Annotated in this window: 52 protein-coding genes, 2 tRNA genes and 1 other RNA gene (1 of these 55 running past the window's edge); 18 read left to right on the top strand and 37 right to left on the bottom strand. The window is 61.1% G+C overall.

Annotation, left to right across the window (positions count from 1 at the left end):
• Positions 1-165: 165 nt before the first annotated feature.
• Positions 166-239 (bottom strand) — tRNA-Gly (locus C1878_RS14020).
• 269 nt (positions 240-508) lie between these two features.
• Between C1878_RS14020 and ligD the strand changes: the two genes are divergently transcribed.
• Both ligD and C1878_RS14010 read left to right on the top strand, forming a co-directional pair.
• Complete coding sequence (ligD, locus tag C1878_RS14015; RefSeq protein ID WP_114602226.1) at positions 509-2,956, top strand: DNA ligase D; 2,448 nt, start codon at positions 509-511, stop codon at positions 2,954-2,956.
• Complete coding sequence (locus tag C1878_RS14010; protein WP_114602225.1) at positions 2,953-3,237, top strand: hypothetical protein; 285 nt, start codon at positions 2,953-2,955, stop codon at positions 3,235-3,237. The genes ligD and C1878_RS14010 overlap by 4 nt, the downstream gene beginning before the upstream one ends.
• 175 nt (positions 3,238-3,412) lie before the next feature.
• On the opposite strand, the gene C1878_RS14005 is transcribed toward C1878_RS14010, so the two are convergent.
• Both C1878_RS14005 and C1878_RS16480 read right to left on the bottom strand, forming a co-directional pair.
• On the bottom strand, positions 3,413-3,850 hold the full coding sequence (locus C1878_RS14005) for an HNH endonuclease (protein ID WP_158539825.1): 438 nt from the start codon (positions 3,848-3,850) through the stop codon (positions 3,413-3,415).
• 336 nt (positions 3,851-4,186) lie between these two features.
• On the bottom strand, positions 4,187-4,663 hold the full coding sequence (locus tag C1878_RS16480; protein ID WP_147272960.1) for a hypothetical protein: 477 nt from the start codon (positions 4,661-4,663) through the stop codon (positions 4,187-4,189).
• 259 nt (positions 4,664-4,922) lie between these two features.
• Here C1878_RS16480 and C1878_RS14000 point away from each other — a divergent pair, with 259 nt between their 5' ends.
• The 3 genes from C1878_RS14000 to C1878_RS16940 all read left to right on the top strand — a co-directional run bounded on the left by C1878_RS14000 (position 4,923) and on the right by C1878_RS16940 (position 5,999).
• Complete coding sequence (locus C1878_RS14000) at positions 4,923-5,345, top strand: hypothetical protein (protein ID WP_241963761.1); 423 nt, start codon at positions 4,923-4,925, stop codon at positions 5,343-5,345.
• Positions 5,342-5,548 (top strand): hypothetical protein, encoded by a 207-nt coding sequence (locus C1878_RS16945; protein ID WP_241963760.1) that lies wholly within the window; start codon positions 5,342-5,344, stop codon positions 5,546-5,548. The genes C1878_RS14000 and C1878_RS16945 overlap by 4 nt, the downstream gene beginning before the upstream one ends.
• 130 nt (positions 5,549-5,678) lie before the next feature.
• Positions 5,679-5,999: a nucleotidyl transferase AbiEii/AbiGii toxin family protein gene (locus C1878_RS16940; protein WP_241963759.1), complete on the top strand. Its 321-nt coding sequence runs from the start codon at positions 5,679-5,681 to the stop codon at positions 5,997-5,999.
• Positions 6,000-6,052: 53 nt separating this feature from the next.
• Here C1878_RS16940 and C1878_RS13990 read toward each other — a convergent pair whose 3' ends face one another.
• Positions 6,053-7,045 (bottom strand): nucleotide kinase domain-containing protein, encoded by a 993-nt coding sequence (locus C1878_RS13990; RefSeq protein ID WP_114602223.1) that lies wholly within the window; start codon positions 7,043-7,045, stop codon positions 6,053-6,055.
• Between the two features lie 3 nt (positions 7,046-7,048).
• On the bottom strand, positions 7,049-8,653 hold the full coding sequence (locus tag C1878_RS13985; RefSeq protein ID WP_114602222.1) for a thymidylate synthase: 1,605 nt from the start codon (positions 8,651-8,653) through the stop codon (positions 7,049-7,051).
• A 65-nt stretch (positions 8,654-8,718) separates the two neighbouring features.
• Between C1878_RS13985 and C1878_RS13980 the strand changes: the two genes are divergently transcribed.
• From C1878_RS13980 to C1878_RS13975, 3 genes are all read left to right on the top strand, one after another.
• Complete coding sequence (locus C1878_RS13980; RefSeq protein WP_114602221.1) at positions 8,719-9,180, top strand: TIR domain-containing protein; 462 nt, start codon at positions 8,719-8,721, stop codon at positions 9,178-9,180.
• On the top strand, positions 9,167-9,808 hold the full coding sequence (locus tag C1878_RS16475) for a hypothetical protein (RefSeq protein WP_147272959.1): 642 nt from the start codon (positions 9,167-9,169) through the stop codon (positions 9,806-9,808). The genes C1878_RS13980 and C1878_RS16475 overlap by 14 nt, the downstream gene beginning before the upstream one ends.
• 138 nt (positions 9,809-9,946) lie before the next feature.
• Entirely contained in the window at positions 9,947-10,702 is a 756-nt protein-coding gene (locus C1878_RS13975) for a DUF4231 domain-containing protein (protein ID WP_114602220.1), read from the top strand.
• Between the two features lie 303 nt (positions 10,703-11,005).
• Here C1878_RS13975 and C1878_RS13970 read toward each other — a convergent pair.
• The 3 genes from C1878_RS13970 to murI all read right to left on the bottom strand — a co-directional run bounded on the left by C1878_RS13970 (position 11,006) and on the right by murI (position 12,736).
• Positions 11,006-11,082 (bottom strand) — tRNA-Pro (locus C1878_RS13970).
• 69 nt (positions 11,083-11,151) lie between these two features.
• Positions 11,152-11,757, bottom strand: a complete 606-nt coding sequence (gene rdgB / locus C1878_RS13965; RefSeq protein WP_114602219.1) for an RdgB/HAM1 family non-canonical purine NTP pyrophosphatase — start codon at positions 11,755-11,757, stop codon at positions 11,152-11,154.
• A gap of 55 nt (positions 11,758-11,812) precedes the next feature.
• On the bottom strand, positions 11,813-12,736 hold the full coding sequence (murI, locus tag C1878_RS13960) for a glutamate racemase (RefSeq protein WP_114602232.1): 924 nt from the start codon (positions 12,734-12,736) through the stop codon (positions 11,813-11,815).
• Positions 12,737-12,864: 128 nt separating this feature from the next.
• Between murI and C1878_RS13955 the strand changes: the two genes are divergently transcribed.
• Positions 12,865-13,479, top strand: a complete 615-nt coding sequence (locus C1878_RS13955; protein ID WP_114602231.1) for a flavodoxin family protein — start codon at positions 12,865-12,867, stop codon at positions 13,477-13,479.
• 278 nt (positions 13,480-13,757) lie between these two features.
• Here the strand turns inward: C1878_RS13955 and C1878_RS13950 are convergent, their stop codons facing one another.
• The 16 genes from C1878_RS13950 to loaP form a co-directional block, all read right to left on the bottom strand.
• Positions 13,758-14,318, bottom strand: a complete 561-nt coding sequence (locus C1878_RS13950) for a VanZ family protein (protein WP_158539823.1) — start codon at positions 14,316-14,318, stop codon at positions 13,758-13,760.
• A 55-nt stretch (positions 14,319-14,373) separates the two neighbouring features.
• The gene (locus C1878_RS13945; protein WP_114602217.1) at positions 14,374-14,580 is read right to left on the bottom strand and encodes a helix-turn-helix transcriptional regulator; all 207 of its coding nucleotides are present in this window, start codon (positions 14,578-14,580) and stop codon (positions 14,374-14,376) included.
• 178 nt (positions 14,581-14,758) lie between these two features.
• Positions 14,759-14,887 carry a hypothetical protein gene (locus C1878_RS17005; protein WP_255417933.1) on the bottom strand — a complete coding sequence of 43 codons (129 nt, stop codon included), beginning with the start codon at positions 14,885-14,887 and terminating at the stop codon, positions 14,759-14,761.
• Positions 14,888-15,401: 514 nt separating this feature from the next.
• Complete coding sequence (locus tag C1878_RS13935) at positions 15,402-16,118, bottom strand: SDR family oxidoreductase (RefSeq protein WP_114602215.1); 717 nt, start codon at positions 16,116-16,118, stop codon at positions 15,402-15,404.
• On the bottom strand, positions 16,111-16,818 hold the full coding sequence (gene ispD, locus C1878_RS13930; protein ID WP_114602214.1) for a 2-C-methyl-D-erythritol 4-phosphate cytidylyltransferase: 708 nt from the start codon (positions 16,816-16,818) through the stop codon (positions 16,111-16,113). The genes C1878_RS13935 and ispD overlap by 8 nt, the downstream gene beginning before the upstream one ends.
• Before the next feature lie 28 nt (positions 16,819-16,846).
• Complete coding sequence (locus tag C1878_RS13925) at positions 16,847-17,638, bottom strand: phosphorylcholine transferase LicD (RefSeq protein WP_114602213.1); 792 nt, start codon at positions 17,636-17,638, stop codon at positions 16,847-16,849.
• Positions 17,626-19,131, bottom strand: a complete 1,506-nt coding sequence (locus tag C1878_RS13920) for a lipopolysaccharide biosynthesis protein (protein ID WP_114602212.1) — start codon at positions 19,129-19,131, stop codon at positions 17,626-17,628. Before C1878_RS13920 ends, C1878_RS13925 begins: the two co-directional genes overlap by 13 nt.
• A complete protein-coding gene (locus tag C1878_RS13915) occupies positions 19,128-20,171 on the bottom strand; it encodes a glycosyltransferase family A protein (protein WP_114602211.1) in 1,044 nt (347 codons plus the stop codon). Before C1878_RS13915 ends, C1878_RS13920 begins: the two co-directional genes overlap by 4 nt.
• Before the next feature lies 1 nt (position 20,172).
• Positions 20,173-21,495 carry an O-antigen ligase family protein gene (locus C1878_RS13910; RefSeq protein ID WP_147272958.1) on the bottom strand — a complete coding sequence of 441 codons (1,323 nt, stop codon included), beginning with the start codon at positions 21,493-21,495 and terminating at the stop codon, positions 20,173-20,175.
• Between the two features lie 7 nt (positions 21,496-21,502).
• Positions 21,503-22,822, bottom strand: a complete 1,320-nt coding sequence (locus tag C1878_RS13905) for a glycosyltransferase (protein ID WP_114602209.1) — start codon at positions 22,820-22,822, stop codon at positions 21,503-21,505.
• 1 nt (position 22,823) lies between these two features.
• On the bottom strand, positions 22,824-24,002 hold the full coding sequence (locus C1878_RS13900; RefSeq protein ID WP_114602208.1) for a UDP-N-acetyl glucosamine 2-epimerase: 1,179 nt from the start codon (positions 24,000-24,002) through the stop codon (positions 22,824-22,826).
• 3 nt (positions 24,003-24,005) lie between these two features.
• Positions 24,006-25,196, bottom strand: a complete 1,191-nt coding sequence (locus tag C1878_RS13895) for an NAD-dependent epimerase/dehydratase family protein (RefSeq protein WP_114602207.1) — start codon at positions 25,194-25,196, stop codon at positions 24,006-24,008.
• Positions 25,193-26,239: a polysaccharide biosynthesis protein gene (locus C1878_RS13890; protein WP_114602206.1), complete on the bottom strand. Its 1,047-nt coding sequence runs from the start codon at positions 26,237-26,239 to the stop codon at positions 25,193-25,195. The genes C1878_RS13895 and C1878_RS13890 overlap by 4 nt, the downstream gene beginning before the upstream one ends.
• A complete protein-coding gene (locus tag C1878_RS13885; protein ID WP_114602205.1) occupies positions 26,240-27,007 on the bottom strand; it encodes a WecB/TagA/CpsF family glycosyltransferase in 768 nt (255 codons plus the stop codon). It abuts the gene before it with no gap.
• Positions 27,008-27,736: a sugar transferase gene (locus C1878_RS13880; RefSeq protein ID WP_114602204.1), complete on the bottom strand. Its 729-nt coding sequence runs from the start codon at positions 27,734-27,736 to the stop codon at positions 27,008-27,010. It abuts the gene before it with no gap.
• Positions 27,737-27,801: 65 nt separating this feature from the next.
• Positions 27,802-28,314 (bottom strand): antiterminator LoaP, encoded by a 513-nt coding sequence (loaP, locus tag C1878_RS13875; protein ID WP_114602203.1) that lies wholly within the window; start codon positions 28,312-28,314, stop codon positions 27,802-27,804.
• Positions 28,315-28,648: 334 nt separating this feature from the next.
• On the opposite strand from loaP, the gene C1878_RS13870 reads away from it, so the two are divergent.
• Both C1878_RS13870 and ybaK read left to right on the top strand, forming a co-directional pair.
• On the top strand, positions 28,649-28,861 hold the full coding sequence (locus C1878_RS13870) for a helix-turn-helix domain-containing protein (protein WP_241963757.1): 213 nt from the start codon (positions 28,649-28,651) through the stop codon (positions 28,859-28,861).
• A gap of 222 nt (positions 28,862-29,083) precedes the next feature.
• Complete coding sequence (ybaK, locus tag C1878_RS13865; RefSeq protein ID WP_114602201.1) at positions 29,084-29,572, top strand: Cys-tRNA(Pro) deacylase; 489 nt, start codon at positions 29,084-29,086, stop codon at positions 29,570-29,572.
• Positions 29,573-29,665: 93 nt separating this feature from the next.
• Here ybaK and C1878_RS13860 read toward each other — a convergent pair whose 3' ends face one another.
• Positions 29,666-31,351, bottom strand: coding sequence for a L,D-transpeptidase family protein (locus C1878_RS13860; protein WP_241963756.1), 1,686 nt, complete (start codon positions 31,349-31,351; stop codon positions 29,666-29,668).
• A gap of 357 nt (positions 31,352-31,708) precedes the next feature.
• Here C1878_RS13860 and ssrA point away from each other — a divergent pair.
• Positions 31,709-32,077, top strand: a transfer-messenger RNA (tmRNA) gene (gene ssrA, locus C1878_RS13855).
• A gap of 99 nt (positions 32,078-32,176) precedes the next feature.
• Here the strand turns inward: ssrA and C1878_RS13850 are convergent.
• Genes C1878_RS13850 through C1878_RS13840 form a run of 3 tightly spaced genes read right to left on the bottom strand, consistent with a single transcriptional unit; the run spans position 32,177 to position 35,925 of the window.
• Positions 32,177-32,377 carry a zinc-ribbon domain-containing protein gene (locus tag C1878_RS13850; protein WP_114602200.1) on the bottom strand — a complete coding sequence of 67 codons (201 nt, stop codon included), beginning with the start codon at positions 32,375-32,377 and terminating at the stop codon, positions 32,177-32,179.
• Between the two features lie 36 nt (positions 32,378-32,413).
• A complete protein-coding gene (locus C1878_RS13845) occupies positions 32,414-33,220 on the bottom strand; it encodes a 4Fe-4S dicluster domain-containing protein (RefSeq protein WP_114602199.1) in 807 nt (268 codons plus the stop codon).
• 2 nt (positions 33,221-33,222) lie between these two features.
• On the bottom strand, positions 33,223-35,925 hold the full coding sequence (locus tag C1878_RS13840; RefSeq protein WP_114602198.1) for a molybdopterin-dependent oxidoreductase: 2,703 nt from the start codon (positions 35,923-35,925) through the stop codon (positions 33,223-33,225).
• Positions 35,926-36,234: 309 nt separating this feature from the next.
• On the opposite strand from C1878_RS13840, the gene C1878_RS13835 reads away from it, so the two are divergent.
• The 3 genes from C1878_RS13835 (at position 36,235) to C1878_RS13825 (ending at position 39,644) form a co-directional block, all read left to right on the top strand.
• Entirely contained in the window at positions 36,235-36,747 is a 513-nt protein-coding gene (locus C1878_RS13835) for a hypothetical protein (protein ID WP_114602197.1), read from the top strand.
• 73 nt (positions 36,748-36,820) lie between these two features.
• Positions 36,821-38,032 carry an amidohydrolase family protein gene (locus C1878_RS13830; protein WP_158539822.1) on the top strand — a complete coding sequence of 404 codons (1,212 nt, stop codon included), beginning with the start codon at positions 36,821-36,823 and terminating at the stop codon, positions 38,030-38,032.
• A gap of 85 nt (positions 38,033-38,117) precedes the next feature.
• Positions 38,118-39,644: a helix-turn-helix transcriptional regulator gene (locus C1878_RS13825; RefSeq protein ID WP_114602195.1), complete on the top strand. Its 1,527-nt coding sequence runs from the start codon at positions 38,118-38,120 to the stop codon at positions 39,642-39,644.
• 202 nt (positions 39,645-39,846) lie between these two features.
• On the opposite strand, the gene C1878_RS13820 is transcribed toward C1878_RS13825, so the two are convergent.
• The 4 genes from C1878_RS13820 to C1878_RS13805 form a co-directional block, all read right to left on the bottom strand.
• Positions 39,847-40,581, bottom strand: a complete 735-nt coding sequence (locus tag C1878_RS13820; RefSeq protein ID WP_114602194.1) for a hypothetical protein — start codon at positions 40,579-40,581, stop codon at positions 39,847-39,849.
• A 50-nt stretch (positions 40,582-40,631) separates the two neighbouring features.
• Positions 40,632-41,096 (bottom strand): SsrA-binding protein SmpB, encoded by a 465-nt coding sequence (smpB, locus tag C1878_RS13815; RefSeq protein ID WP_114602193.1) that lies wholly within the window; start codon positions 41,094-41,096, stop codon positions 40,632-40,634.
• A 5-nt stretch (positions 41,097-41,101) separates the two neighbouring features.
• Positions 41,102-42,268 carry a M42 family metallopeptidase gene (locus tag C1878_RS13810; RefSeq protein ID WP_114602192.1) on the bottom strand — a complete coding sequence of 389 codons (1,167 nt, stop codon included), beginning with the start codon at positions 42,266-42,268 and terminating at the stop codon, positions 41,102-41,104.
• Positions 42,269-42,454: 186 nt separating this feature from the next.
• The gene (locus C1878_RS13805) at positions 42,455-42,736 is read right to left on the bottom strand and encodes a hypothetical protein (protein ID WP_114602191.1); all 282 of its coding nucleotides are present in this window, start codon (positions 42,734-42,736) and stop codon (positions 42,455-42,457) included.
• A gap of 211 nt (positions 42,737-42,947) precedes the next feature.
• Between C1878_RS13805 and C1878_RS13800 the strand changes: the two genes are divergently transcribed.
• Positions 42,948-45,257: a bifunctional alpha,alpha-trehalose-phosphate synthase (UDP-forming)/trehalose-phosphatase gene (locus tag C1878_RS13800; protein ID WP_114602229.1), complete on the top strand. Its 2,310-nt coding sequence runs from the start codon at positions 42,948-42,950 to the stop codon at positions 45,255-45,257.
• A gap of 20 nt (positions 45,258-45,277) precedes the next feature.
• Here the strand turns inward: C1878_RS13800 and C1878_RS13795 are convergent, their stop codons facing one another.
• The 3 genes from C1878_RS13795 to C1878_RS13785 form a co-directional block, all read right to left on the bottom strand.
• Entirely contained in the window at positions 45,278-45,871 is a 594-nt protein-coding gene (locus tag C1878_RS13795; RefSeq protein WP_199519355.1) for a hypothetical protein, read from the bottom strand.
• Positions 45,872-46,150: 279 nt separating this feature from the next.
• On the bottom strand, positions 46,151-46,546 hold the full coding sequence (locus C1878_RS13790) for a hypothetical protein (protein WP_114602190.1): 396 nt from the start codon (positions 46,544-46,546) through the stop codon (positions 46,151-46,153).
• Positions 46,539-48,956 carry a molybdopterin-dependent oxidoreductase gene (locus tag C1878_RS13785; protein WP_158539821.1) on the bottom strand — a complete coding sequence of 806 codons (2,418 nt, stop codon included), beginning with the start codon at positions 48,954-48,956 and terminating at the stop codon, positions 46,539-46,541. Before C1878_RS13785 ends, C1878_RS13790 begins: the two co-directional genes overlap by 8 nt.
• Positions 48,957-49,184: 228 nt before the next feature.
• Here C1878_RS13785 and C1878_RS13780 point away from each other — a divergent pair, with 228 nt between their 5' ends.
• Complete coding sequence (locus C1878_RS13780) at positions 49,185-50,108, top strand: MarR family transcriptional regulator (RefSeq protein ID WP_158539820.1); 924 nt, start codon at positions 49,185-49,187, stop codon at positions 50,106-50,108.
• Positions 50,109-50,129: 21 nt separating this feature from the next.
• On the opposite strand, the gene C1878_RS13775 is transcribed toward C1878_RS13780, so the two are convergent.
• Positions 50,130-50,576: a GIY-YIG nuclease family protein gene (locus C1878_RS13775; RefSeq protein ID WP_241963755.1), complete on the bottom strand. Its 447-nt coding sequence runs from the start codon at positions 50,574-50,576 to the stop codon at positions 50,130-50,132.
• Positions 50,573-51,211, bottom strand: a complete 639-nt coding sequence (locus C1878_RS16630) for a thermonuclease family protein (RefSeq protein WP_158539819.1) — start codon at positions 51,209-51,211, stop codon at positions 50,573-50,575. The genes C1878_RS13775 and C1878_RS16630 overlap by 4 nt, the downstream gene beginning before the upstream one ends.
• Positions 51,212-51,590: 379 nt before the next feature.
• Between C1878_RS16630 and ade the strand changes: the two genes are divergently transcribed.
• A protein-coding gene (ade, locus tag C1878_RS13765) for an adenine deaminase (RefSeq protein ID WP_114602185.1) crosses the window boundary here: on the top strand, positions 51,591-52,879 show its 5' portion. 514 nt of this gene lie beyond the right edge of the window; 1,289 of the gene's 1,803 nt are visible here — the first part of the coding sequence; it begins with the start codon at positions 51,591-51,593; its stop codon lies beyond the right edge, outside the window.

Here is a 52,879-nt window from a genome sequence, read left to right as displayed (position 1 = left end):
GAAAACGAGCGTCGATTCAATGACACACCCGTCCGTGAGCGTTTGCGAGGTTGATATAGGAGAGCCCAGGCTGGAAATGATCCGGTCTGGGCCTTTATTGCATCTTGACAATGCTCTACTCATATTAGAAAAAGCCAGAGTTTTTGGCTCTGGCCCAGGGTTTCGTGGAGCGGGTGACGGGAATCGAACCCGCGTCATGAGCTTGGAAGGCTCAGGTTCTACCATTGAACCACACCCGCGTTTTTGCGCGGCGACTATTGTACCGCAAGTTAGCCGTTCGCGGGCGAGATTCACCGAGCATTCCACGAGCAACCTTCTATCCTCCCGCGCAGACGGACTCCCCAGCCGTGCGGGAGCGGCGTGCGCCCGCGTTACGCCACGTCGAACGCGCCTATTCGCCCCGGTGCCAATATCGCCCGCGACCGGCGCGGCGAGACCGGATCGTCTACCCTCGATAAGCGACGGACGCCATACCGGCGTCGAAGCCCGCGACAGAGGAAGACCCGCCATGCCCCAAACCGCCGAGCTCAGCGCGTACAACAGCAAGAGGAACTTCGACAGAACCGCGGAGCCCGAGGGCGTCGTCGGACAAAAGGGCGATCGCCTGCGGTTCCTCGTGCAGCATCACCGGGCCCGGCGCGACCACTACGACCTGCGCCTCGAATGGAACGGCGTGCTGCTGAGCTGGGCGGTGCCCAAGGGGCCCTCGTACAACCCGCGCGACAAGCGGCTGGCCGTGCGGGTGGAGGACCATCCGCTGGAGTACCGCAACTTCGAGGGCACCATCCCGAAGGGCGAGTACGGCGGCGGCACGGTGATGCTGTGGGACGAGGGCTTCTGGGAGCCCCTGGGCGACGTCGAAGAGGACCTGCGCAAGGGCGAGCTGAAGTTCGAGCTAGACGGAAAGCGGCTCAAAGGCGCTTGGGTGCTCGTGCGCCTGAAGGCGAAACCGGGCAAGGACGCCGACGACTGGCTCCTCATCAAGGAGAAGGACGGACGCGAGCGGACCGACGACGGCGTGACCGCGTTCGACACGAGCGTGCGCACCGGGCGCACGATGGCGGAGATCGCCGAGGGCGCGGACGGGAAGCTTGCGCGCAACCCCTTCTCGCAGGCCGACGTGCAGCTGGCCCGTCTGGTGGATTCGGCGCCCGAGGGCGACGGCTGGGTCTACGAGGTGAAGTACGACGGCTACCGCATGCTCGCGTTCGTGGAAGAAGGCCGCACGAGGCTCGTCACCCGCAACGGCAACGACTACACCGACCGGTTCCCCACGATAGCCGCCTCCCTGGCCGGCTGGGCGGGCGGGAGGGCCATGGTGCTGGACGGCGAGCTGGTCGTCGCGGACGAGGACGGCCGCACGGACTTCCAGGCCCTGCAGGGCTATCTGAGAAACCCGGAAGGGCCGCAACCCGCCTACATGGCGTTCGACCTGCTGGCCCTGGACGGCGAGGACCTGCGGGACCGCCCCCTTTCCGCGCGCAAGGAGTTGCTCGAAGCCCTGCTGGCCGACGCGCCGGCCGACGTCCGCTACAGCCGCCACGTTGCCGGGCGCGGCGAGGACAGCCTGCACGCGGCGTGCGATCTTCATTTGGAGGGCATCGTGGGCAAGCGCGCCGACGCGCCCTACCGCGGCGCGCGCAACGGCGACTGGATCAAGCTGAAGTGCGGCAACGTCCAGGAGTTCGTCATCGGCGGCTACACGCAATCGTCCAAGCGGGTGCGCGGGATAAGCTCGCTTCTGCTGGGGCACTACGAGCACGGCGAGCTGGAGTACGCGGGGCGCGCGGGCTCGGGCCTGGACGCGGCAGAGGCCCGCGAGCTCCTCGCGGCGTTCGCGGGCCTCGAGCGGACAGACCCCCCGTTCGCGCAGGCGCCGAAGCCGCGGACGGGCGAACGCGTCGTCTGGCTCGAGCCGAAGCTGGTGGCCGAGGTGAAGTTCGCCGAATGGACCCAGGACGACCTGCTGAGGCACCCGAGCTACCAGGGCCTGCGCACGGACAAGGACCCGCTCGACGTGCACCGCGAAACCGCCGAGGCGCCGGCCGCGCCCCTTCAACCCCGCGAGAGATCGGAGCGTACCATGGAAGCAACCGACAAGGACGTGCGCGTCGACGGCGTGCGCATCACGAACCCCGGCAAGCTGCTGTTCGAGAGCCCCGCCGTCACGAAGGAGGACGTGGCGCGCTACTACGCCCGCGCAGCCGAGCGCATGCTGCCCTACGCGGGCGGCCGCATACTGAGCATCGTGCGCTGCCCGCGCGGCGCGGCCTCGGCGTGCTTCTTCAAGAAGCATCCCGGATCCGACACCGCCGGCGTCGTGGCCACGACCGTGCCTGCGAGCGACGGCGAGGACGAGGAGTACTTCTACGTCGACAGCGCCGTGGGGCTCGTGTCGGAAGCGCAGATGGACACGATCGAGTTCCACGTGTGGGGCAGCCGGGTGGACGAGCTCGAGCACCCCGACATGATGGTGTTCGACCTCGACCCCGACAAGGGGCTGGAGCTCTGGCAGGTGCGCCGGGGCGTGCGCGACCTCAAGAGCCTCTTGGACGATCTGGGGCTGAGCTCGTTTCTGAAGACGAGCGGCGGCAAGGGCTACCACGTGGTGGTGCCGTTCGAGCCGGCCGCCTCGTGGGACGCGTTCCACGACTTCGCGCGGCGCATAGCCCGAACGATGGCCGAGAAGTGGCCCGATCGCTACACGAGCAACGTGCGGCTGGCCAAGCGCACGGGCAAGGTGTTCATCGACTGGATGCGCAACGGCCGCGGCGCCACGAGCGCAGCCCCCTACTCCCTGCGCGCACGGCCGGGCGCTCCGGTGTCCATGCCCCTAACGTGGGACGAGCTGGACGAAGTCGCCCCCGACGGCGTGACCATGGAGGGCGCGCTGGCCAGGATGGAGGGCGGAGACCCGTGGGAGGGGTTCTTCGAAGTCGATCAGGCGCTGAAATGACGATACGGGCGGCCGCAAGCGACGTCGACCTGCGCGAGACGGACGGCCGCGCTCAGCTTGTTGCCTACCGCACCTCCAGCTTCGCCGATGCCGCCGGCTCCGTTTCGAAGGATACGGTCTGGTTCCGCACCGCAAGAAAGCCAGCCGCGAACAGCGCCGCCACGACAGCGGCCAAGAACACGATCGAAGCGCTGAGAGGCGGTCCTGTCGTAGATGGCCTCCAGCAAAGCGAGGCAGATGGCCGCAACGATGTACCCGAAGGACTCGCCAGCAGCCGTTAGTCCTTCATCTTCCCCGTCAACAGCGACACAGCGAAGGGAGCCAGATTGCCTATCCATTGGCATAGAGGTGCAAAGCACCCCGCGGTGTCCGGCGAAACGCCTTTCGATTGCAGGATGGCCGGCATCCACGCCACGAAGCCATAGAACAGCAGGAACTGCATGCACGCACGGATATTCAATCGTCCAACGAAGACGCGGACAGCACTAGCCTTCGAATCTGATAAGCAACATATCCTCGGTTCATTTGCATCAATGAAAATGAGCAGATGCAAGCCAAGGCCGGTACCCCTATTCCAGGGTCACCGTATTGCATCATAATTTTTGAAGTAATTGAAGCTTTCCTAATATTCCTTAGTTGATCCAAAGTATAAGGTTTACCTGTTTTTCGATGTACCATTTTATGACAGTTGGGACACAAAGGGACGAGGTCTCTAATGGGGTCTATCTCGCGCTCCTCTTTCAACAGGTTCAGTGGCTCAAGATGATGCACCTCTATCACCCCCGAAAATTCTTCCCCAAACTCTTTGCCGAAGTCCATGCCGCAAATTGCGCACTCATAACCATAATGTTGCAAACACTCTTTCCGCGCCTGCGGCGATCTTTCGTAAGCCACAGACCTTCTCTCCACCATTCTCCCTTCACGATGATGAACCAATTTGTCATAGTTTTCGATCTCCTTCTTGATACGCGCAGACCGATTTTCCTTAGGGGCACCTTTCCCGTTTGAGCTACCGCACTTCATCTCGTGGAAAACCGTCTTTATACCAATTTCCATCATTAGGTTCTCGAACCGTGAAACATCGTCGACATCCGTTTGAAGGTAATAGCATGGACGATGGGATTCGCAATAATATGCCAGATTGCGAAGTGCCAGTTCGGCAAATATCGATTCGTCCAGATTGTGAGTTTCGTCTATAACTTCTTCAGAGTAAAATCCTCTTGGAAATAATTATTTTGAAGAATGACTCCAGTACGGAGGATGGCTCAGCTGACTAGCCTTGCGCTCACAGCATATTTTTGCTTCTTCAAAAAAGCGGAAATTCCATCCTCGCCAATGATTGGGCACTTTACCTAAGAATTGCTTTGCGGTGGCAATTAATGCAATAGATGCAAGTGCCTCTTCGTCTCGATTATTCTCCAAAAGCGTTTTTAGAGTTTGCAAGGAAGCTTTGGGCGCACGCGCGACATGGGTTGTGTATTTCCCAAAGTCATAGCTGATCGTACGCTTTTTGGGCTTTATAGGTCCTTTCAATTCCTCTACAGAAAGCCAATCAAAGCCCTGACAAGGCTCTATCCCTTCCACCAATGCCGGCTCAAGAATGATGATCTCTTTGAATGAGGGGCTTATTCCTTTTTCGTAAGATATTTCATTCCAAAGGCCGAGTAGATCCGACCAAGAAATATCAAAAGTTGGCAACTGCCACACATTCGCCCCTTTTCTCCCTCTTTATGCCATGGGATATAAATCTGCAATATCTTGCCTTTACGGCATTTGTATTCCCATTTTAAAACGACTTTATAATACCTGATAAAAAGCTATATTCGATTACTAGATTCGAAATCAAAGCTTGACCAAGTATCTCGACGTCCGCGAAACCCCAATACGTCTTTCGCGCTCTTGTATTTGATTGATAGTATATTTTCAGTATTTGTAGAATTCACTATCATATGTTGCCATCAACCATATGGAAGACTTCGTCAACATACTCGAGCGAACCTTTGATACCGACCGTCCTATCCTCCTCGACGAGATACGGGACGCCTTCCCCGGCATGCCCGAGGCGACGCACTACCGCCGCCTCCGCAGCGCCGTCACCTCTTCGAGGCCGGCAAAACCCTGCAAAGGCGTCTACTACGCCCCCACCGAGACGCGATTCGGCCCGTCGACGCTCAACGATGCGAGGATACTTGAGAAGAAGTATCTGACGGACGGCTGCAAGGTGTACGGTTACATCACCGGCTCGGCCCTCGAGAACCAGATCGGCATCCCCAACCAGGTTCCCGGCACGCTCGAGATCGTCACCAACCGCAGTCCACCCGATCGCGCAGGATCGAACCATACGGAGGCTACCGCGAGATCACCCTGCGCCGTCCTAAGATCCCCGTGAACGCCGACTACGTCGAGGCGCTGCAGCTGCTCGACATCTTGACCTACACGCCCGTCGACCGTTTCACCCCAGACGAGCTCGCACGCCTCAAGGAGTTCGCCTCGAAAGTGGACAGGCGAAAGCTGGTAGAATGCGCGAAACACTATCCGGGCAAAACGGCCTTGAGGCTCCTCGAAAGCGAGGCGTACGGTGTACTTGCATGAAAATTAAAAGGAATAGGAAGAACCCGTCGCAAGGGCAGCGAAGCGCTACGTCCTCGCAGAAGCGTTCGCCATCAAGGATTACTTCATATTCCTGACGCTAAAGCTCATCACGCGAGAGTATCCGGAGATCGTGTTCAAGGGAGCCACCTACTTCTCGAAATGTCACAACGCCATCGCACGATTCTCGGAAGACGTCAACCTCGGGCTAGAGGTCGAGCATGCGACCGAAGGGCAGCGCAAGCGCATGAAGGCCGCGGTCACGCACGCCGTCGAGGAAATGGGACTCGCCGTCTCAAACATATCCCATCCGTCCTCGAAGCGATCATCAAAAAAGACGCGTACCGCGATAACCGCGAGAACGTCACCGCCCCCTGCTCTTCGAGGATGTGACTTACGAGGAGGCGATGAGATCCTTAGAGTTCTCATGCGGAATTGTATAGAACGAAAATGAATGTGCATATACGATCAATCAAATGCCATAGCGGTTTTTACAAAAGTAAGGGCTTACACAGTATGCGTACTACCGATGCTAGTTTGCCCATGTTGCATAATGGGTAATTCCCATTTAGGAGGAAAGAAAAAATCTATAGGTTCGGAGGTTTCACGAAATTTTGTTTTTATTCTTTTCCTGTTGCTTACTACCTCTGGAAACGCCACCCGACAGTACTTGTCTACTTCACAAAAGAGGTTCTGGCAATCAATTGCATGAAGTGGCCTACCGAACAATCCTTCAAAAGGATATCCTAATCGATTGAACTCCTCTTTTTGATGCTCGGTCATCCACATAATAACTTCTGTCGCCGTCATTCCCCGGGTGTCAGCAAAGACCTTCGCAATGCCTCTCTGTGCACCGGGGCCAGCCTGTGTAAAATCGTTTTCCGAAAAATTAACTAGTTCGCTATAATTTATGTCGATCGCAATCTGATAAGACATAAAGTCCCCCATCAGAGGAAACTCGTGTATTATTCTATAAATCGATTCTAGGCTTCGTGCCTCTTTAATCCGATCATACAAATTATTATTGAAAAACATGTCTTTTAGCAAACTTACATGGTTCAGATGTTTGGCCCTTCTTCCATACGCATCATTAGCACAAAGAATAAAAGCGCCCGTATAGAGTTTTCCATAAGTATTTCGTATTTGGATCAGTGCAGACTCAAATAGATCGTTTTTTAAATCATCTAGCGTGGGCTGGTGCCCCAGTAGAACGATTAACTCTTGCCACGTTTCAATCCTACTAAAGATTCGAAATGCAACAATTTGAAACAGAAGATCTTTTTCACTGTCAATATTTTCTCGATAACAAATGTTTCTGACTAGATACTGGCTTACGCGGTCGCATACGCGATATGCATTGCAAAACTTATACTGCTGAAGAATGGGGTCATCGGTCCACGGAAACTTGTCTCCATTCATTCTGTTGTAAAAGATCTGCATTCTTTCGTGTGCGAATTTCCAGTAGTAGCTGTATACTTCAGTTCTTGGTTTTGGTTTCACAGACTACTCCTCAGAAACAACTGAAACACTATGCTTTGCAATAAACGAACGGCACTCGAATGGGAACCTAAGGCAAGCTGCAACTACGAATTCCGAACTCATCTCAATAAAGGAATCTAATATTTTTGATTTCTTTGCATTGTTTGAGTTAAGATTATCCTGATAATTATATAATAATTCAAATTTTGACACTAATTCTCCGCCGACTTCCTCAAGTTCCTTTTTAGGCTGACGAAAGACCATTCTGCGCAAGCAAATCTCGAAAGCGCTAGTATTGTCGCTATACGAATTCGATGCCGGAAGAAAATTTGGTACGTAGTTGAGCCATCCTTTTTGGTCAAATAGATATGTTTTATACTTTAGGCTATAAACTAATAAATCTATCCCTGTATCGAGCAAGGTTTCACCATTTCTGAATTCGTGTGTGAGACTGTGCTCAATTCGATCAACCTTACGTCCTATATTCTCAAGAATCGCCGCCTCTCCGCGCCTTTTCCAACTATGTCCATAATCGTTGTCTTTCTCCTTGTGCAATTCAATTATGGCGCTCTTTAATTTATTACCTGCAACTTCTCTATCGGTTTCCCCTAGCGTTTTCTTTAGATACTCCGGGCTTTCATTTCTTGAGAAGTACTCCTTAACGACTACTTCGGAATCACTTCCAGTAATTTTGCCAATGCATTTCTTTAACTCGATATCATTCTCTGTACGGCTGCGAATCCAGTACATCTCCAACATTTGGAGAAAAGACTTAAACAGAGGATCCGGAAAAGACTCGATCTCTTTGCTGCAATCGATACTTAATCGAATCTTCTCCTCCAAGTCGAACCAATATGCAACAGTATCGTCAAAGTCATCTACGGATGTACGGAACTCTGCTCTTTTCAAATTCAAATCATACAGGTTTTTCATAGGAGCATTATCAACAATAGCATGAGCCCGGCTATAGTGTTCCGAATACAAGTGCAAAGACGAAATAAAGAAAGTAAGATTTCCTACAGGTATAGCCAACCAGTAAGACATTATCTCCAGAATAACGCTCCACTCGAAAACATTTATTCCGGAAAGACCCCATATGGCATCATTCGATCGAATAACGACTCTCATATCAAGATGGTTATCTCTAATCAGGAAATGAATCCAATTGTTACAAGGTATATCTTTGCTATTAACGAAATCATGCGCGGGATCAAAAAGCGACATTACCGCCCTTCTCGTATTCCCGTCTTCTCGTAAAAGGCGATACGCCTCAAAAAGTTGATTAACGCCACCCCAGTTAATCAACCTTGGGCCATATGCACCACGCCAAGACTTATTGTCATCAGAATAATCAGCCGCCCTCTTTAAATAGTTCGCAATATATTTAAGATCGTCTCTACCGGCCAGCACCCACATCGTCTCCGCAATGGTAGAAAAGACATTATTTCGCCTGCATGGCAAGACCATGTATCGTTCTAATGGATTTGAGAGCGAAAAAACTATTGGTGCTATCTCCAAAGTTTTCCCATTTCGACTATCAACTTCCGCACCTTCTACTAATAATTCGTTTAATAAATCAGGAAGAGCGTCATTTATATTCCGATAAGCAAAGACTGGAGTTTTTTTCATAAATCCTCCAAACGATATGCAGTGATATAATCATTATAGTGTTTTCAATTTCTAGGAGCACATATATGAGTGAAATGATAAATATTTTTATTGCACATTCGGGAGACGATGAAAATTACATCGATGACTTTAAAGCCCTTATAGGAGATAAGTACACGGTTCGAGACAGCTCATTAACTAAAGAAGACCCTAATGCCGCGCACAATCCTGAATACATCAAAAGCCTTATACGGTCGTCAATAGATTGGGCTGGAACTGTAGTTGTGTTAATTGGAGAAGATACGCATACACGCGACTGGGTATCTTGGGAGATAGAATACGCTCTTAAGCATGGGAAAAATATAGTTGGCGTATATCTGCCAGGCGTAGAAAATGCTATTCTTCCCGAGGCAATTGAACTATACAGCAATTCAATTGCCTCATGGAATTCGAAAAGCATCCTAGATGCAATCAACGGGAATTCCGTCTTCGAAAACAGTGATGGAACACTGAAGCTTTTCGATGGAGACGGACGTGCCACCTGCTAACAACCCCTCAATTTTCAGTTATATCATTACTCGTGATTATGGATTTGCTCCTAATCCCTTTCCACCATGCTGCACCTTAGCCACGTGTAAGCCAGGTATTAGAAAATCAGCAAAAATTGGGGATTGGATAGTTGGCTGCACTTCAAATGCGCAAAGTTCGATTCGCAAACACTCGATTATATTCACTATGCAAGTCAGTGAAAAAATGTCTTTCAACGAGTACTGGAACGATCCTAGATTTAAGTGTAAAAAGCCAGTAATGAACGGAAGCGCTCGGTTCAAGTACGGCGACAATATCTATCATTTTGACGCTGCTAATCAAGAATTCATTCAGGAGAATTCGCATCATAGTTTGCCTGGCGGCGAGCGAAACATCAAAAACTATAGAAGAGATCTAAGGGCAGACTCCGTTTTGATCGCAGAAAAATACTGGTACTGGGGAGCATCGGCAATAAGAATCCCTCCTCATCTCAGCGAAATAGAATGCCAAGGACGTGGCTACAAAAAAATTACCGATTCAAATCTTATTAACAATCTTGAATCATGGCTTGGCGTGCAGCCCGCAAGCGGCATCATTGGCAGACCAACAAAATTTAGTACTGAATTTGAAAGATATAGAGGAGAATAGTTTTGAAAAATGAATCTAGCCTCGAATTATCATATGATGATTTCCCAGCTTTGTACCGATCCGCAGATTCATGCTCGGCTAAAGAGCAGCATAAATATTACGGTGTTTTGATAGCTCAGTTGTTTTTATTCGTTTCTATTGCCGTGTTTTCTTTTTTTTTCTAAAGATCATCCTTCTCTCATTTTTTACCAAATAATCTCCTTATTGATCATCCTTGTTATAGCAATCTACCTACTGGTGAGCAAAACTATGGCTCACTGGTATTCTGCAAGAGCTCTTGCAGAATCAGTTAAAACACTATCCTGGCGTTTTGTAACAAAAGCATACCCTTTTGAATATGATGACGAAAAAAGAGCGAAAATCGATTTTTGTGATCGCCTTGATATGCTCTACAAACAAAATCAAGAGCTAGCAACAAAACTCCATCCCGATAAGAATAGTTGCCAGTTGCCAGATAAAATGATCTCACTTAGAGCAAGATCAGCTGAAGACCGCAAAAAACTATACGATAGCTCAAGGGTGAACGATCAGTATGAATGGTACAGAAAAAAAGGTAATGTTAAACGCTGGCAATACAACATTTTTTCGATATTGTACGTATTATCTCTGATTGTCTCAATTATGTTTTTGATGCTCGGCTATTCAAGTGGAAATGAAAAGCAACTTCCAGTTGACGTAGTAATCGCTTTTTCCACGTCGATACTCACTTGGATCCAGGCAAAAAGGTTTTCTGAACTTGTAGCTTCATACAATCAAGCAGCGCATGATATCGGATTTATCTCGTCTTGTGAGATCGATGATGTCACTGACGAAACATTAGCAAAATTCGTGAGTGACTCGGAAAACGCTTTTTCCCGAGAGCACATCCAGTGGTTTGCAAGAAAGGATAATTAAGGAAAGCAGACGGGTAATCGATTTTTGTTAGACCGCTTTTTTTCAATTCCGGAAAACTCAATTGGGAATGCCCATCGAGATTAAAAGGCATCGGGTTTTTCGCCTTAACGAGCACCGCGGCTTACTTCTGATGAACGAAGTTGCGAGATTGCTATCATCCACCGCAGCTCTGTACCCGATCACTACGAACCATGGCAAAACCCTACAATTCGTGGATTCGACAACTAGAAAAAGAAATTCGTTAGGGCGTAAAGCAAGAATAACGCAGAAAATGGGCTGACACGTCACCTGAGAGGCATCTTATGGTCGGGGCGACAGGATTTGAACCTGCGGCATCCTGCTCCCAAAGCAGGCGCGCTACCAAGCTGCGCCACGCCCCGACGCCGAATCAGCAACGGGTATTATAGCAGAAGCGTCGCCGCTGCGATGACGGCTTCGCCGATATCGTCCTAATCGCCGGCGCCCTCCAGCATCGCGCGCAGCTGGCGCAGGGCGTTGCCGCGGTGCGAGACGGCGTTCTTCTCGTCCTGGCTCACCTCGGCGAGCGTGCGGTCGCCCCCGAACACGTCGGGCAGGAACAGCGGGTCGTAGCCGAAGCCCTCGCTCCCACGCTCTTCATGGCCCATACGCCCCTCGATGGTGCCGCGCGCGATGGTCTCGGTGCCGTCCTCGTCGACGAACACGAGCGTGCTCACGAAGCGCGCCGCGCGACTGGCGTCCGGCACGTCGGCCAACGCGGCCAGCAGCTTGGCGTTGTTCGCGGCGTCGTCGCACGGCTCGCCGGCGTAGCGCGCCGAATGCACGCCGGGCGCGCCGTCGAGCGCGTCCACTTCCAAGCCGGAGTCGTCGGCCAGCGCCGCGAGCCCGCCGGACGCCTCGTGCGCCGCGCGGGCCTTGATGCGCGCGTTGCCCTCGAACGTGTCGGCGTCCTCCGCCGGGTCCGACTCGATGCCCAGCTCCCGCAGCGTGCGAAACTCCCATCCGGGGAAATCGAGCGCCGTGGCTATCTCGGAAACCTTGTGCGCGTTGTTCGTGGCCAGCACCACCGTTTTCATGCAGGTCTTCCCTTCCCTCGATACGTCTTGCCAGCGGCCCTGCGCCGCGCCGTTCTCAAGCCAGGTCGACGTGCGCCACCGTGTCGATGGGCTCGCGGAACACGCGGCTGCCGAAGCTGCGGAACTCCTCCACGTCGTCGCCCGTCGTGAAGAACTCGTAGCGCGCCTCGTGGCCGTCGCGCGCGTAGGCGCCGCGGCGCCCGAGGATCTCGGCCACGTCGCGCGCGGCCTCCGTCGACGACGATATGAGCTCCACCTCGCGCCCCATGACGCCGCCGATGAGCGCCTTGAGCAGCGGAAAGTGCGTGCAGCCCAGCACGAGCGTGTCCACGCCCGCGCGACGCAGCGGCTCCAGGTACTCGCGGGCGATCTCCTCGAACGCCGGGCGGATGTAGACCTTCGAGGCGAGCGACGTGTAGTTCTCCAGCGGGCCTTCCGCCATGCGGATGCCCTGCTCGGCTATCTCCACGAAGCGCGGCGTGGCCGTGGAGAACACGGTGATGCCCGCGTCAAGATGGCGGATGGCCGACGTGTAGGCGTTCGACTCCACCGTGCCCTTCGTGGCGATGACGCCCACGCGGTTGTTCCTCGTGGCCATGGCAGCCGCCCGCGCGCCCGGCTCCACCACGCCGATGACCGGCACGGGGAACGTCCGCTGCGCATGCGCGAGACCTGCCGCCGTGGCGGTGTTGCAGGCGATGACGATCATCTTCACGCCGCGCTCCACCAGCCAGCCGCCGATCTGCTGCACGAAGCCGTCGACCTCCTGCAGCGTGCGCGGGCCGTAGGGGCAGCGCGCCGAGTCGCCCAAATACACGATGGATTCGCTCGGAAGTGCCTTCGCCAGTTCGCGCGCCACCGTGAGGCCGCCGAAGCCCGAGTCGAACACGCCGATGGGCGCATCGTCGAAGGTGCGCGGGGCGCTCGCCAGGGGCTTTTGCGTCGTTTCCGTTTCCGGCGGGAGGGGGTTTGTATGCATGTCGTCCATACGGCCAGTATAGCGTAGGGTTCGTTCGTTGTTTGCAGTCGGCACCGGGCTGCCATAGTTTCTGCTAATCTGGGATGCGAGAGAAACGGAAGCGTCGAAGACGAGAGGATGGCATGCCCATGAAGGTTCTGCTGATCAACGGAAGCCCGAACGAAGAACGCTGCACGCACACCGCGCTCGCCGAGGTGGCGGGCGCTCTCGCGGTCGAAGGCGTGGAGACCGAGATGGCCTGGGTAGGCCGCGACCCCATTCGCGGATGCATCGGCTGCGGCGGCTGCGCCAAGTGCGGCGACCATCGCTGCATCTTCCGCGACGACGTGGTGAACGGCCTTATCGAGAAGGCGGAGGCCGCCGACGGCATCGTGGTGGGAACGCCCGTGTACTACGCCGGCGCGAACGGCGCCCTGCTGGCCGTGCTCGACCGCATGTTCTACGCCGCCTCGGCCAACCTGCGCTTCAAGCCCGCGGCGGCCGTGGCCTCCGCACGCCGCGCGGGCACGACGCCGGCCATCGACCAAGTGAACAAGTACTTCCAGATCAACTGCATGCCCGTGGTGTCGTCGAACTACTGGCCCATGGTGCACGGCAAGAGCGCCGAGGACGTGCGGCAAGACGAAGAGGGCCTGCAGATCATGCGCGTGCTGGGCCGGAACATGGCCTGGCTGCTGAAGGCGACGGCAAGCGTGCCCGCCCCCGACGTGGAGCCGAAGGTGATGACGAACTTCATTAGGTAAAGGAGCTTGCGAAGCCCCTGTGCGAACCGCTGGAAGCCGGACGAAATGCAAGATCAACCATGTTGCGCACGGGCTGCGCGCCTCGTATAATACGAATCACCGGCGGTGCCCAGGACGGCGGCTTATGGGGCTTCACCATCCAGGTCGGGCGGCGCAGGTATTATGGGGCCCGGGACTTGTTCCCGGGCTTTGCTATTTCAGCTTCTCCTTGGACCCCTCCCTGCTTCGTCCGCACCTCTTATGTGCAAAGCAGGCTGGCGGTGCAATGTAGGCATACGCTAATCGCGATCGCGCAGATGCCGACCAGATGGAGGCGCCGACAGTCGTCGCCGCACCATCCTGCACACTCCCCCGACGGCGAAGACGATGGCGACGGCGGCAACGTAGCCGAACGCGTCGAAGAGCAGGTCCTGCGTATCGAATTCGCGCCCAGGAACGAAAAGCTTGTGCGTCTGATCGAACAGGGAGCATGCGATGCTGAACGCCAGCGACCCGATCGCAAGAGGGGCAAGCCGCCTCGATCTCCCGAAAATCGCAAGCGACGTAAAGCTCGAGAACAACCCAACCGCGAAGAACTCGGCCGTATGCGCCCAACGCCTCACGCCGGCCGCTTGCAGCCAGGCGAACACACTGCTGAGCGCATCTGAGCCGATGCGGGCCACCGCCGCCTCGAGCGAGGTGACTCCGGCGGCGATGAAGCGGGCAGCCTCGCCGGACAAAGACGAGGTCTGTTCGGGCGTCTGCTCGGTGAGCAAGAATATGGCGACCAGCGTCGCTCCGAGCCCGATGGCGCAAACCGTTTTCAGAACGAAACTTAATGCGGGCTTTCGGATCGCCACCCCTACACCCGACGCCCTTCGCGCGGCGCACAGATCCGCAAAAACAGCGAGCGCATCAATCCGGAACGTATTCCATGATGTCGCCCGGCTGCACGTCGAACCGCTCGCAGATGCGCAGGATGGTGTCCGTGGTGACGGACTCGCCTTTGGAGAGCTTGGCAACCGTCACCGACGATAGACCCACTTCCTTCATAAGGTCCGTCTTCTTGTATCCTCGACGTGCAAGCAAATCGAATAGTTTGTAGTAGCGAATAGATGCCATGCGCTCCTCCTTATGGGTAGAATACCAGCAACCGCCAACCCAAAAAGACAAAAGCGCCGAACAACTCTTCTTATCTATTCTTTTTTGATTCACTATCTGATATTATATTTGAATATTAAAATATAAATATTGAATATTCAAATTCATAGAAAGGAACTGATGTGTTTCGTCAAAAGCCTCAGATCAACACCCCGCTCGAAGCCTTCGACGAATTCGCCGACGTGAGGATGACGCTTTCGGGCACATCCGCACTCGCCTTGGCGCTGGCGCAAAGCGAAATATCAGAACCGGAGTCCATCAGGCTCATATCCTGCTTGCTTGACTACTGCTCCCTCACCGTCGAAAGCGCCTGCGAGCTCATTTGCAGCGAGCAACAATGAACTGCCTAGCCCAGTGAATGCCCCTTCGGAATAGATTCCCCTAATTGCATTTTCCAATTGAATTCTGCATCTGATTAAGAAATGGCTCTCGCAAACGAAGTAGAGTCTTTAGCTTTGCGATTCGCTAATCCCGAGCTCTCGCATCAACAAGATTCACCGAACACGCAGAGTTCATCGCTCCACAAGCACCCCGGTAATGAACACCTGGTGTCGGATGTAAAGCGTGGCATGAAGCTTAAGCGTCGTGTAGTTCGAAGATCCAAGGCTCCAGGGGACGGGGACATACGAGAGGAGTGCAAGGAAGTGGTCACTCTACGATGATTTGCCTGATGGCGAGTTGATTATCGTGGTTTTCCACCCATATTGTTGTTCAGAACCGCTCAAGATCGCTGGTCAACATTCAAAGCTAAGCACAACGCATTGTTCGGCAGAACCAACCTACTAGAGCCTCGGCTGATAGCGGACAACGATATCCTGCCCATCCAACGCGTTTCCCGTGTCCCCGCTTAAGTTGTCGATTATCTCCGCAACCTGCTCGGGCTGCATGATGGTCGCAGGGTCCTCTTCCGGCGCGAGCTTCCTGCGCAGATCAGTCGCGCATCGCCCCGGAGACACGCAGTACACCTTGACCCCGTATTCCGCGAGCTCGGCGGTCAGGGTCTGGGAGATGGAGATGACGGCCGCTTTCGACGACGAGTAGGAGATCCATCCCGGACGCGGCGTGCTGCCCGCCGTGGAAGCGATGTTTATAATCTTGCCGCATCGGTGGCCGCGCATGTTCTTCGCGACCTCCCGGCACATCAGGGTAAGTGCGAAGACGTTCACTCGGAAGGTTTTCTCCAGCGAGTGGGCGTCCGTCTCGAAAAGGGGCTTCGGATCCGCATAGCCCGAGACGTTCACGAGGAGGTCTATGTCCCCATAATCCCTTACGACGGAGGAGACCATCGCGGGTATCCCCTCCAGCTCCTCCAGATCAAACGGGAGCGCGAACATGTTGTCGGGGTTGCCCGCCAGCGCCTTGGTCTCCTCCAGCTTCTCGAGATTTCTCGACACCAGGACGATCGACGAGTACTCCCGCTTGGCCGCCAAGGCTATCGCCGTCGCCCGGCCTATCCCCTGGCTCGCCCCGGTGACGATGCAGGCCCCTTTGCTAGTCATCGGCCCCTCCTATCACAAAGCTCCTGTATATGGACTCCGCGATCACCAAGTCGGACGGGTACGTGATTTTTATGTTGATCTCGCTGCCCTCCACTATGCGGACCGCGACCCCGAGCTGGTCGTACAAAAGGCTTGCGTCCTCCGTGTACTGCCTTCCCGCCTGCGCCGCCTTCTCATGCGCTGCGGCCAGCGTCGCGTATTCGAATATCTGGGGAAGCTGGACGTTAACCAAGGCGGAGCGGTCGAGAACCCCGCTCAGATTGCCGGTCTTGTCGACCTCCGCCACGGTGAACGGGATCGACACACCCAGAGTCGCATTGTAGTCCTCGATCTCCAAAAGGCGCAAGAAGTCGGCCTTGGCCGCGAACGGGCGCGCCGCCTCGTGGATGATCACGTAGTCGCAGCCCGAAAGGCTGGACAGGCCCCTCGACACGGACTCGTGCCGGGTCGCTCCGCCCTCGACGATGCGGTACTTCGCCTCATCGTAGCCCCATGCGTCGAGCACGTACCTGGTCTTCTCCATCGCCTCCTCGGCGCAGGGGATGGCAACGCTCGTGATCTGGGGGATGTCCTCGATCTTCTCAAGCGAGTGGACCAGCATGGGCTTTCCGCCGACGAGCAGCAGCTGCTTCGGAACTTTGCGCTGCGTTCTCCTGCCCACTCCCCCCGCGAGCAATATGAGGCCGATCTTGTCCTTCATGTCCGTCCCTTCCGTCCGTTTTTGCGATCTAGTCTTCGATCCGAAAAGCGAGCCCGTGGCTGTGCGGCAGGCTTTTGGGAGGGGACATGTAGTCCCCGTACAGCCTTGAGAGGTATTTGTCCCATTCGGAGGGGATCGGGCAATCCATGTCCTCGAACCGAAACGTCGCCCCCTCGCCAAACCACTCCGCGTTCATGACCTCACGCTCGTTCCATGCCCCCCAGATATTCATCGCCCGCGAAGTGGGTTTTGAGCTGACGATGCCCGAGACAACGGCCTCCGAGGCAGCGACGGGGTCGCGCATCGCGTACGCCTTGCTCATCGCCTTCCTCAAGATCCGCATCGAAATCGGCTCGCTCCTGTATTTCTGAGCGTCGAGCCGAGTCGTGAACGCGTAGTTGTACAGGCGCTTCCTGACCATCGCTCTTTTGATGGCCGTCTGGGATTCGCATACGTAGTCGATCGGGAAGACGTCTATAAAGACTCCTTGGCTGACGCTCCTCGAGGTCGGCTCCTCGTATTTCGTGCGGGCGTCGCACAACTTGGCGAAGGGGTTGAAATAGCCTTCCGTTTTGCCCAAAAGCGACAGCTTGAATATGTCGCCGTCCGCGTAAGAGCGGCAGAACGACTCGTAATCCTCCCTGGGCATCCCCACATCGACGTCGTCATCCCACGGGATAAACCCACCATGACGCACCGCTCCCAAAGCGGAGCCGCCGATGAGGAAATACTGAAGCCCGTGCACACTGCAAAAGGAATCCAACTCTTTGAGAAGCTCTAGGCAAGTTTTTTGGATTTCTTCTAATGTCATTTCCTGCATCGGTACACTTCCTCGCAAAAGGCTTTTTTATTCTTAGCTTTCCTACCCATCAAGCGAAAAACATCTCGCAAGCAACCTCTGTTGAATAACAAGTAGAATAGATAAGCACACCAAACCAGTGGCAAGCCCATAGCTTTAATGTTCAATAACTGGATGGTGATAAACACGACCGCCAAACACACTTCGCTTGCAAGATACCGTCCTACCCGCAGGTCAATTCTCCTTCGAGCTAAAAACAACTCCGCCGAAACACTCCTGAAGACGATCGACGCAACCACTCCCAAGGCTACAAAAATGATGCTTTTGAACACATGGACGGCAATCAAACTAAGGGTGATACCTACGACCATTGCTGCAACATTCAGTAGAAGAAGATATCTCTCATCGCGAAGCACCTTAAGATAAGTACTGCACAGCAAGTTGAACTTTCCGTCAAACACGCAGATAGGCATTACGATGCCCAGGTAAAGCAAAGCATCTGAAAAATCAGGCAACCACCACGTCAAAAAGAATGCACCAAGGGGATAAACCACATAGACGAGAGGCATGATAACGACCAACACATTTCTTATCTGAAGGAAGCGCCGCTTCTGCTCATCTCCCCCTATTCTTCTTAAAACAGGAAACATGACCATTGATATTTGACCTATAAAAGCTAAGGCGAAAGACACTATTGACAAAGCGAAAGAGAGAAGGCCGAACTCTTCTATACTCCAATTTAGTTCAACCATAACCCGCGCAAAGCCAACTATTAGAGAGCTGGCATAAAAGGCCACCATGACCTTAATGCCGGATTTAATATCTTTTATCACAAGAGATGCGGATGATTTTACATCGCACGCGCCAACCTTGAACAAATCCCTTAAACAATAAAGCATGTATAAGCTTGCAACGATCTGGCTTAACACATACACAGCGATTAAGGCCGCATAGCTTTCATGTCCGGTTCCAAACAAAATAATTAGCGCCGCAATAAACACAATCTTGTTGATTAGACTAGCAATGGAATATAAATGGGTGAGATTGGCAGCTTGTAAGGTGTATCCGAACAAGGAGAACGAATTAGCACTCAAACAGTAAAAACAAACGCCTATCCCAATTGTGAGTAAATCACCCCTAAAGCCCTGGGCAAGCACGATTACGATAAAAAAGCCGGCAATAAAGAACTGCGCAGCGAGAATCAGTCCGTACTCCCCTTTGAGCATCTTTCGATCAATAGAGCCATAGGCTGACCCCCCCAGCCTCAAATATAAGCCATCGTTTACGCCGAGAAGAGCAAGCCCCACGAATCCGGCATAAAGCAAAAATGTTTGCCAGTATGAGTAAGACTCCAATCCTAAAAGTTTCGGCACGACAAGAGACATGGCAATACTTACAACCAAAGTAGATCCCTGAGCAAAGAAAGCAAGTGAAATGTTCGTCATCACTGACGAACTTTCTGTCGGAGTTGTCAGCCTTTCGACAATTCCTCGACCGCTGCGACGAGCCGTCATGCGCCAAACAAATTCTTTTTGATCTGCTTCGCAACAAAAAATATTTTGCTTAGCATTTTGAGTAGCAAGAAGTGGCTCTGCTTAAGTAGCTCACATTCAACAAGCCTATCAATGCGAACAACCATGTCGCGAGGCCCTTCGATCACAGACCTATTAAAGCAGTCGCTCTTTCTTACCAAATTGAACACTTCAGAGGTGTCTTTGCAGTTCAAAGCAGCACTCTCGATGATTCCCGAAAAGGTAGCGCACGCATCTACGCACGCACCGCGATAGATATCCTCCGACCCAAACTTTGCGGCCCATTTCGAAGCATTGTTCAGGGCTATATTCCTGACAGCAAGAGATTGCTCCGCCTTTTCAAGCGCAAACGAACGACTAAGACTACCGGGTGTGTTTCTGTAGTAATAGAGAGGGCTTCTCAAATACGCAAACGTCGTACAAGCATCGATCAAAGTCATTACCATTAGATAATCTTCGGAACTCGAGTAATAAGCGAATCGACTCAAGGAAGAAGTGGCATCATTAACAGTATCTTTTTTAAAAACCTTGCAAAACGGCGAATTAAGCAGATGAGTTGAATAAAGTTTTGTTACAACTTGCTCTTTCTCGATAACCGAAAGTTCGTAATCAACATCGAACAATCTCGGACCACTTTTATCAAAAGACTTATGCTGGCTCATATCAAACATAAGCATATCGGGCATCAGCCGGCCAAGCGCATCCGCAACTTGCAACAACGAAAAGTGATGCAGCATGTCGTCACTATCGACAAAAGTGACATAACGACCTGATGCCTCGTCTAGCCCACGAAGTCGAGCCAAGAGGGGGCCTTTGTTTTCTTGTCGAAAATATATTATTTTCCCAGAATGCGAAGACTCAAATGCCCCACATATTTTTGGTGTGTCGTCGATGGATCCGTCATCGACAATCACTACCTGATAATCTTCAAAATCCTGCATGAGAATGGAGTTGAGGCAGTCGCTCAAATAATTCTGAGCGTTATAAGCCGGAATGACAATTGAAAGCAAGGGACTCCGCATTCTACGCGCCCTTCGTTACAAGATGGCATCCGAGCCAGGTATGCGCTCTTTTAACGGTTTCTGAAATCACACCGTGATGTAGAAAAACCTCTGCACCACCCATGCCTGCAAAATTGGTCATATTCAAACGATGCCCTCTGTCTGCCTCTATGGAGTAAGAGCCTGCTTCGCGCAAAGTAATAGCCGAATTCAGGTAACTTACTGAGAAGGCGAACAAGAAAAAATAGGCAGGACTCTCGAATCCGACGTTGAAACAGATTATTATCAGAGAAGAAATTACTGCGAAGCAAGCCGAGGAAGTAAAGCCCTCCCGATATGAACGCTTCCGACTTGCAAGGCTTAAAATATACGCCAGCAACAAGGAAACGCCAGCAATACCCAACCTGAAAGCCAGCGAAATAAACGAGTTGTGACAACCCACAACGTACATTTTCTCTAAAGTGGAATACTGCTCAGTGGCCGCAAATGGCCCGAATGTCGCCGACCCAATAAAGCTATACGATGCATACGAAGTACCATATCCTACGCCCATGCCGTATGTAGCCAGGAGCTGGTCGAGCTCGTCTCTCCAGTATGAAATCCTCCAACTAGTATTCGCATCAAGACCCAAGTCTCCAAACGGTACAAACGGAACGATAAAACATGCGATCACAATGGCCAAGACTGCAAACATCCCGTAGCGGAAAACGCTTTCCTTGTTTTTCGCAAAATAGAACACTAGGCATACGAGGCGAATCGCAGCCTGCGTCATCTCTCCCCCTACAGCCATTGGGCTGAGCAGAACAACACCTAGGAAGAGAAGGTCGATGACCTCTTGCTTCCTTTTATTCAACAGCAGAAGTAAACTCAGGCAAAAACAGCTCGATACATCAAGGGCAAATCCACCCGTCCATAAAACGTGCGCTACATAAATGCAAAAGAAAAGCAACCTGTACTTTCTACAAAGGAACTTCCTGCAACTTTCAGAAGATGGATGACGCGTCGATGCGATGATCAGCGGAATAAAGAAAAAGTAGTATGCTTGCCGTGGTATGAAAGAGGCATTGAACAACACGTCTGAAGACAGCCCGAGAGATGAATAAAAACTCATATACGAGAAAACGACCGAGATCAGCCCATACGCCAAAAAGGCCCAGAGCCACCTGTCGCACAAAAGACCAGAATTGAAGCTTCTTTTCGTTTTGCCAAACGAGAGAATTACTAAATACGAAATGCATGTGGTCGCAATTAGAAAATCAAGCACATTAAACGTCCCTATTGAGAACTTAAAGAACTCATTTCCAAAGATTGAGACACCGATCATTGCTGCCAACAACAAAGGCATGATCCTATCAGCCCCCTATCACTTGCGAATGTTCAAGGTTTATCGTCTCTTCGCATCCGCCTGTGTCGTAGGTCAGCACCGGAGTGCCGCAGGCTTGCGCTTCCAAGTTCACGGTAGGGAAATTGTCTTCTCGTGTCGGGTTGAAGAAAACATCCGCCGCGCTGTATATCGCAGCCATCTGCTGCTTCGATTCCGTTCTCTCAAGGCAAATCACGGAGCACCCCCCTCCCACCGTTATTACTGTCGATTTCAGCGCATCGAAGCCAAGATCGACCGTATGGCATTCGCCGTTTTGCACAGCCTCCTCGCAAGCGCTCCTCGAACGTACTAGAACAGGGGTGCCACACGCCTGAGCCTCGGCGACCGCGAGGCCGTACGTCTCCTCTACGCCGGGATGCACGAACAAGTCGGCCGCCGTGTACACGCGAGCAAGAGCCTTCGGATCCTCCAACCTCCCGAAAGACAAAATGTGCGAGGTCATCTTCTTGATCTGTCGCCTAGTCAACCCGACGAGCACGATGGCGCACCTATCATCCAGCACATTCGCCAGGCGCACGAAGTCACCCAATCCTTTGCGCTCCGTCCATGGGGACGCGACGCCCAAGATCACGAACTTGCCATCCAGGCCGTAGCGCTCGCAGAAGTCGCTCGAAGTCGGCTTGAACACGGCGCGGTCGATCTCGTTGTGCTTCACGGTGACCGGGTACTTGGAGAGGAACGACTCGCCCACAAGGTCGGCGAGCCACTGAGAGGGGGTTATCAGCTCCATGCGGTCGGCAGAGATTAGATTGAAAATGCGCTTCTTGTCGTCGAAGTTCCTCGTGCAGGAGCGCTTGGAGATCGTCTTAGGGTAGGTGGACAGCTGGCAGCAGGGCTCTTCGTACGCGCAGCGGGTCTTCCACTGCGCGCACTTCACATATGTGAAGTGCGCGCAGTGGCCCGTGAACGCCCAGCAATCGTGCAGGGTCCACTTCACCTGACAGCGATGCGCCGCCAGCCACTCAAAGAGCATCTCAACGTTCACGTAGTAGCCGTGGACGTTGTGCAGGTGCACCACGTCGGGGTCGATCTCGTCGAGCTCCGCGAGCAGCCTCGCCGTGTCGCGCTTCGAGTAGAATCCCGCACGGCCCGTCAGCCTCGTCAACACGCCGTGCGCGTAGACCCCGGCCTTCGAAGCGCAGCACCGCTCATGGTCTGACACCGTCTCGTGGCGGCGCCCCCAGAAGACATAGGAGTCGTGGCCCTGTTCGAGCAGCTCCTTGTGGAGGCCGCGCATGATGGTCCCGGTCGATCCGTTGTAAAAGGAGTTGATCTGGACGTATTTCACGTCAGCCCTTCCTCCACACCATCTTGTCGACGATGCCGACGTAGGACTGGACGATCCTCACAACCTTCGCCGACACGTTTCCGTCGGCGTAGTCGGGCACCTGGATGCCGGCGTCGCCGGCCTCCTCGAGGGCCACGGCGGTCTGCACGGCCTGCAAAAGGCCGCGCTCGCCGATGCCGGCCAGGACGAAGCAGGCCTTCTCGAGGGCCTCGGGGCGCTCGGTGGAGGTGCGCACGCACACCGCAGGGAAGGGCCTGCCGATCGAGGCGAAGAACGACGACTCCTCGGGCAGCGTCCCCGAGTCGGAGACCACGCAGTACGCGCTCGACTGCAGCTTGTTGTAGTCGTGGAAGCCAAGCGGCTCGTGCATGCGCACGAGGGTGTGCAGCCCGAGGCCGGCCTCGGCAAGCCTTTTGCGGCTGCGCGGGTGACAGGAGTAGAGGATTGGCATGCCGTAGCCCTCGGCGAGGGCGTTCACGGCGCCGAAGAGCGAGCGCAGGCTCGCCGCGTCGTCGACGTTCTCCTCACGGTGGGCGGAGAGGAGCATATAACGCTTGGGCTCGAGACCGAGCTCGCCCAGGATGCCGCTCGCGTCGATCTTCGGGAGGTTCGCGCGCAGGACCTCGGCCATGGGGCTGCCCGTCACGAAGGTGCGCTCAGGGGCGCAGCCGCATTCGGCCAGGTAGCGGCGCGCGTGCTCGGAGTAGGCGAGGTTCACGTCGGATATGATGTCGACGATCCGCCTGTTCGTCTCCTCGGGGATCCGCTCGTCCTTGCAGCGGTTGCCCGCCTCCATGTGGAAGATCGGGATGTGCAGGCGCTTGGCAGGGATGGCCGACAGACAGCTGTTCGTGTCGCCGAGGATCAGGAGCGCGTCGGGGCGCACGACGGCCATGAGCTTGTAGCTCGACTCGATTATCGCGCCGATAGTCTCCCCGAGGTCTTCCCCTGCGGCGTCCAGGTACACGTCGGGGTCGCCGAGCTCGAGATCGCGGAAGAAGACGCCGTTGAGGGAATAGTCGTAGTTCTGCCCCGTGTGGGCGAGCAGGCAGTCGAAGTGCCGGCGGCACTTCTTGATGACCTCGGACAGACGGATAACCTCGGGACGCGTGCCCACGATGACGAGGAGCCTGAGGCGACCGTCGTTTTCGAAGGAGACGTCGGAGAAGTCCGCTCTCATCCTCTATACCTCCTCGTAGTACGTGTCGGGGGCTTCGGAGTCGAAGGGTTCGTTGGCCCACATGAGTGTCACGAGGTCGCGCTCGACGGAGAGGTTCTCGATGCAGTGGGTGAACCCGGGGGCCATCTCCACGACCTCGGGGCGCTCACCGGAGACGAGGTACTCCACGGTCGGAAAAGGCCTCCCCTCCTCGTCGAGGCCCACTCGCCGCAGCCGGATCGACGCCTCGCCGGAGACGACGAGGAACTTCTCCCACTTCAGGTGGTGCCAGTGGTTGCCCTTCGTGACGCCGGGCTTGGAGACGTTCACCGAGACCTGGCCCCGGTCGGGGGTGCGCAGGAGCTCGGCGAAGGAGCCGCGCTCGTCGGATTTGGGATCGAGGGGGTAGGACAAGGTCCCAGGCTCGTAGTACGACAGGAACGTCGAGTGGAGCTTCTTGGAGAAGGAGCCCTCGGTCTGGTCGGGGACATCGAGGGTGGCGCGCGAGTCGCGGAAGGACTCGAGGAGCGCGACGATCTCGCCCAAGGTCGCACGGTCGGTCGGGTCGGCATGGCAGAGGCCGTCCGCGTCGCACGTCTCGTTTCCGAGCAGCGCCTCGAGCATCTCGGAGACGAGGTCGTCGACGTGAAGCAGCTCGAGCTCGACCGCGGAGTCGTCCACGCGCACGGGCAGGCCGCGCGCGACGTTGTGGCAGAACGTGGCCACGGCGGAGTTGTAGTTCGGGCGGCACCACTTGCCGTAGAGGTTCGGAAAGCGGTAGACGAGGACCCTCGCGCCGGTGCGCTCCGAATACTCGAGGAGCAGGTTCTCCCCCGCGAGCTTGGACCTGCCGTACTCGCTTCCCGCGTAGCGGCCCTCGAGGGAGGCCTGGGCCGAAGACGCGAGCATGACAGGGCAGCGGTTGCCGTGGCGCTCCAGGAGTCCCAAGAGCTCCGAGGCGAACCCGAAGTTGCCCTCCATGAACTCGGAGGGGTCCTTGGGGCGGTTCACGCCGGCGAGGTTGAAGACGAAGTCGGCCTGAGCGCACCACACTTCGAGGTTCTCGGGGGAAGAGTCGCGGTCGTACTCCCAGACCTCGATCGGCAGCAGCGCCTGGTAGCGTGGCCTGCGGTCCTTCCCGTCGCGGATCGCCTTTAAAGACTCACAGAGGTTGCGGCCCACGAAGCCCTTCGCACCCGTCACGAGCACCCTCACAGAAGGTCCCCCTTCCGCCCGGCGAGCGCCTCACGCACGTAGGAGGCCTCCTTGACCTTCGCGACCGTCCCCGCCACGTCGAGTCGCTCGGCGTTGTGGGAGTTGTAGGACTCCTCGCCCCGCGACTCCACCTTGCCCTCCGCGACAAACTTGTCATAGTTGAGGTCGCGTGTGTCGGCGTGCACCCTGAAGTAGTCGCCCATGTCCTCGGCGCGCAGGCGCTCCTCGAAGGTCATGAGCGTCTCGTAGAGCTTCTCGCCGTGGCGCGTGCCGATCACCCTCGTGCCTGTGCGTCCGAACAGCTCCTGCACGGCCTCGGCCAAATCGCCCACCGTCGCGGCGGGTGCCTTCTGGATGAACAGGTCCCCCGGCTCGGCGTGCCCAAAGGCGAAGAGCACGAGGTCGACCGCCTCGTCGAGGCTCATGAGGAAGCGCGTCATGGAGGGATCGGTGACCGTCACGGGCCGCCCGGCGCGGATCTGGTCGATGAAGAGCGGGATGACGCTTCCCCGCGAGCACATGACGTTGCCGTAGCGGGTGCAGCAGATGGTGGTCCGGCCCGCGCCGTTCCTGGCGTTGGCGTAGATGATCTTCTCCATCATGGCCTTCGAGGTGCCCATCGCGTTGATGGGATAGGCTGCCTTGTCGGTGGAGAGGCACACGACCTTCTGCACGCCCTCGTCGATGGCGGCGTGAAGCACGTTGTCGGTGCCGACGACGTTCGTCTTCACGGCCTCCATGGGGAAGAACTCGCAGGAGGGCACCTGCTTGAGCGCCGCCGCATGGAACACGAAGTCCACCCCGCGCATCGCGTCGCGCACGGACCTCTCGTCGCGCACGTCCCCGATGAGGAAGCGCACCTTCGAGGCGAGCTCCGGGTCGCGCTCCTGCAGGCAGTGGCGCATGTCATCCTGCTTCTTCTCGTCGCGGCTAAACACGCGGACCTCGCCCACGTCCGAGCCGAAGAAGTGCCCGAGCACGGTGGAGCCGAAACTGCCCGTGCCGCCGGTTATCATGAGAGTCTTGCCTTCCAATGCCTGCATCTACGATTTCCTTCTCTTCCCTGTCAGCGCGTAAAAGACGAACTTCGTGTTGGTGACGGCGTAGCGCCTGAACAGCCGCCGCGGCTCCTGCGAGAGGCGGTAGAGCCACTCGAGCCCCACCCGCTGCATCCAGCCGGGAGCCCCCGGCGTCACGCCGGCCAGGATGTTGAAGGCTCCCCCTACCCCCGCCATGAGGCAGTGCGTGTTTCCTTTGAGGCGTGCGCAGAGCGTCTCCTGCCGCGGGGCCCCGATGCCGACCCAGAGGAAGTCCGCGCCGGAGGCATCGACCCTCCCGGCGAGTTCCCCCACCTCCTCGTCGGAGAGCTCTCGGAACACGGAAGGCTCGAGGCCGGCAATCCGAGCCTGCGGATAGTCCCGCCCGAGGGTCACTTCTAGACGCTGCAGGTTCTCCGGCGTGTTCCCATAGAAGTAGTGGGACCAACCATGCGATTTCGAGCGTTCGAGCAGGGCCCTCAGCAGGTCGGGGCCGGTCACGCGGCCCATCGAAGGCTCGCTTCTGCACCCGACCACGGAGAGGGGCTTGCCGTCGGGAAGCGACATCAGCGATCCCGCCTGCACCTCGAAGTACGCCGGGTCGTCGTGGGCCATGACCGTGGTATGGGCGTTGGAGAGGCAGAGGTAGCTCCCCCTGATCGCGTCGAGGCTCTCCTCGACGAAGCGTACGCACCCCTCCAGGTCGACCGCCGTGATGGGCACGCCGATGACCGACACGCGCGGCGGGGCTTGCACGCGGGACTCGGCGGCCACCTAGCACGCCCCCTTGCCGGTGAGCATCACGGCCACGGTGCGGGCGATAACCTTGAGGTCGGTCAGCACGCCGCGCTCCTCGATGTAGGCGAGGTCCAGCTCCACCATGTCGTCGAAGCTCGTGTCGCTGCGGCCGCTCACCTGCCAGTAGCCGGTGAGGCCGGGCTTCACGGACAGGCGGCGCATGGCGCGCGCGTCGTACTGGGCCACCTCGCCGGGCAGCGGCGGCCTCGGGCCCACGCAGGAGAGCTGGCCCAGAAAGCAGTTCACGAACTGGGGAAGCTCGTCGATGGAGTGCTTGCGGATGAAACGGCCGATGCACGTCACGCGCGGGTCGTCCTTGATCTTGAACAGCGGTCCGTCGGCCTCGTTCATCTCCTGCAGCTCCGGCAGACGCTCGTCGGCGTCGGCGTACATGCTGCGGAACTTGTACATGTCGAAGGTCACGATTTTGCCGTCGGTGCCAATGCGACCGACACGCTTTTGGGAGTAGATCGGGCTGCCTGGCGATTCCAGGCGGATGGCGATGCATAGGATGATCGAAGGAACGAGCAACAACACTATTGCCGTCGCGCTGAACACAATATCGAACACCCGCTTCGCAACCCGGTAGCCTATGCGCCCCTTTGCATGCGCACCGTCCGCCTCGCCGCCGAGTCCGACCGGCTCGGCGGCTACCTCGCACGGCAATGCGCCCTCGTCGAAGGCAAGCTCATCCGTTGGCTCCATCTCCTGCATGAAGTAGCGACCGCAGCGGTCAGCACCCCCCCCCCCCGTCGGGCGGTGGGACTGCGTCACGCGGTCTTCCTCACTACTTCCAGGCCCACGCTGGCGGGGACGGTGCGGCCGAACAGCGTCACGTCCAAATAGGCGCGGCGCTTGTGGCGGTCGATCTTGCGGATGTCGGCCTCGAAGCCCATGAGCGGGCCGCGCGTGACCGTGACCTTGTCGCCTTTGATGTAGCCCTCGCTCATGCGCACGATGTGCTCGCCGTCCATGAACGACAGGAACCAGTCCTGCTCTTTTTCCGTCAGCGGGAAGAACGAGTTCTCCTCGTTGCCCAGCAGGCGGATGGGCATGGGCACCCGCAAAAGCTCCTTGTTGAGCTCTTCGGCGTCGCTCGTGACGAAGAACAGGTAGCCGGGGAACAGCAGCCGCTTCACCAGCCGCCATTCGCCGTGGATGCGCCACATGGTCTCGTATTCGGGCATGAAGCACTCCTCCAAGACGTCCGGGGATACCAAGCGGCGGCAAAGATCGCGCGTGGCGGCTTCGCGTCCCGCTTGCACCTGCGCCACGTACCACATCGCCTGCTCCTTCCCCGTCGCTTTGAGGTTCCGCCAAAAGAAAAGAGGATGAACAGCTGCACGTCTCTCTCGCCCCGGCCCTCGGCCGGAAGGGAAATCGCCTGCACCTATTCATCCTCTTGTCGATCGACGGAACGCGCTTCGCGACGATTGCGTCATCTCAAGATATGTTCGTTTCCCCGTTTGTTGTATCTACGCAACATACGAGGGCCAAAGAAAAGGCGCGAGGCGCCTTTCAATTGGGCAACGACTTCGGCAATGTTGTATATAGTCCGTTGTTATACATACAACACACCCGTAGTCTGCGTTCATGCGAAACTTACTGCAAACAAAAGTGGGCCTCAGGATCAAGGACCTGCGCGCAGCCGCCGGGCTCAGTCAGGAGCGGTTCGCCTTGAAGATCGGCATGGACCGCACCTACCTGGCCTCCATCGAAGTCGGCGACCGCAACGTAACGCTGCAGAACCTCGCCAAAATCGCCAACGGCTTCGACATGACCCTGTCGGAGTTCTTCGAGGGCATCCCCCGCATCGCTCCAAACGAATAGCAAATCGCACCGTGTCTCGCACTCGGCATGTCGATTATAGATAAGTAGTTGTATAAAAGCAACAATTGAGTAACAGAGCCGCAGGCGAGCGGTATGCGCAAGACCAGCGAAAACACGATCCCCTTTCCGTCGCGACGGCGGAAACGTCAGGAGAATGCGGTTCCCCGCGCCTTGTGCTACGCTGTTCGGAAAACAAGCCATCGTCCCCCAAAGGATCCGACCATGCCCAAGGAACGCGACCACAAGACGAACGCCATGCGCGTGCTGGACGCGGCGGGAACGCCGTACGAGGCGCGGTTCTTCGAATGCCCGGAGGCGCTCTCCGGAACGGAGGTGGCGCGCCTCCTGGGGCTCGACCAGGACCGCGTGTTCAAGACGCTGGTCACGCAGGGCAAGTCGGGCGAGCACTACGTGTTCATGATCCCCGTGGCGTGCGAGTTGGACCTGAAGAAGGCCGCCGCAGCCGTGGGCGAGAAGGCCGTGGCCATGGTAAAGTCGCGCGACCTGCTGCCGCTCACCGGCTACGTGCACGGCGGTTGCTCCCCCATCGCCATGCTGAAACAGTTCCCCACCGTCATCGACGAGACGGCGGACCTCTACGAGCGCATCGCGTTCTCGGGCGGGCGCATAGGCTGCCAGGTGGAGATGGCTCCGGGCGACCTCGGCCGCGTGGTCGAGCCGCTCTCCCGCGCCGACCTGACGGTGGTGTGAGGCCGGCGCCGCGCGAAACGCTCCTCCCCCGACGCAAAGCGGGCCCGCATCCCCAAGGGTGCGGGCCCGCTCGTTGTTCGGCGAAGATACATCCTACCAGTGGCTCACCACCACGTCGCCCGCCTGGATGATGCCGTAGAGCTCGGCGGCCTTGTAGGGCGGCAGGTTCACGCAGCCGTGGCTTCCGTAGCCGTTGGCGTACATGGAGCCGCCGAAGCTGGGCTGCCAGTCGGCGTCGTGCAGGCCGATGGCGTTGCCCACGAACGGCATCCAGTACTGCACGGTGGACTCGTATATCTTCTGGCCGTTCTCGTAGCCGATGAGCTTCGAGGGGCTCGCCTTCTGGTTGAGCCAGTACACGCCAACCGACGTGTCGTGCACGCCGTCGGGGATGCCCGAGATGCAGGGCGACTCCCACACCAGCGCTCCGGACTCGTCGTAGAAGCGCACGTACTGCTCGGCCAGGTCGATGTCGCAGTAGCGCGCGCCCCAATCCTGCGCGCCGGCGCCGTTGTAGGCCGTGCCCGTGGTGGAGGCGGGAACGTCGAACGTGCCCACCGTGCCGTTCGCCACGCCGTCCTTCACCATGGCGAGCAGCGCGTCCTTGTCGACCGACCAGCCGTAGACGCCGCCGGACACCGTGATCACCTTGCCATCGGGACGCGTGTACGTGCGCGTCGTGCCCACGGTGTCGCACTTCGCCGCGAGGTCGTCCACCCAGGCCGTGAGCGCGCCCTCGTCGAGCGTGGCCGCAAGGTCGTCGCCCAGGTGCACCCACTGCGAGATGAGATCGGCGTTCACTTCGCCGGCCGTGGAACCGGCCATCGTGAGCACGAGGTCGGCCTTTATCATGGTGTTCGCCTGCTGGGCTGCGGTCGTGAGCTTCGCGTCGGTGGACAGCACGGTGGGCTGCTGCAACTCGTCCTTCGTGAGCTTCGCCGTGGGCTGCATGGCGAGGACGGCGTCGTCGACGACCTTGAGCACGGCGTCGTAGTCCAGCGCCGTGCCCACGGTCTCGGGCTGCACGACGAACGCGCTCTGCGCCTCGCTGTAGCCGACGGTCGCATCCACCGGCGCTGTGGCGGTCTTGTTGAACTCGTCCACCGCGGTGCGAACCGCGGCGCCCAGGCCGCTCTCGTTGTACGAGGCGGCCAGCTTCTCCGTCTCGTCGTGGGTCTTCGCGATCTCCAACGGCCACGCCCACGGGTTGGCGTCGGCGTGGATGGAGTCGGTGACGGCTTTGGCGTCGAGCTTCATGCCGGCGTCGCTGGCCGACAGCGTGAGCGAGAAGCCCTGCCCGTCCACCTTGAGCCTATAGTCGTCCACCACGTCGGAGAGCATGCCCTGCGCCTCGACGGACGACTTGAACGACAGGTCGAGGTCGCCCACCGTCGTGTTCGGCAGGAAGCGGTCCATGAACACGAAGGCTCCGGCCAGGTACACCACGGCCAGAACGGCCACGATCGCCCCGAGGACGATGCCGATCACCTTGGCGGGCCTGCGGCGGCCCTTGGCGTCGGCCTCGCTCACGTCCACCGGCAGCATGGGGCCGCCGGGTGTGAACCCGGGCTGGCCCGCAGGCGCGCCTGCGGGAGCGCCGTGCGGCATCACGGGACGCACGGCCTGCGGCATGACGGCCGTTTGGTTCGGTGCCGGCGATGCCGGCCTCGCTTCTTGGCCGACGGGCTTCGATTCTTCCAACGCGGCGCCGTCGCCCTCCGACGCGGCGGGGGCGGCGTGGCGCGCGTGCTTGGCTTTGCTGTTCTTGTTATCGTTCATGTGCGGCTCTCATACACTCGGACGGCTCGGCGTTCGCTTCTCGTCTAATCGTTGCATTGTACCAAGAGAAGCGTCATTCCCTCGTAAACAAAACGGTTCATCGAGCCCTAAGGTTACACTCGTCACAAATTCGCCACGGACGAGGCGCGTTTTCCCCGCATCCTCAACGTATGGATGAGGATGCGGGCCGCCCTCGACCGCCCGGGCCGCTTGACAAACGGGCCGGGCGGGATAGAATGGACGTTCCGCAACGCCTCGGCACGCGGCGCCCCTCGCGGGGCGGGATCCTTGAAAAGGTGGGGCCATCCCCTCCCGACGGCTGCGGCAGCCCGCCACGGGCACCGCCGCCTTGCAACCGGGGGCGACTGGTTTCGACATGGTACGTTTGAAATGAGGAGCAGGTCGTGGTCTCCTCGCCACGTTAAACAGGGGTAACGTCAATTTAATTGGCAAAAACAACACTCAGAGCGCTCCGGCGCTCGCCATGGCTGCTTAATAGCGCCTGGCTGTCGGCCTTGGGACTTCCCCGCCCCTCGGTTCGGCATCAACTCAGGGGAATGCGCTTGAGCACGTAGCCGGTATGGCTTAAGCAAAGATCGAACCGACTAGGGTGCGTCTCGTTTGTCAGTGGACCGGGCGCCTCCGAACCTCGACCACCGACTAAGCTTGTAGAGCCTCATGGATGATGTAGTATGGACCGGAGTTCGATTCTCCGCGCCTCCACCAAACGAAATACGCCCGACCTGCGAAGATCCAGCAGGCCGGGCGTTATTTTTGTCCACGCTGCGCAGAGGGCGCAAGCGTTGAGAAGCGGTTCCGGCGCAGCTATCGGCCGGAAACGGGAGGCTTCGGCACGTTCGGCACCTTGGGCACTTTCGGCACCGAGGGGACCTTCGCAACGCCGGGTGCCGGCATGTCGGCACGGGCGCCGCACGAAGGGCAGGCGTCTGCGCTCGGGGGCACCAACGCTCCGCACTTCGGGCACTTCACCGGTTCCAATCCCGCGCTGGGGGGTCTAAAACACATGCTGCTGACTTCCTTTCGTTGACGGGCGATACGGCCTTAGAGGGCTATTCCGCCGATGTTGACGTCTTCTTCGGTCGCATCCACCACGATGGTCTTCGGCGCGTAACCGGGGGCCTCGATTCCCACCGTGTACACGCTCGGCGCGACTTGCTTGAACCAGAAGTCGCCGAAATCGTCGCTAGCGGTCTCCAAAACCGCGCCGGAGGCGTCCTTCAACGTGACCTTCGCACCTATGACCACCTCGTCCTCGACCTCGTCGTACACCTCCCCCGCCACGAAGCGCTTGGGAAGGTTCAGGTAGTACGCGCGCGGCACGGTGCCCTGCTCGGGAAGCAGCACCTCGGCCTGGGCGATCTCGTCGGCGAAGTCGCTCTCGTCGCCGAAGCGCAGCGCGCCCGTGGGGCAGGCGTCCACGCACCGCGGCACCGTCCAGCCGTCGTCGAGCAGGTGCGCGCAGCCCGTGCACTTCTGGGGCAGCTGCTCCTCCTCGTTCCAGAACACGGCGCGGTAGGGGCATGCGTCCACGATGGCCTTCTGGCCCTTCGCCTTGACCGGGTCGATGACGACCAGGCCGTCTTCGCGACGGTACACCGCACCGCCCTTGGCGGCCGCCATGCAGGGGGCGTTGTCGCAGTGCATGCAGCCGTGGGCCGTGTAGGCCACGAATATCTTCGGCACCGTGCCGTGCTCCCGCTCGTCCACCTTCATCCAGAACTGCCCGGTGTCGGGCTGGGCCGCCGCATAGGGCGCCCAAGCCTGGCCGCAATGCTCGTCCTTGCAGGCGATCTGGCAGTTGCGGCAGCCGTTGCAGCGCGCGACGTCGATAACAAACACTTTGCCCATCTCTAGGCCTCCTTCACGAGGTAGGTTTCGGCGGTCAGGCCCGTTGCCGCGTCGTAGGCACGGGAGAACGCCTCGGGGAACTCTTCGGCCAGCTCGGAGACGTCGACCTTCTCGCAGCCGACGAGGAAGCTGTTCGTCACCTCGCCGGGAGCGTTTTGCGAGGTGGTCGCGCCCGGGCAGATGAGGTTGTTCGCTCCGCCGCGCTCCAAGCCGCCGGTCCCGCGCTCGATGACGTCGACGCGCGCGCCGTGGTCCTGGTACAGGCTGCCGGGCATGATGCGCTCGCTCACGCGCACGCCGCCCAGAACCGCGCCGCGCTCGTTGTAGAGCTTCGCGACGTCGCCGTCGGCAAGGCCCAGCTTCTCGGCGTCTGAGGGGTGCACCCAGATCGGCTCGTACGCGTAGCCGTCGGGGCCAACGACCTTGCAGGTCTCGATCTCGCGCAGCCACGTCACGTCGTCGTGGTTGGCATGGATGCGCCAGCGCGGGTGGTTCGACACGAGCAGGTACGGGTAGTCCTTGGCGCGGTCGGACGTCACGCGCTCGTGGTGCGCCGGGCTCTCCTCGATCCAATGCGGAACCGGAGGGCGCTCGGGGTCGTCGGGCCAGTGGTCGGCGATCGAGGTGGAGTACATCTCGACCTTGCCCGACGGGGTGTCGAGCGGATGCCCTTCGGGGTCCTCGTAGAACTCGATGAGGCCGGCGGGGAGGCTCTCCCAATCATCGGAGGTGGGCACGACGTGGTACCCCTTCTCGAGGAAGTCCTCGTAGCTCTGGTGCTCTTCCATGCCGCCGCCGACCCAGCCGATCTGCTTTAGCACGTCCATGGAAGGCTCGGTGATGCCCGCGGCCACCACGGCCTGGTGGGACATCTTCGCCATGCGCACGTCGGGAGTGTCCTTCGCGGGGTCGAACGGGGCGTCGAGCGAGCCGTCCATGCCGCACCACGCGGATACCAGCTGGTCGGCCAAGCCAAGCTTCTCGGCGATGGCCAGCACGCACTCGGGGTCGGTCCTCGCCTCGCCCACCGGGTCGATGGCCCGGGCCTCGTTCACGACCATGTCGTTGTAGCCGCACATGGTGCTCGTGGCGATGTCGTCCTGCTCGAGCTTCGTGGAGGAAGGCAGGATGATGTCGGCGAACAGCGTGTCGTTCTCGATCCAGGGATGGTTCACCAGCATGAACTCGATGGACTCGTGGCGCAGGGCGTCCTGGTAGCGGTTGCCGCCGTTCCAGCAAGTCGACCAGCAGGGCGTGTCCGACCAGATCATGTGGATGCGGGAGCCGTCCTCGGCGGGATAGCTGTACTGGTCGTACTGGTCTTGGCGGGGAAGCCCGCTGGCCACATGCCCGTTCCAAGTGAGCTTCTCGCCTTCGGGAAGCAGGATGGCGTCGGGGAGCAGCGTTTGGGGGATGAACCAGCGGAAGCCGGTGCCGGGAAGGTGGCCGGTGTAGGACCCTCCTACGTACACGGGATAGGCCGGAGCGGGGCAGGCGATGGTCTCGGGCATGCCGAACATGCCCCACTCCACGAACGAGAACTGGTTGCGGCCGGGGTGGCCGAGCGCCTGCATCGTGAGCAGGCACACCTCGAGCCGGGCCGGCTCGTGCGCGAAGCAGCTGCGAATGTACCCGCCGCCGTTGCAGTGGGCGATGGAGGTGTTGTGCTTGGCCCAGTAGCGCGCAAGCGCCTTGATCTGGCGAGCCGGAACGCCGCACTTCTCCTCGGCCCACTTCGGCGTCTTCGGCACGTCGTCCTCGCCGCCCGTGACGTACCAGGCGAAGTTGTCGTAGCCGATGGCGTGCGTATCGACGTAATCGGCGTCGAAAAGTCCTTCGGTGATCCACACGTAGGCGATCGCCAGCTGCAGCGCCGCGTCGCAGTTCGGACGCACGGGAATCCACTTGTCCGCATGCACGGCCGCGCCGTAGTTCAGATCGGGGCAGATGTAGATGTTCTTGATGCCCAAGTCGCTGAACCAGTAGCACAGACGGCTCGGCATCTGGCCGCTCCAGCCCCACGTCGTGGTCTCGGGGTCGCACCCCCAGTACAGCATGCACTCGGTGTTCTCCGCGATGTCCTTGAGAAGGTTGCGGCCTTGGGACTGCTTGCCCAGCGGGTCCTGGCCCCACGCGTGCTTCGCGCCCCAGTACCACCCCTCCCAGCTGTCGGGCTGGCGACCCTGCAGCGTATAGCCGCCCAGAAGGTCCATAAGGCGTGTGTTCGCGCCATGCGTGCCGCCCACGTTCTTCGTCTCGCCGTGGCCGTCGCCCTGGCAGTACACGGCCGACGGGCCGTAGGTGTCGACGATGCGGCGGATCTCGTCGGCGCAGATCTGAGCCGCCTCGTCCCAGCTGATGCGCTCGTAACCGCTTATGCCGCGGTTCTCGACGTGGCGCTCGCCCGACGGATCCCAATCGACGCGCTTCAACGGGTACGGAACGCGGTTCTTGGAATAGGTGCGCTTCTTGTAACCCACGGCCAGCGGCGGGATGGACGTCACCAAGCCGCTCTCGAAGGTGGTTCCGCGCGCTTCGATCTTCCACGGCTTGATCTGATCCTCGCTGTACGCATCGTCCAGATGCAGCGGGCGAATGCGGGCGACGCGCCCGTCCTTCACGTCCACGGCACCGGCGATGGCTCCTACGCCGAACCCGCACCAGCCCAGGGTTTTATAGACGGTCTTGTCGGCTGTCTTCCCCATGTAGAACTCCTCTCTCGCACTGGTTCGCCGCTCGAGCCGCAACGTGCCGTGCACGATGCGAACCCTTACGCGGCGCTTCCTTCACTCTAGGCAGCCCGGCGGGGAAAATGAATCGCCCGGGTAGCTGTAAACCCGCCTTCGCGTCCAAAAGGGCCTACACCGACCCGGTGTATTCGCCTACATCTAGCATGATGATAAGGGCTGATCACGCGTGTTTCGCGCCGGCAGGACGCTATAGTGCACAGCATCTGCGCGGCCCCCGGCGCCAGGCGGCGCAACCCAAGGAAAAACGAACACAAGGAGGTTGTTATGCTCACCCGCAAGTACACCGTCTGGTTCAACGCGTTCTTCTGCATCCTGATGTCCGCGGTGTTCTGCTACTGCATGCCGCTCATGCAGGGCGCTCCCACCGTTCCGATGCTCGGTTCGCACGGGTTTCTCGTGTCGTTTCTGATCTCGCTCGTCGTGTCCCTGCTCGTGGCCAACGTCGTTCCCATCGGCCGCATAGGAGCGTCCGCAGCAGCGAAGTTCGACGCGAAACCGGGCACGTTCGTCTTCAGCTTCGTCACCGCGATGTTCATCGGCCTCATCATGATGACGGCGCTCGCCTTCACCATGATCGCCTACAACACGGGCCTCGGCATCGTCGAGGGCACCACCATCTTCGACCGGTTGGTCTCGGGCCTCGTTTCGTTCGGGCCTCTGGTGTTCGCGGTCGTGTTCTTCCTGTACCCCCTTTGCACGGGCCTTGCGGGCCTCGTCGTGAAGCCCGAGGACAAGTTCGTTCGCATGCCCGATTCCGCTGCGGCTCCGGCGCGATAGCGCGGCACGGCCGGCATGGGGCGGTCGACGCAAAACGAGCATGAACGGTTTCGCCACTTTGAAAGGAACAACTATGACGAGCACTCATCCGCATATCAGCCGAAGCGATTTTCTTAAAGGAGGAGCCGTGGGGCTCTTGGGGCTCGCAGGCGCAAGCGCGCTCGCCGGATGCGCGAGCGGCACTCAAACGCCGCCTTCCGCGTCGGCTTCGGGCGACGCGCCCGCCGCAAAGGCGCCGGAGCGCATCATCGACGTGCACGCGCATCTGCTGCCCGGCACCATGAACGCCGACTACGTCGCATGGCTCGACGAGACGAAGACCATGGAGGACGGTCCGTCGTTTTTATGGACGAACACCGCCTTCGAGGACGTCGAGAACCATGTTTCCGAGATGGACCGGTTCGGCATCGACGCCGAAGTGGTCACCTTCAGCTCGAACGTCCCGAACATCCTTAAAGCGGCCGAGGCGAAGGGCCTCGACGGCACAGGCGCCCTCCAAGCGCTCAACGACGGCCTGCACGAGATATCGAAGGCGTCCGACGGACGCATCGTCACGTGCTCGTGGATCGACCCCACCCAGCCCGAGACGGCCGTGAGCGAGATGGACCGCATGGCCGAAAAGGGAACCAAGGCGTTCGGCGTCCTCACGGGCTATAGGTTCGGCGGAGGCGGGCACTACCTCGACCACCCGAGCTTCGAGCCTTTCTGGGCAGAGGCCAACAAGCTCAAACTGCCGGTGTTCACCCACTTCAGCACGCGATTCCCCATCAACGATCCCGATTCGCCGCTCACGGGGTTCTCGACCGAGAACGTGCAGAACGGCGGGGTGTCGGTGCTGGTGGAGAACACGGTGTCGGCAGTGCGCCTCGTGTACTCGGGCTACCTCGACAAGTACGACGACCTGCGTATCGTCCTTGGCCAGCTCGGGGGCTTCTTCCCGTGGATGTTCGGCCGCTACGAGCTCATGTACGGTTTGTACTCGGGCAACGGCGACAAGCAGGGCGTCGACTACAAGAACCCCGACAACCTCGATACGTACCTGCGCAACCTCAAAGACTACGCGCGGTTCTTCTATCTGGACAGCCATTCCATGAGCGTGGAGGACGTCGCCTTGGCGCAGCAGATCATGGGAACGGACCACGTCATGTTCGGTTCCGACTACCCGATCACGTCGGCGGAGCTCGGCCGCGAGCAGCCCTTGAAAAGCCTGGAAGGCCTCCCCGCCGACCAGCAGCTCCGAGAGGACTTCTACCATGCAGCCGCCGAGAACCTGCTGGGGATATAGAAAACGGCTCGAAGGACGGAAACGCCGCATCGAAAGATGCCCTATAATCGAACAGTGAACCGAACCTGGAGGGAGGGGCGCGCGCATGGGCATGGGGAAGTCCTCGCTGGCGGAGCTGCGGAACGACTTCGCAGACGTGACGGGTTTGTCCGCGAAGCGGGCGGACGGCTCCGATTCGCTGCCCCTGCTGGGCTTCTCCTTCTATTGGGCTTGGGTGCTGTCCCTGCTCATCCTGGACAGAAGCGCCCCTTCGTCCCTGCAGGTTCTGGGGAGCCTGCCCGTCTCGGTGAGCGAGTACGCGATACGGGGGATGACGCTTGCGGCCATCTTCCTCTTCGCGCGCGGCAAGAGCCCTCGTTGGACGGTCGCCACGGCAACGCGGGCGGCGCCGTGGACGGGGCTGCTGGGCGTCGCGCTGCTGGGCTTGGGAAGCGTGCTCCCCGGCGAGGCGGCCTCCTTGGCGTCGGCGGCGGCTTGGCTGCCCATCGGCATAGCCGACGGGTTGCTGCTGGTCGGATGGCTCGACCTGTACTGCATCGCCGGGATGAGGCGCGCCGTGGCGGCGCTTTGCCTCTCCGCGCTGATCGCCGTCGCCCTGCTGCTGCTCGTGAGCTTTCTTTACCAGCCGGCGGCGCTCGCGGTGATCGCCTTGCTCCCCTTGGCGTGCGGCCTTTCCCTGAAGGGCGCGCAAACCCGCTGCTCGTCCGCCGAAAAGGCCGCCCTCGACGACGTCGTCCCCTTGCCGAAGCAGCGCCCTGCGAGCCTCGTTCGTATCACGGCCGCCATAGCCTTCTTCGGGGTCGCGTTCGGGGCCATGCAGGCCATCACGTTCGGCAACCATGAAACAGCAGTCCCCATCTGGTACAACGTGGCGGGCCTCGTCCTGGGGACCGTTTTCGCCTATGCCGCGAGCATCGCGCCTGCGGCATCGCGGACCGGCATCATCTACCGCATAGCGCTGCCTCTGACCGCCTGCGGGCTTCTGGCGGCCCCCTTGCTCGGCAACAACCTCGCCGTGGCGAACAGCTTGGTCATTGCCGGGTTCTACCTGTTCGACCTCGCGTCGATCACGCTTTTGATGCGCGTCTCGATGCTGTACCGCTTCCCGTCCACCAGCGCGTTCTCAATCGGTCGATGCGCGAACGCCTTGGGGATATTCGTCGGATGGGTTGTCGGATGGCTGCTGTCGGAGGCCGTGTCGTTCGACAGCACGGCCCTCTCGGCCTTCAACTCGCTGCTGCTGCTCGTGCTCATCGTGTCGTGCGGGTCGCTCTTCGCCGTCAAAGACGAGGACGCCGAAGAGGGCGAGCAGGTTGAGGAGCGCCCGTCGGAAAACGGCGGGAGCCCCGCTCCGGAAGCGCCGACCCCCGGACGGTGGAAGCGGCAGAGCGACTTCATCGCGGCGAAGTACGGGCTTTCCCAACGCGAGAAGGAGGTTTTCAGCCTGCTTGCACGGGGCCGCAACGTCGAATACATTTCGACCGTGTTCGTGATCTCGCCGCACACCTCGAAGACCCACATCCACAACGTGTACAAGAAGCTCGGCATACATTCCCAGCAAGACCTTATAAGCATGGTCGAAAAAGCCGCCGCCGAGCTAAAAACCCTTTAGGCGAAACGCACTCCGTCCTGATGCGCCACTGGCGGGGTCTTTCCCCTTGCCCGAAAGCATGATCGAGCTCGCCATCGGGATGGACCACCGCAGCAAGGGGCACGAAAGGCAGCGATCGGCCTCCGCGTTCCGCCACCAACAGCAGGAGCCCCGCCGACATCGCCGACGGGGCTCCTTTTGCGTTGCGGGTCGTGGGGCGCGCCTACTTCTTCAGAAACGAGAAGTCGAAGGCGCCCTTGATGTCGTCGAACGCCTCCTTGAGCTCGGCCGCCACGGCGATGCCGTCCTTGTAGATGGCGTTCATGTCGTTCGTGGCCTCGGCCACGCCCTCCTTGGTTATGCCCAGGTCGTACGGGTTGTCGTCGTCCGCTTCCCCGTCGTCTTCGTCGTCGTCCTCGACGTAGAGGTACTCGGCCTCCTCGCCGTCCTCCATCAGCACGAAGCCGATGCGGTTGCCGTCGTCGTCCTCCAGGTAGCGCACGATGTCGTCCTCGTCCAGCTCCAGCTCCACCAGCTCGTAGCCGTCCTCGTTGTCGGACGGCTCCACCACCGTCATGTCCCCGATTTCGTCGGACAGCTCGTCGCCGTCGTAGCCGTCGATGCGGCCCTCCTCGCCCAGCTCGGCCTCAGCGTCGCCGGCGTCGCCGCCCACGATGTGGAAACCCTCTTCGGACAAGTCGATACCCGTCGAGCGCTCCACCGCCGCGGCCAGGCCGCCGTCGTCGCCCGAAAGCGACGTCTCGCCCTCGCCGTCCGGGCCCTCTTCGGCGAAGAAGCCCTCGTAGGCTTCCTCCAGGTCGGACTCCTCGGACTGCGGGTCGAACTCCTCGTCGTCTTGGAACTCTTCGAGGTCTTCGATCTCGGTTTCCTCGTCGATCTGCTCGGCCTCCGTCTCGGCTCCGTCCTCCATGCTTTCAAGCTCTTCGTCCAAGCCCATAGAAGGCCTCCTTCGAGTCGGGCGCCGCCGGGGCGGCGCGAATTCACGTATCAGCGGCTGCGCTCTTTGAGCGCGCGCTCTATCTCGCGGCGGGAGTCGCGCTCGGCCATGCTGGCGCGCTTGTCGTGCAGCTTCTTGCCGCGCGCCACGCCCAGCTCGACCTTCACGAGCGAGTTCTCCTTGAAGTACATCTTGATGGGCACGAGCGCCATGCCCTTCTCCTTCACCTGCTCCTGCAAGAAGCGGATCTGCCGTTTGTGCAGCAGCAGCTTGCGCTTGCGGTCCGGGTCGGGGTTGGCGATGTTGCCGTTCGCGTACGGAGGTATGTGCACGTTGTGCAGCCACACCTCGCCGCCCCGGATGATGGCGAAGCAGTCGGTGAGCTGGCAGTGGTTCTCGCGCAGCGAGCGCACCTCGGTGCCCGTGAGCTCTATGCCGGCCTCGTAGGTTTCCAGGATGTCGTACTCGTGGAAGGCCTTCTTGTTCTTGGCGATGGTGGAGGCTTCGCGTTTCATGGCGCCTACTCCGCGCCCGTCTCGTCGAACTGCGCCCGCATGGACGGCTCGTCGTCGGCGGGTTCGTCCTCGCTCTCGAACAGGGTCGCGCCCGCCCCGGCCATGCCCGGCACGAAGCACGCGTCCTCGTCCAGGTCGCGCGCGAAACGCGCGATGAGCTTCACCGTGGCCTCCAAATCGTCCAGGCACACCACCTCGGTGGGCGTGTGCATGTAGCGCAGCGCCACGGACACGAGGCCCGTGGGGATGCCGCCGCGGGCCATCTGGATGGCGCGCGCGTCGGTGCCCGTCACGCCGGGCTCGGCCTCCACCTGGTACGGCAGCCCCTCGGCCTCGGCCGCGGCAACCAGGCGCTCGAACACCTCGGGGTTGATGTTGGGGCCGCGCGCGATGACGGGACCCCCGCCGCATACGATGTCGCCGTGCTTCGTCTTGTCGATGCCCGGGTAGTCCGTGGCGTGCGTCACGTCGAACGCGATCCCCACGTCGGGGAACACGGAGTACGCGCTCGTCTCGGCGCCCCGCGTGCCTATCTCCTCCTGCACCGTGGCGGCGCAGACGAAGTCGCCGGCCGGGCGCTCGCCGCGCGCCAGCTCCTCCAGCACGCGCACGGCCACCCATACGCCGGCCTTGTCGTCGAACGCGCGCGACACGGCCATGCCCTCGCCGAAGCGCTCGAAGCCCACGCCGAACGTGATGACGTCGCCCACGCGCACGAGCTTCTTCACCTTTTTAGCGGGCAGTCCGAGGTCGATGACCAGCTTGTCGAGCGGGGTGACCTTCTTGCGCTCGTCGGGCTCGATGAGGTGGATGGGCTTGCGGCCCACCACGCCGCGCAGCGGCTCCACCGACTCCGAGGCGTGCACGTCGACGCGCATGCCGGGCAGCACGGCCGCGTCTACGCCGCCCACGGACGCCACCGAGAGGAACCCCTCGTCGGAGATGTAGGTGACCATGAGGCCGATCTCGTCCATATGGGCGGACAGCATGAGCGAGGGGCCCGCCCCGGCGCCCTTCAGGGTGGCGTGCACCGAGCCCATGACGTTCGTCTCCACCTCGTCGGCAGAATCGGCCAGCCGCTCGCGCACGAGCCGGGCGACGGCGATCTCCGTGCCGGTGGCCGAGGGCGTCTCGAGCAGTTTCTTGAGGAATTTCACCTGCTTTTTCTTCATGGTGCTCCCTGTTGGTTCACGCGCGTCGCCCACGGCCGCGCGGGAGCCGAAGGGCCCGCCGCGCGCCGGGCGGCGCGCTTCCGTTGATGTGGGCCCCATTATAGCGCCTCGCGCTGGTGGAACGGGCGTCTTTCGCGCAGACGACGCGCGGCCGTCACCGGCCCATCACGAAACGGGAAGGGCCTCCTACCACCACTCCTTCTTCTTCGCGCGGGCGCGCTGCTTCTTCGGGGGGCGGAAATCCAGCTCCAGCTGACCGTCCTGGTGGGCCTCCGAGGCCTTCTTGCGCTCGACGCGGTCGACCGTCCACGACACGGCGTCCTTGCCGTACAGCTCGAGCATCCTCAAACGGGCGTCGCGGAGGTTGTTCTTCGAGCCCGCGCGGGCGTCGCTCTCGAATTCGAACAGCCCCGTGGCGCGTGCGTCGGAGGCGGCTGGCGAGCGGTAGTGGGCGATGTAGGTCTGCATGTCCTTCCTTCACGGTCGAGCGGCGTTTTCGGGCGATCATGGCATCATAGCACGACATGCCGCCGAATCTCCCGCCGACGGCGAGCGCCGCATCGCCGCAGCGGCGGTCACGAGAGCGCTACGGCCCCGCAACGGCCCCGCAACCGCTGGGCGGACGCGTGCGAAGCGCCCGTACAATGGCTGAAAACGAGCGAAACGTAAGGTGGACCGCATGGACAACCCGAGCAACCGTCTGATCATCGTATCGAACCGCCTCCCCTACCGCATCGAGCCCGACGAGCGGGAGGGTTTCGCCTTCACGCGCACGGTGGGCGGCCTCGTGGCGGGACTGGAGCCGCTGCACGAGCAAAAGGGCAACGTGTGGCTGGGCTGGGCCGACGAGCCCGCTGGCCTCGATGAGGCCGGGCGCGCGCGGTTCGAGCGGGCCCTGGCCGAGCGCTCCTGCGCGCCCGTGCGCCTGGACGAGCGCGACGCGGAGCTGTACTACGAGGGCTTCTCGAACTCCGCGCTGTGGCCCCTGTTCCACGGATTCCCCCAGCACACCCGCTTCGACGAAGAGGCCTGGGAGGCCTACGTGCGCGTGAACGAGCGGTTCCGCGACGCGGTGCTCGAGCTGGCGCAGCCCGGCGACACGGTGTGGGTGCACGACTACCATCTCATGCTGCTGCCATCGCTTCTGCGCGAGGCGCTGCCCGACGCCTCCATCGGCTTCTTCCTGCACATCCCCTTCCCCGACTACGAGACGTTCCGCATGCTGCCGTGGCGGCGCGAGCTCGTGCGCGGCGTGCTGGGAGCCGACCTCGTGGGCTTCCACGCCTACGACTACGTGCGGCACTTCCTTTCCAGCTGCCGCCGCATCGTGGGCGTGGAGAACGAGAGCGGCACGCTGTTCGCGGACGGCCGGCTCGTGCGGGCCGACGCCTTCCCGCTGGGCATCGACTACGAGCGGTACCGCGCGGCCGCGCGCAAGCCCGAGGTGCGCCGGCTCGTGTCGGCGTTCGCCGAGGAGAAGGGACACGAGGGCTGCAAGGTCATGCTGTCGGTGGAGCGGCTGGACTACTCCAAGGGCATCCCCGAGCGGCTGCTGGCCTACGACGCGTTCCTCGACCGCTACCCCGCCTGGCGCGGACGCGTGGTGCTGGTGCTGGTGACGGTGCCCTCGCGCGAGAACGTGGCGTCGTACGCCGCGCTGAAGAAGCAGGTCGACGAGCTGGTGGGCCTGGTGAACGGCAAGCACTCCACCATGGACTGGACGCCCGTGGACTACTACTACCGCTCGCTGCCGTTCGACCGCCTGGTTAGCCTGTACGCCGCGAGCGACGTCATGCTGGTCACGCCGCTGCGCGACGGCATGAACCTGGTGTGCAAGGAGTACCTGGCCTGCCACGACGGGGGCGGCGGCGCGCTCGTGCTGTCGGAGATGGCCGGCGCGTCCTACGAGCTGCACGAGGCCCTCACCGTGAACCCCTTCGACCTGGAAGGCGTGGTGGACGCCATGCGCCGGGCGCTGGAGATGCCGCCCGACGAGCAGCGCCGCCGCAACGCCCCCATGCAGGAGCGCCTGGCGCGCTACACCTCCCAGAAGTGGGCGCGGGAGTTCCTGGACGCGGCCGACGAGGTGAAGCGCCGCCAGGCGGGCCTGAGCGCGCACCTGCTGGGCCCCACGTCGGCGCGCAGGCTGCTCGCGTCGTTCAAGACGGCGCGCAGGCGGGTGCTGCTGCTGGACTACGACGGCACCCTCATGCCCCTCTCCGACGACCCGGCGCGCGTGGCTCCCGACGAGCGTCTGCGCGAGCTGCTGCAGCGGCTGGGCTCGAACCCGCGCACCGACGTTGCCGTGGTGTCGGGCCGCGACCGCGCCACGCTGGAGGCGTGGCTGGGCGACCTGCCTGTCGACCTGGTGGCCGAGCACGGGGTGTGGTTCCGCGGTCGCCGCGAGCGCGCGTGGATGCTGGAGGAGCCGTTGAACGCCGAATGGAAGGACGCGGTGCGACCGGTGCTGGCGGACTTCGTCGACCGCACGCCGGGGTCCCTGCTGGAAGAGAAGGACTATTCGCTCGTGTGGCACTACCGCATGTGCAGCAAGGAGCTGGCGGAGCGGCGCGTGGTGGAGGTGAAGAACGCCCTGGGCGACGGCTTGGAGGACCGCGGCATCGCGCTCATGGACGGCAACAAGGTGGTGGAGGTGAAGCCGCGCGGCGTGGACAAGGGCCATGCCGCGCACCGGTGGTTCCGCGACCCCTCCTACGGCTTCGTGCTGGCCGCAGGCGACGACCGGACCGACGAGGACGTGTTCGAGGCCGCGCCCGCCTCGGCGTGGACCGTGAAGATAGGCGACGGCCCCACCCGGGCGCGGTTCGCCCTGAAGAACACCGGCGAGATGCGCGAGCTCTTGGAGGCGCTGGCCGTCGCGTGCGCCGAGGAGCCCGCTGCCGCCGCCCTCCCGGCCGCCGCGGGCCGAAGCGCGTCGCGTCCGGCCGCGCCGGCTCCGTCGCGCGACCGGACGCTCGCGCGGGCATAGCCCGCAGGCGGGCCGCGCGGCTAGAACAAGGGCGACTCGAACCGCACGGTGCCGGCGTCCTCGGCGGGCGCCGAGCCGCCCTGCGAGCCCTCCGCCGTTGCGGCGGGCTCGCCCGCCGGAGCTTCCTCGCCCAGCAAGAACGCCATGATGCGGTCCAGCAGCTCGGCCAGCCCGTCGGGCGCGAGCGTGCGCGCGAGGCCGCTCTCCGACAGGTTCGCGAACCCGGCGTCCTGGCGATGGCGCACGGCGTCGAGCACGAACGCCTTGCGGCGGTTCCCTCCGTCGCGCACCACCACGACGGTGCGCGCAGTGAGCTCGGCGTACAGCTGCGGCCCCACGCCGAGCTTCCGCTCGTACCATTCGGGGACGTTGCGCACGCCCTGGTCGGCGAAGAACTCCCGGATCTCCCCGCAACCGGCCAGCGGGTACGGCGGCAGCTCGTAGCCGGCGCGGCGGCCGTACTCGTAGATGTAGCGCGAGGCGTCGCCCACCTGGACACGGTCACCCAAAAGAAGCGACAGCGCCTCCAGCACGTCGCGCGGGCGCAGACGCGCGCGCTCCGCGCGGATCAGGCGCGCGAGGCGCCCCGCCAGGTCGGGCGCCTCGGCCGTCAAGCCGGCACCTCCGACAGAGCCTCGGGCACGCGCGGGGAGACGAGGCCGTTGCGGTCGGCGATGGGAGGCGATGCGAGCACGGGACGGCCTTTCTACGAGGGATGCGGGCGGGTTCCAGACGATCCATGATACCACGCGGCGGCCGTGCGGCCACGGCCGGCCGCCCGCCGTACGGCGGGCGCGGCGGCGCGGCCGGACGCAAAACGGGGATCGGCCCCGGGAGGTTCCCGGGGCCGATCCCCTTGCCGGCAGCCGAAGCGGCCCGGTATGCCCGGCGAACTACTTGCTCGTGTACACGATGCCGTCCTTCGACTTCTCCCAGGCGGGCAGCTCGAACACGCGGAAGCCCTCGGAGCGCAGGCGCTCCACCTCGCCGTCGACTTCCTCGCCGAACGTCAGCGCCGCGTTGGGGCAGTTGTAGACGCAGTACGGAAGGGACCCCTCCTTGATGCGGGACGGGCACTTCGTGCAGCTTTCCGACCACACGGGCATCCACGACATGTGCAGGTCGGGCCACGTCCCCGCCGGACGGTCGATGCCCTCTCCGCTTCCCAGCGTGCGCACCGTTTGCCAGAACACCTTGTCGTCAAGGTCGTTTCCCACCTTGCAGGCCAGCGAGCAGGTCCAGCAGCCCGTGCAGCGCTGCAGGTTCACCAGAATCCTCGAATCAGCCACGACGGGCCTCCTTTTCCTCCGGGGCCTTGCGCAGGTTGCACGCGCAGTCCCAAATGGTGTCCCAAGCGCCTGCCATGCCCCCGATGCCGCCCGTCGCGAAGCCCGGCCGGATGCCGCCCTGCCCCTCGACGTGGCTCCACCACAGATCGGCGCGCTCGTCGATGGTCTCGCGGCCGCCCAGGGGCACGATGAGCTCCGAGTACATGCCGTCCTCGAACGCCTCGCGGCGCCATCCGAACCACACCTGCAGCGTTCCGGGAGGTATCGCCTGGTCCAGGCGCATGGTGCACGTCACGTGGCCGCGCTGGTTGTATATCTCCACCCGGTCGCCGTCGCGGATGCCCTCTTTCCGGGCGTCGAGCGGGTTGATGCGCGACGTGGGCTTGCCGCCCGACAGCTCGGCCATGACCGGATCGTCGGTGAACATCGACTGCATGAAGAAGCGCTGGCGGCCGCTGAAGAACTGGTAGGGATGCTCGTCGCTCTTCCCCGCCGCCAGCGAGGCCGCGGTGGGAACCTCCAGCGGCTCGCGGTAGGAGGCCAGCTGCGCGCCCACCGGCACGAGCCGCTCGCTGTAGAACTCGAGGCGCGCCGAGGGCGTGTTGAACTCCATGCCGAAGAACGGGTCCCACGCCACGGGGGGCGTGGCCGCGCGCACCATCTTCTCGGCCTTGAGGCGCTCGATGTCCAGGTGGGGCTCGATGTTCGCGATGAGGGGCCACTGCGACTGGAGCCTGACGTCGATCCACTCGTCGGCGGTCTTGTCGAAGTACTCGCCCAGGCCCACGCGCTTCGCCAGCTCGCTGTAGAGGAACGTGGGGTCCTTCGCCTCGCCGACGGGCTCGATGGCGGGCTCCTGCAAGACCACGTGGTTGTACGACGCGCTGGCGATGAGCTCCTCGCGCTCGAACGGCATGCAGTCGGGCAGGACGTAGTCGGCGTACTCGCCGGTGTCGGTCATCCAGATGTCGATGTCCACGATGAGGTCGAGTTTCGGGAACACCTCGTCGATCCAACGGCCGCGGTTCGGGCAGTTGTGCACCGGGTTGCCCGCCACGATCCAGAGCGCCTTGATGGGGTACGGCTCGCCGCTCTCCACCTGCTCGTAGAAGTCGCACTGGCGGATGGCCTTGCCCTTGTACCCCTCGGGCCCCAGCGGCATCGCGATGGCGGAGTCGTTGAAGATGAGGGGCCAGCCGGACGGCAGCATCTCCGACGTCACGCCCGCGCCCGGCTTGCCCAGGTTGCCCGTGAGCATCCCCAGCAGGTAGAACGCCCGGTAGCTTTCGCCCTGGTTCTGGTAGCGCAGGCCGAGGGCGCCCAGGATGTAAGCGGGATCGGCGGCCGCGTACTCGTCGGCGAGCCGCTCCGCGTCGGCCGCGGGAACGCCGGTGATCTTCTCCTGGTATTCCGGAGTGTAGAGTGAAAGGTGCTCGCGCAGCACGGAGAACGCCGTCCGGCAGGCCGTGCCGCCGATCTCGTGGGAGCCTTCCAGCTCCATGCGGTCGCACGCTATCTGCTTGACGCCCGGGGCCACGGCCACGGGAGCCTGCGCGGCGGCGTCCCAAACCAGGTAGCTGCCCTCGTCGTCGCGCATGAGCATCCCGTCGTCGTCGCGCACGAGGAACGGGGCGACGGTGTGCTCGAGCAGGAACGCCTCGTCGCAGCGCCCGCCCTCGACGATGAGGTGCGCCATGCACAAGGCGAGCGCCGGGTCGCTGCCGGGCTTGACCGGAATGAACCAGTCGGCGTAGCCGGCCGTCGCGTCGAACAGCAATCCCACGTCGACGATCTTCGCGCCCCGGCTCTTCGCCTCCACGATGTGCTTCGCCAGCCGATGCTGGTTCTCCATCGGGTTGGCACCCCACACGATCAGGTACTTCGAGGAATCGAAGTTGACCGGGTCGGTGGTCATGTACTTGTAGAAGTCGCCCATGTCGTAGTACGCGGCGTAGAAGGGCCCGTTGTCCAGCCCGTACCCCTCGATGGGGTCGCTTCCGCCCCAAAGCCCCAGGAACCGCGAGGCCAGCAGGCACCCCAGGCCCTGCGACGGCGGCACGCTGGCCGTGACGTTCCACATAGCGAACGACTCGGGGCCGAACTCGTCGCGCAAATCGAGCATCTTCGCGGCGATCTCGTCCAGGGCCTTATCCCAGCTGATCTGCTGCCACTTTCCCTCGCCGCGCTCGCCTGCGCGCTTGAGCGGGTGCGTCAGCCGCTTCGGGTTGTACGGCTGCCGCCCGGCCATGATGCCCTTCTGGCAGATATGGCCCTCGCACGCCTCCGGTCCGGTGTAGCATGCCTTCTCCGTTCGCACGATCCTGCCGTCCTTCACGACGGTTTTGATCGCGCAGAACTCGTGGTCGCCCCAACCGGGGCACGCCGTGTAGACGAATGACTCCTCCGCCATAGCCGATCTCCTCTCTCGCCGGGAACCTCCTCGCTTCATCCTATGGAGGCCCGAAGCCCGAAGCAAGCAACGGTTGTTTCGCGCATGGAACGACCCCTGCAACTTGTTCAACCGTTGAACAAACCGTTGCCCGGCATCGCGAAAACAGACCGCCGGTTCGGCTGGATGCGCGTATTATGGAAAGAGGATCCGCTGCGACGGCCCAACGCTGAGTGGGAGGCTTTTTACATGGAAGCGACCGCACGCGACACCCGGCTCGACTACGTGGTCGACACGTTCAGCCATGCAAGCTATCTCTCGATGGCCGTGCTGAACGCGCGCCTTCTCGAACGGGCCATCCTCTCCAACGACGTCACGCCCACCCAGTACCGCATCCTCATCCGCCTGGTGTACCAAGGGGGGTCGCTGAGGATAGGCGAGCTCGCCGAGATGCTGGACCTGGGCGCCAGCACCGTCACCGCCTCGGTGTCGCAGCTCGTGGAGATGGGCGAGGCCATCCGCGTGAAGAGCACCGCCGACCAGAGGAACGTGCACGTCATCCTCACGAGCGCCGGGCAGCGCCGCGCGGCCCAGGTGGACGCGGCCATCCGGCCGCTGCTCGAGACCATGCGAAACCGGTTCCCCCTGGACCTGCGCCGCTACGCCTCCGTCAGCACCCTGATGGTGGCCGACGAGCGCTCCCTTTTCGGCGCGCACGCGATGCCGGCGAACGTGAACACCGCGCTGTGCGACGAGATACTGTTCACGGCGAACCTCGCGTCGCACATCACGCGCGATGAGGGGCTGTCCTTGAACGAGTATCGGCTGCTGCTCGGCCTGCTCGACCACACCGAGGGCGCGCACCCCTGCCAGATGACGCGCGAGCTGAACATGATGGCCAACTCCCTTGCGATGGCGCAGGGCGAGCTGGCCCGGCGGCAGCTCATCGCCTGCCATCGCGACGCTGTCGACAAGCGGTCGGTGCTCATGGAGATCACGAGCGACGGGTACGCCACGCTCGACCGCACCGCGCGCGCCATGCGCGAGGGGCTGACCACGCTCATACGGCCCGGACTCACCCATGAGGACCTCGTCAAGCACCAGCGGCTCGCCGAGGGTTTTCTGGCGGCGGGAGGATCGGGGGCGCCGCAAAATTCCGCGGCAACGCTCTAGGATGCGAGACGGAGGTCGGCGCTACCCCTTTTCGTCGAGCCGTTTGCTCACGCCCTCGTCATCGGCGTCTGGCCGCAGCGCGGCGAGGGCTTCCGCGAATCCCTCCGCGCGGGCGCGGGCCAGCAGGTCGTCTTTCGCGCCGCGCGACAGGCGCTTGAAACGGAACTCGGCGCTCATGGCCTCGTGCTTCGTGGCGAAACGGGCTTGGGCGACCACCTTTACGGGCGTGCGGCCGCGCGTGTACTTCGCCCCCTTGCCGGCGTTGTGCGTGCGCACCCGCTGTTCCACGTCGTTCGTGTAGCCCGTGTAGAGCGTGCCGTCGGCGCAGGCCAGCACGTACACGAAGTAGGCGGGCGGCTCGTCGGAGTTCGGTTCCGCGGAAGCTTCGCGGCACGCGTCCCGAACCGACACGGCCTCGTCGCCCGCAGAGGGCTCCGCGTTCGGGTCGACGGGCTTTTCGGCTTTCACGCCCATTTGCTCGTCACTCCCTTGCCCTCGGCGACGGCCTCGTCGCCCCAGTGCTTGAACGTATCGTACAGCGTCGTGTCGGGCTTGTAGCGTTTGACCTGGGCGTAGCCGTCGCGCACGAGGATGGCGTTGAGCATCTTGCCCGCGATCTCGCTTTCGCTCGCCGGGTCGCTCGGCCGTTCGAGCCACACGTAGCGCAGCAGGCGCCCGTACTGGTCGGTGTCGGACACGTCGCGCGAGAGCCACACTGTCTGCCCCGGCGCGACGAGCGATTTCGTGTAGTTGGCCGCGATGACGCCCTCCTCGCAGTTGCGCGACTCTTCCTCCGCGACGCTCTCCGGCGTGTCCATGCCGACGAGCCGCACCCGCTCTTCGGAGCCGTCAGCCGTTTTCACCTTGAGCGTGTCCCCGTCGACCACCCGCACGACCTCGGCCTGCTCGAGCGCCGCGTCCGACGCGGTCGCCTGCGCGCCGCGGTCCGCAGATGTTCCGTTCGCGTCGCCGGCACCGGTAGTCCCCCACCACCCGAGGGAAGCCGCTGCGAGCAGCGCGACGGCCAACAGCAGCGCAACCAGCGGGCGCTTTCGCACCAGCCGCTTGAACGCGCGCTCCGCCTGCTGCTGTTCCGATGCCACGACTTTCCCTCCCTCGACCTGCTCGCGAGCATGCATTATAGCCCAAAGACAAAAGGCGAGCGTCCGGCTCCACCCTCGGTTGAGCCGGCGCTCGCGCCCGAGGCTCAGCTTGGCCGCCCCGCGTCCCGCGGCGTCCCATCCCGGATTCGGCCTTTCACCTCCCCCGTCACATCCGTCTCCGCTTTCATCTGCATGGTTGCCTCCGCCTTTCCGTTCACCTTCGCGCTTGCCCTTCATTTCTCGGACCGTTCCCTTCTCCTCCACGTGGCAATTGTGCGAAGCCGGGCGCACCGCCCTCGACAGCCGCGCGTTTCCCGGCGAGAATGGCCCCATCGGCCCATGGGCGCCCGACGGCGCAATCCTTTCGAAGGAGCTCGGCATGATCAACAACTTCTGCAAGAAGCCTCTCTGGAAATGCTCGCAAACGCTCGCCGCTGTGGCGCAGGGACGGCAACCCGCCGACACGGTTATCCGGGGCGCGCGGCTCGTGAACGTGTGCACGGCCGAGGTCCAGGGGGACATGGACGTGGCCATCGCCGATGGGCGGATCGCCTACATCGGCGACGCCGACCACTGCATCGGCGAGGACACGCAGGTCATCGAGGCGAACGGCCAGTGCATCGCGCCCGGGTTCCTGGACGGGCACATCCATGTGGAGTCGTCGATGATGGGCGCGGGCGAGTACGCGCGCGCCGTCGTGCCGCACGGGACCACGGGCATCTACTGGGACCCCCACGAGATATGCAACGTGCTGGGCCTCGAGGGCGTGAAGGTGATGGAAGAGGACGCCCGGCGCACGCCGCTCAAGGCCATGATAACCACCCCGTCGTGCGTGCCGGCCGTACCCGGCTTCGAGGACACGGGGTCGTTCGTGGGACCGAAGGACGTGGCCGAGACGATGGCGTGGCCGAGCGTGGTGGGGCTGGGCGAGATGATGAACTTCCCCGGCATCCTGGGCGGAACCGACCACGCGCACGGCGAGGTTGCCGAGACGTTGCGGGCCGGCAAGGTGGTGACCGGCCACTACTCCCTGCCGGAGACCGACCGGGGCCTGAACGCCTACGTCGCCTCCGGCGTGCGCTGCTGCCACGAGTCCACGCGCGCCGAGGACGCGCTGGCGAAGATGCGCCTGGGGATGTACGCGCAGCTGCGCTACGGGTCGGCGTGGAAGGACCTGCCCGTGTTGGCCGAGGCCGTGCTGGCGCACGACATCGACACGCGTTTCGCGATGCTGGTGAGCGACGACACGCACCCGCACACGCTCGTGGCCGACGGGCACCTGGACCACATCGTGCGCACGGCCGTGGAGCTGGGGATCGACGCGATCACGGCCATCCAGATGGTCACCATCAACTGCGCGCAGTGCTTCCAGATGGACCACGACCTGGGCTCCATCGCGCCCGGCAAGTGCGCCGACATCGTGTTCCTGGACGACTTGGAGAGCCTGCAGGTCACGCGCGTGCTGGTAGACGGCGAGATCGTGGCCGAGGACGGGCGGGCCACGTTCGACCTTCCGCCGTTCCAGTTCCCCGCATGGGTGACGCACTCCATGCACCTCGGGCGCGACATCGTGCCGGAGTCGTTCGCCGTCGATGCGCCCGAGGGTGCCGGAGACGTCGTGCGCGTGCGCACGATCGAGATCATCCCCGGCAAAGTGGGCACGTTCGA

Origin of the sequence: Gordonibacter sp. 28C (assembly GCF_003339845.1) — a bacterium.
In the GTDB taxonomy this organism is placed as follows: domain Bacteria; phylum Actinomycetota; class Coriobacteriia; order Coriobacteriales; family Eggerthellaceae; genus Gordonibacter.
Note: the sequence above shows the minus strand (reverse complement) of the source record. Positions and strands in the feature narration are given on the sequence as shown.

Bases quoted from the DNA above. Each gene is read 5' to 3' on its own strand.
- ligD (WP_114602226.1), top strand. From the start codon at position 509: ATGCCCCAAACCGCCGAGCTCAGCGCGTACAACAGCAAGAGGAACTTC.
- C1878_RS14010 (WP_114602225.1), top strand. From the start codon at position 2,953: ATGACGATACGGGCGGCCGCAAGCGACGTCGACCTGCGCGAGACGGAC.
- C1878_RS14000 (WP_241963761.1), top strand. From the start codon at position 4,923: ATGGAAGACTTCGTCAACATACTCGAGCGAACCTTTGATACCGACCGT.
- C1878_RS13985 (WP_114602222.1), bottom strand. From the start codon at position 8,653: ATGAAAAAAACTCCAGTCTTTGCTTATCGGAATATAAATGACGCTCTT.
- C1878_RS13980 (WP_114602221.1), top strand. From the start codon at position 8,719: ATGAGTGAAATGATAAATATTTTTATTGCACATTCGGGAGACGATGAA.
- rdgB (WP_114602219.1), bottom strand. From the start codon at position 11,757: ATGAAAACGGTGGTGCTGGCCACGAACAACGCGCACAAGGTTTCCGAG.
- murI (WP_114602232.1), bottom strand. From the start codon at position 12,736: ATGCATACAAACCCCCTCCCGCCGGAAACGGAAACGACGCAAAAGCCC.
- C1878_RS13955 (WP_114602231.1), top strand. From the start codon at position 12,865: ATGAAGGTTCTGCTGATCAACGGAAGCCCGAACGAAGAACGCTGCACG.
- C1878_RS13945 (WP_114602217.1), bottom strand. From the start codon at position 14,580: ATGGCATCTATTCGCTACTACAAACTATTCGATTTGCTTGCACGTCGA.
- C1878_RS17005 (WP_255417933.1), bottom strand. From the start codon at position 14,887: ATGAGCCTGATGGACTCCGGTTCTGATATTTCGCTTTGCGCCAGCGCC.
- C1878_RS13935 (WP_114602215.1), bottom strand. From the start codon at position 16,118: ATGACTAGCAAAGGGGCCTGCATCGTCACCGGGGCGAGCCAGGGGATA.
- ispD (WP_114602214.1), bottom strand. From the start codon at position 16,818: ATGAAGGACAAGATCGGCCTCATATTGCTCGCGGGGGGAGTGGGCAGG.
- C1878_RS13925 (WP_114602213.1), bottom strand. From the start codon at position 17,638: ATGCAGGAAATGACATTAGAAGAAATCCAAAAAACTTGCCTAGAGCTT.
- C1878_RS13920 (WP_114602212.1), bottom strand. From the start codon at position 19,131: ATGACGGCTCGTCGCAGCGGTCGAGGAATTGTCGAAAGGCTGACAACT.
- C1878_RS13915 (WP_114602211.1), bottom strand. From the start codon at position 20,171: ATGCGGAGTCCCTTGCTTTCAATTGTCATTCCGGCTTATAACGCTCAG.
- C1878_RS13910 (WP_147272958.1), bottom strand. From the start codon at position 21,495: ATGCCTTTGTTGTTGGCAGCAATGATCGGTGTCTCAATCTTTGGAAAT.
- C1878_RS13900 (WP_114602208.1), bottom strand. From the start codon at position 24,002: ATGAGAGCGGACTTCTCCGACGTCTCCTTCGAAAACGACGGTCGCCTC.
- C1878_RS13890 (WP_114602206.1), bottom strand. From the start codon at position 26,239: ATGCAGGCATTGGAAGGCAAGACTCTCATGATAACCGGCGGCACGGGC.
- C1878_RS13880 (WP_114602204.1), bottom strand. From the start codon at position 27,736: ATGGAGCCAACGGATGAGCTTGCCTTCGACGAGGGCGCATTGCCGTGC.
- loaP (WP_114602203.1), bottom strand. From the start codon at position 28,314: ATGTGGTACGTGGCGCAGGTGCAAGCGGGACGCGAAGCCGCCACGCGC.
- ybaK (WP_114602201.1), top strand. From the start codon at position 29,084: ATGCCCAAGGAACGCGACCACAAGACGAACGCCATGCGCGTGCTGGAC.
- C1878_RS13860 (WP_241963756.1), bottom strand. From the start codon at position 31,351: ATGAACGATAACAAGAACAGCAAAGCCAAGCACGCGCGCCACGCCGCC.
- C1878_RS13850 (WP_114602200.1), bottom strand. From the start codon at position 32,377: ATGTGTTTTAGACCCCCCAGCGCGGGATTGGAACCGGTGAAGTGCCCG.
- C1878_RS13845 (WP_114602199.1), bottom strand. From the start codon at position 33,220: ATGGGCAAAGTGTTTGTTATCGACGTCGCGCGCTGCAACGGCTGCCGC.
- C1878_RS13840 (WP_114602198.1), bottom strand. From the start codon at position 35,925: ATGGGGAAGACAGCCGACAAGACCGTCTATAAAACCCTGGGCTGGTGC.
- C1878_RS13835 (WP_114602197.1), top strand. From the start codon at position 36,235: ATGCTCACCCGCAAGTACACCGTCTGGTTCAACGCGTTCTTCTGCATC.
- C1878_RS13830 (WP_158539822.1), top strand. From the start codon at position 36,821: ATGACGAGCACTCATCCGCATATCAGCCGAAGCGATTTTCTTAAAGGA.
- C1878_RS13825 (WP_114602195.1), top strand. From the start codon at position 38,118: ATGGGCATGGGGAAGTCCTCGCTGGCGGAGCTGCGGAACGACTTCGCA.
- C1878_RS13820 (WP_114602194.1), bottom strand. From the start codon at position 40,581: ATGGGCTTGGACGAAGAGCTTGAAAGCATGGAGGACGGAGCCGAGACG.
- smpB (WP_114602193.1), bottom strand. From the start codon at position 41,096: ATGAAACGCGAAGCCTCCACCATCGCCAAGAACAAGAAGGCCTTCCAC.
- C1878_RS13810 (WP_114602192.1), bottom strand. From the start codon at position 42,268: ATGAAGAAAAAGCAGGTGAAATTCCTCAAGAAACTGCTCGAGACGCCC.
- C1878_RS13805 (WP_114602191.1), bottom strand. From the start codon at position 42,736: ATGCAGACCTACATCGCCCACTACCGCTCGCCAGCCGCCTCCGACGCA.
- C1878_RS13800 (WP_114602229.1), top strand. From the start codon at position 42,948: ATGGACAACCCGAGCAACCGTCTGATCATCGTATCGAACCGCCTCCCC.
- C1878_RS13785 (WP_158539821.1), bottom strand. From the start codon at position 48,956: ATGGCGGAGGAGTCATTCGTCTACACGGCGTGCCCCGGTTGGGGCGAC.
- C1878_RS13780 (WP_158539820.1), top strand. From the start codon at position 49,185: ATGGAAGCGACCGCACGCGACACCCGGCTCGACTACGTGGTCGACACG.